Raw genomic sequence first — 51,207 nt, 5'->3', positions numbered from 1 at the left:
GCTGCAACACGGGGTTCCGTGTTGCAGCCGCTCTTTCCCAGGAAGGCGGGCGGAGCGCCGTCACCGGGCTCATGTTCTTCAGGTCTTTTGCTAAAGCTTCCCGGGACGGATCGCCACGTCATCGATCTGGAACGCGGGTCCGGCGGTGCTCGCGTTCCAGACAAAGGTCCAGTCGACGCGGGTCGTGCCTGCGGGCGCGGTGAACGTGCCGGCTGCTTCGGTCCAGGCGGTCTTCCGGGTCAGGGAGATGGCGTCGGTACGCAGCACCGTGCCGGACTCGTCGCGCCACCGCACATTCCACGTGACGGCAGGCATGGTCGCCACGGCCTCCCGGTACCACAGCGACACCTGGTAGCTCGTACCGGCGACCACACCGCTGTATCCGGGGAAGTTGTCAAGCGCCACCGCGCTGCCAGACGCCTGGGCGCTGGTCATCTGCAGCGAGCCTGTGCCACCATGCGCGCCGCCGGTCTGGTGCGCCAGGCTGGCCCCGTACCACGGGGAGTAGGGCGCGACCGTCGAGCCGGACTCGAAGTCCTGCTCGGCGATCGCCGGCGGGACGGGCGTGCCGCCGTCGAACGTGCTGCCGGCGTCCTGGCCGTACTGGGGGCCGACCCACAGCCCGGGCACGATGCGATTGCCCATGTCGGTGACCCTGAACTGCCACGGTCCTGTGTAGGTGTTGTCGTGCCAGGAGTTGTGCGAGTCGTGGACGATCGACTGCTGGATCACGGCGCCCTTGTACGGGGACCAGTCCGGGTACGTACCCCAGTTGGACAGCAGGGCCATGTGCCCGCAGTACTGCGTCGGGCAGCCGCCGTTGACGGCGCTGGGGTCGAAGGCGAACGTGTTGTGGTGGATGTCGACGTTCTTCGTCCACCAGCGGCAGTTGGTGTAGAGCGGCTCACTGGCGATGGCAGGAGCCGAGCACTGTGAGGTGTTGGTCGGTCCGACGATCAGCGTGCAGTCGCCGGTCGTCGAGGCCGGGCTGTTGCAGAACCGGTCGGCGTTCGCCCATGCGGTGATCCCGCCCCAGTTGTTCTCGAGCCGGTTGCCGGTGATCTCGATCTTGCTGGTCCGCGCTTGCACGCGGGGCTCACCATCCGCCTCGGACAGGTAGATCGCCGCTTCGGGGAACGGGTCGCCCTTCGCTGCCCGCTCGGCGCCGGAGGCCCAGGCGTTGCGGCGGATGGTGTTGTTCCGGATCACGACGTTGTAGCTGATCTCGTAGAAGATCGCGAGCGACTCGTTGTCCTCGATGAGGTTGTCCTCGATGAGGAAGTCGTTGTTGTTGGTGTCCGCCCAGACCCCCGGCCCGTGGTTGCCGTGGACCCAGTTGCCGGTCACGTCGGCACCGTTCACCGCCCAGAACTTCATGCCACCGGTACATCCGCACCCAGGTTCCTGGTGCTCCCAGTCGTCGGTGTTGTTGCCGGTGAACTCGTTGTCCGCCACAACCAGGCCGGTGATGGTGTTGCCATCTTTGTACGCGTTCAGGCCGTACTGCCCGTTGTCCTTGAGGCAGTTGCCACGGATCTTGTTCGTGGCCCCGGCCATCAGCCCCGCGCCGGAGTTGTTGCGGATCGTGTTGTGCTCCACGACCCAGCCGTCGCCGGAGTCGTGGTTGACCACACCCTGATCGCGCGGCGCGACGAATCCGGTGATGGTCAGGTACCGGATCGTGACGCCGGTCGCCTGCTGAGTGAACGCGTACCGGTTCAGCCGCTGCCCGTCCAGTACCGCGCCGGGCGCGCCGATGAACGTCGCGCCGTTGCCGGGCATGATCTGGGCGTACTGGTCCGTGCCCAGCGTGTGTGTGCCGGTCTCGAAGTAGTACGTGGTGTTCGCCTGGCGTAAGTTCACGCCGCTGTTGTCGCCCGCAGGGACCACGACCGCGCCGGAGGGCGGTGTGGTCGGGCCGTTCAGCGACGAGCTGCCGCAGACCGCTGCCGTTGCCGTTGCCGTTGCCGTCGTCGTTGCCGTCGTCGAATCGGCTGCCGAATCGACCGCGTTGCCACTCGCCGGCGTCGCGCCGCCCATGACAACCGTGGCTAGGGCCACCAAGGCCACTGGCCAGGTTCTTCGCATTCCTGTTCTCCTCCAGGTTTTGACAGCCTTGGCCGCACTCGACCGCCGGCCGTCGCCGCTGTAGACAGCGCTCGCGCCTACCCTCAAGATCAAACGCTGAGAGAGTACTGCAGGGCCGATGACGGCGTCCTGCCGATCAGGGACAGCGACAGACATCACTGTCCCTGTTTGAGCCCCGGGCGCGCCCTACCACTCCGACCTGCGGTGTCGAGTCGTCTGATCGTGAGTCACGGTGAGCCACATGTGACTCACGCCCCCGCCCGCGCCTTGCCGACCTTCCGGGAGCTCACCCGCACCGCCTTCAGCACCAGCCGCGCGGTCGTCCGGGCACTGTCGTGATACAGGTGCGACAGCACCGAGACGTAGGTGTCGGCGGTCAGCACGACGCCGTCATGCCTCAGCGTGCGCCGCACCACCTTGAGTCCCTCAGCCGCGAAGACGCCTCACCCCTGCAGACCTCCCAAGCCGAGCGCGCCGTTCCCGTTCAGGCCGACGATCCGGGTACGGGGCCAGAGCCGCGGGAGGCCAGGAAGGGTGCCGCCTGACCTGCGGAGTTGGCACCTCCGACCACGGTGACGGACTGCGACTCGCAATCGCGCGCGGCACTCGTGGCTCGCGCCTTTCTCCGGCCGGCATCCAGGGCGCCAATCGGCACACCATGAAGTTCGAGGGGTTCAAGCCGCCGCCGCTGTCGTCTCGACGCGCCGCGGCGGCACCGCATGACGGACGGTGATGGCGAACAGGAGGAGACCGGCGGCCGTCAGCACCAGGCCCGCCCATGCCGTCGAGAGGGTGCCGAGGCCCGCGCCGAGCGTGATCGAGCCACCGACGGCTCCCAGCGCGTTGGCCAGGTTGAGCGATGCGAGGTTGAGCGCCCCCATCAATGTGGGCGCCTCGGGGGCGTTCTTGGTGAGCAGCACCTGAATCGTCGGGATGGCGAGCATCATGGTCGCGCCGACTCCGAAAAGGGCATGCATGAGCAGCCAGATCGTTTCGCCTGTCGCGGCGATCGCGATGAGGAACAGCAGGACGCTCCCGTAGCCCAGGACGAGACCCCGGTACGCATAGCGGTCAGCAAGGCGGCCACCGACCTGGTTACCCACCGCCATGCCGACGCCGAACACGGCGAGTGCCACGGGGATCAGCGATTCATCGGCCCGTGCCGCGTCCGTGACATAGGGACCGATGAAGGTGTAGACGGCGAAGATGCTGGAAATGCCGAGCGCGGCGACGACCATGATCACCCAGACCATCGGTCGGCGCAGGGCGCCCAGCTCTTGCGCGATGGGCCCGCCGTCGAGGTCGGAGGTGGCGGGCACCCAGAGGAGAATGGCCGCACCGGCGGCCAGGCCGATCACCGCGACCACGACGTACAGCGCCTGCCAGCCGGCCTGCTGCCCGACGAAGGTGCCGAGAGGCGAGCCGACGATCGTCGCGATGGTCAGGCCGGCCATGACGGTCGCGAACGCCTTTCCGCCCTTGCCCGGACCGTAGACGTAGGCGGCGACGACGGCGCCGGCACCGAAGTAGGCGCCCTGCACCGTGCCGGTGATGAACCGGGCCGCGATCAGCATGCCGACGTTCGCGGACAGCGCCGACAGCAGGTTCCCGACGATGAAGAGAAGGATGAGTGCCAGGAGTAGCTGCTTGCGGTTCAGCCGGGCGGCCACGATCGTGATGACAGGGGACCCGATCATGACGCCGACCGCGTAGGCGGTCACGGCGTACGTCGCCTGCGGGATCGAGATGCCCATGTCCGCGGCGAAGAGCTGGATGATGCCGTTGCTGCCGAATTCACCCGTGCCGATGGCGAAGGTGCCGAGCGCGAGAGCGAGCAGAGTGAGCTTCGTGTTCCTGGTGGCGCAGTCCGGCGTGTGGCGCGCTTCCTCGGCTTCGCACTGCGCTCGATAGGCACTGTTGAGCACGGGGAGCCCTCCTTTCGGGCGAGTGTGGTGGTTCCGTGCGGCGATATGTCATAGGTCGGTCAGGCTCGGTGGCCCCTCGCGCGCCTCGTCATAGCGGATCAGCGCTGTTCCCGTGAAGTTACGCAGGATCACTTGATGAAGAGTGAACGATCACTGGATCCGTTCTCGAGCCGGTCCAAGGCGGATCACCGCCATCGACGTCTGAAACGTGGGTGCGAGCCGGCCTTCCCGAGCCCTCAGGACGCCGGCCCACACGGGCTTCGCCTCGCAGCGATCGGTCTACCAGCGGCCGCCCTTGTGGAGCTGGCCGCGGACCGCGCCATCGGGGAACTGGGAAGTGTGCAGGTTGGCGTACCAGTTCTTGGGCTTGTTCTTGATGTCCCTGAGCAGGCTGCTCTTGACGCGAACGGAGCCGGAAGCGGTGTTGCCGCGAATGCGGCCGTTGGACAGCAGGTCGATGACGACGGGGCCGTTCACGCCCGCCTTGCCCCGGTGGATGTGGAAGGCGGTCGGCCTGCCGGTGTTCCTCCACTGCACGAAGAAGTAGAAGCGGTCGCCGCTGATGCGGAACTTGGCGACGGCCACGCCGTTGGGGTCGTTGACCTTCTTGCCCCGTTCGGGCACCTCGTTCCGGCCGAGGAGCCCGGCGGCGAAGTAGTACTTGGGCGAACTGGTCGTCCGACTGTGCGCGGTCACCCTGGTGGTCTGGGACGCGGCGGCCGCGGGGGTGGCGATCACCGAGCCGGCGAACACCACGGCTACCGCCCCTGCCGCCGTCGCGCCCGCAAGCACGCGCATGGAAAGCGCGGGATTCCATTTTCCGTCCAGTTTCTGTCAAGTACGCCCGGGTGACATCGGACGCAAGATCCCCTCCGACGCGGCAAAGAACGGTTGCTCCGTGGACTCCGACTTCTTCGACCGCCGGCGCGCTCCCACCTGCGCTTCGTCGGCACCCCGCTGTCAGGCCCCGAGGCCACGGCGGCTCTCGGCGGAGCCGGACCGGCGGGAGGACCGCCAGGCGCTACTGGACGCCGTACGTCGGGACGGCTTCGCGACCGGCTATCGGGGACAGCGCATCGCCAAGTCCGGCCGCCGGTTCTGGATCGAGGACGTGACGATGTGGAACCTGGTGGACGGCGACGGCCTGCTCGTGGGCCAGGCGGCGGCCTTCCGACTCGGCCCGCTCAACGTGGCCGAGGTGGCCGAGATCGTTCGTGGCGGGACCGGCCAGTTGCCCGGTCCCGCCGCCGCGCGGCATCTACGCCCGCACCGCCGGCAACTCGTTCTTCGTCCGGGAGCTGTCCCGGCTGCTCGGTGGCATGGGCGTGCTCACCCATGACGCGGTGGCCCGGACGGAGGCGCCGTCGACCGTGCGCGACGTGGTCCGCGACCGGATGGCCGGCCTCGACGACGGTGCCCGGGACCTGCGGGCCGACATCGAGGAGGGGCTCGGCCCGGTCGCCTCGCCCTACCGGGTGGCTGACCCGGTGGTGACCATCACGGCATTCACGAAGAGGGAGCCGCATGAGCTCTGAGGACGGCCTGCGCGCCACGTTTCGTCAATCGATCGTGGTGAACGTGATGGCCGCGGCGAAGTAGCAGGCTGGAGACGCGGGAGCGGATCACCTCACGTGATGCTCTGACCGCTTGAGCCGCCCTGGGAGACCGCGGCGAGGAAACCGCCGACGAACGCGTCGCCGAGCCCGATGGTCGTGGGCGCGGCGACGTCAAGCTCGAAACCGGGCAGGCAACGAACAACCCCGCCCATTCGGCGTTCCAGAGCCGCGGCGAACTCCACCGCCTCCGTTCGCCTCGGCCGGTTCTGCATGAGTTCGTACTGGTGGTTCGTGTACTCGTCGCCGTGGCAGTAGCGGGTGCTGGCGATCACGATGCCCTCGTTCAGTGGCTCCGCGTACTCGCCGGCTCTTTCGCCGAATGCCGCCGACCAGTACTTGGTGTGCACCACCAGGGTCTTCACGGGGATGAGAGCCTGCAGCGATTCGAGGGCACGTGCCACCTCCGTCACGGAGAGCAGGTTGACGGCGTAGCCCAGGTGCGACTGCATCTCGTCTTCGTTCAGCCCGTAAACGTCGATGACTTCCAGAAGCGCGTCGCGGACCCGTTGGCTGAGGCCCGGCTCGTGGAATCCGGCATCCTCGTAGTAGACGACCGCCTCGGCCGGAAGTTGTCGCATGTGGCTTCGCAGCGTGGAAAGACGCCGGTCGAGTGTTCGCCGGTCCCGTATCGCGTTGAATCCCGAGATCAGAAAGACCCGTGCGTCGCCGAGCAACGAGCCCAGCTCATCACTCAGCAGCATGGACTCGTTGTCCGGGTCGTTGACGTAGATCAGTCTGTTCGGAAACGGCGTGTCGATGTCGATGTCACCTGCCCGAACCCGCATGCCCTGGTCGTACTGCACGATCAGGTGCGGATAGAGGGTGTCCTGGTCGCCGCTGCAGATGTAGTCGCAGCTTGCCGGCAGCAGGCGGCGGACGATGTCGTTGAGGCTGACCAGGTGCAGGGTGGACGGTACGCCGAGCCGGCTCATCTCCATCGCCGCCCGAACGGAGGTCCCGCCCAGAGTCGTTCGTTTGGGGAACCGCCCGGCGAATGCGTCCAGGCATTCGGAGGAGGCGACGAAGTGCTCGCCTCCTCCGCCCTTTTTGAGGTAGGTGAGAATCGAGATGACCAGCTCACGCTCGTTGGTCACGGTGACCGACGAAGTCAGCTCGGCATCGCGGATCTGATACTCGCCGACCAGTTGCTCCAAGATCGACGAGGACAGCTTGAGTTCGTAGTCGACGCATCCCCCCAAGCCCAGGACCACACGGCTGGTCATGTCAGTAGAGAGATGCCTTGCCGGCCGCTTCGAAGAGGTCGATCTTCTGCCCGGCCACCACCTTCATCGCCTCGATGCACGGCGGCTGGATGGAGTTCGGCTCACGCAGGCCCTCATCGGCCAGGACCTCGCGCATCTTCAGGTGGTAGGCGGCCTTGATGTCACTGGAGATATTGATCTTGTTGATGCCGAGCTTGACCGACTCCGCGATCTCGTCGTCGGGATTGCCCGAGCCGCCGTGCAGCACCAGGGGGATCTTGACCCGGTCCTTGATCTCCTTCAGCAGGTCGAGCTTCAGCTCCGGCTTCAGGTTCTTCGGGTAGAGGCCGTGATAGGTGCCGATGGCCACGGCGAGGCTGTCCACCCCCGTCGCCTGCACGAAGGTCACGGCGTCCGCCGGGTCGGTGTAGATGATCGCGTCGCTGCCGTCTTCGGCCTCGCTGTCGGTCTTGCCGATCGTCCCCAGCTCCGCCTCGACCGACAGGCCGACCGCGTGCGCGGTCTCCGTGACCTTCTTGGAGATCGCGATGTTCTCCTCGAACGACTTCATCGAGGCGTCGATCATCACCGAGGTGAAGCCGATCCGGATCGCGGTCAGCATCTCCTGATAGGTCGCGCCGTGGTCCCAGTGAATCGCGATCGGCACGGACGAGCGATGGGCCCGCTGGGTCATCGCGGCGATCACGTCCACTCCGATGTGCCGCACCTCGTCGGGGTGGATCCCGATGAAAAGCGGCGCGTTCTTCTCCTCGCTGATGTCCACGATGCCGTTGAACATGGCGTAGTCACTGATGTTGAAGGCGGGCACGGCGAAGTTTCTTTCATTCGCGACAGCCAAGAGCACCTTGCCGGTCGTCAGCATTGCTGTATTTCTCCTTCTGATCAGTTGATTGTCACTCGGGACGGGGACGACGTTTCAGGACTTGACCGCGCCGGAGGTGAGGCCGCCGATGAATCGCCGCTGGAAGAGGAGGAACAACACGAGCACCGGGATGGACCCCAGGATGCTCATGGCCATCATCTGGTTCCACTCGTAGGAGTGCTGGCCCATCAGGAGCTGGATGCCGATGGGAACGGTTCGCATGTCGTCGGTACGCGTGAGCGTCAGCGCGAACAGGTATTCGTTCCACGAGATCATGAAGGTGTAGACGCCGACGGCGACCAGCCCGGGCACCGAAATGGGCACCAGGATCCGCCAGAGAGCCGTCCAGCTCGACGCCCCGTCCACCTTGACGGATTCATCCAGTTCTCGCGGCAGGGTGTTGAAGTACGCGGTCATCATGATAATCGCATAGGGCAAGGTGAACACCATATGCGTGAGGATGAGCCCCGGATAAGTATTGTACAGGCCGAGCGCCACCACGAGACCGAAATAGGGAATGACGAGTGTGATTGGCGGCACAGCTTGGACAGTGACGATCACGGCGTTGACGGATCGTTTCAGCGGGAAGTTGTAGCGGCTGAATCCATACGCCGCGAGAATCGCCACGAACAATGTCAGCACGGTCACCGACAGCGCGACGATGTAACTGTTGATGAAAAACCTCAACTGAGTCGCGTCGGCCAGGATCACTTTGTAGGCGTCGAACGAGAAGTTCTCGGTGATCAGCCGCGGCGGAACCTGGAAGACTTCCCCGTTGGTCTTGAACGACGTCGACAGCATCCACACGACCGGAAGGCCGGCGAAGGCCGCGCCGACGCACAGGCCTGCGAGCACGGCGATCTTCGCGCCGAGGCGCCGCCTTTTGCGGGTGAGCACGGTGATCACCTCTCCTTTTGCAGGCGAACGTAGAAGAAGGCCAGAACCATCGTGAGCAGCAGGACTATGACGGCGGCGGCGGACGCGGTGGCGAACTCGTAACTGCTGAAGGCCTGCTTGTAGGTGTACGTGCTGAGCATCTCGGTGGCATTCAGCGGGCCACCACCGGTGGTCATCCAGATGAGGGCGAACTGCTGGGAGGTCCAGATGAGATCGAGCACGGCCATGCTGAGGAGCACCGGTTTCAGCTGTGGCAGCGTCACGTTGCGAAACTGGCGGAAAGTGCTTGCGCCGTCGACGGAGGCCGCCTCGTACAGAACGGGCGAGATTCCCTGCAACCCGGCGAGGATGCTGATCATGAAGAAGGGGAAGCCGGCCCAGATGTTGATGAATGTCAACGCCCAGAGCGCCGTGTTCGGCTCGGAGAGCCAGCTCACTTCCTCGCGCATCACGCCGATCGTGGTCAGGATGTAGTTGACCACCCCGGACGGGTCCAGCATGAGCCGCCAGATGACCGCGATCACGGCGACCGTGAACAGCCAGGGCAGGATGTAGACGATGCGGAAGATGGCTTTCGTCACTCCGCCCAGCAACGGGGTGTTGAGCATCGTCGCGAAGGCCAGGCCCAGGCCGAGGTGAGCGACGGTGCTCACGGTGATGAAGATGAACGTGTTCTTCAGTGCTGCCAGGAAGTCCGGATCGGTGAGCACCGTGGCGTAGTTGGCGAGCCCGGCGAAGACCGGATTCTGCTCGACGATCACGTTGTCCTTGAACGAGTAGCTGATCACCATCGCGATGGGGATGATCATCAGTACAAAGATCAATATCAGCGTCGGCGAGAGATAGCCGTACGGGACGACACCCTGCACGGGGAAAGGCCGCGTCCTTCTCCGTCGGCCCGCAGAGGATTCCGATGCCGATTTTGCGGCTCCCGGGGAGGCCGCCGGATCGAGTTTCGCGGTTTCCATCGATGTCTCCTTGGTTCGGGGGCCGCGCCGCACGGTCGGCGCGGCCCACGAAGTACGGAAGGTCAGAGCACCGGTGCCCAGGCCTGTTGCGCCTTGTTGAGGGCGTCGTCGACACTTTGCTTGCCGGTGAGCGCGAGCTGCAGCTGCTCATCGAAGCTGCGCATGAGGTCTTCGGACTTCGGCAGCCCCACGAACTCGTTGGCGGGATAGCCCGCCTTGTAGATGTCGAAGGCCGTCTTGAACAGCGGGTCGCTCGTGCTGAAGTCAGGCTCGGCCGTCTTGTTGCCGGGGAAGCCGTTCGCCAGCGTGCTCAGCTGCGCATTCGCCTTCTTGTCCATCAAGAACTGGACCAGTTTGAACGCCTCGGCCTTGTGCTCCGAGGACTCGGCGACGCCGATGCCCCAGGACGCGTACGGGATGCCGCGCCTGCCGGTGTAGGCGTCCTCGGCCGGGATCGGCACGACCGTGAAGTCCAGCTTCGGATTGTTCTTCTTGATCAGCCCGATGTGCGCCAGGGAATCGATCACCATGCCGACCTGACCGGTGGAGAACTTCTCCACCTTGTCCTGCTCTTTCATGGTCAGCGCTCCGGGCGCGATGACGCCCGCGTCGTTCAGGCTCTTGACGTACTCCACGGTGCTCTTGACGCCGGGGCCGGTCAGGTCGGGCTTCCCGTCCTTGGTGAGCATGCTGCCGCCCGATGCCCACAGCCATGACATCACGTCGTTCTGGACGCCGTTGGGAACGGCGGTGTCGAGCGGCAGGGCCCAGCCCTTGACGTTGCCGCCGAGCGCGCTGACCTTCTTGGCCGCCTCCAAGAACTCCGTGCGCGTGCTCGGAGGCGTCTTGACCCCCGCCTTCGCGAGCAGATCATTGTTGACGAACAGAGGGTAGACGAAGTTGACCACAGGGATCATGTAGGTCTTCCCCTTGATCTGGATCTGGCTCGCGAGCTGGCTCGAGTCGTACTTCGCGGTCGTCATGAGCGCGGACAGGTCGGCGATGGCGCCCTGCTTGGCGAAGTCGCTCACCCATGCGCCATCGAGGCCGACGACGTCAGGCAGCGTCCTCGACGCCGCTCCGGCCACCAGCTGCTGTTTCGTGGACGCGTACGGGCCGCTCAACAGCTTGACCTTGATGTTCGGGTTCTGCGCCGTGAATTCCGACATAAGCTTGTCGAACGATCCCGCCGGCAGCTCCGGCGCCCACCACTGCGCAAACTCCAGAGTGACGGTCCCGTCGCCGCTCGATCCCGCGCTCGCTCCCGAGCCGGAACCACACCCCACGGCCGTGGCGCCGATCATCGCCACCGCCATCACCCCGAGTAGTCGCCTCGTCCGGCCCTGCAACCGGGTGCTGCCTCCGGTCATCGCGACCTCCTTGCTGTACAGGTGTTACCGGTCTTTGCCGGTTTCCGCCACATTAACAACGCGTGTCGCTACCCCACAAGACCTAGTAACGCAAAAACCCGCTAGGAACCGCACAGTCCGGCATTCATGCGGAAGATCCGTGCTCGATCACGAGACTCCCAGCGCCGGAGCCCTCGAAACAGGCGGCATCCCGCCTGAAAGAGGCAGCGTTGTGCGGTAGTCTGCAGTTCTAGGCCTGTATCACCCCTCTGTTGCGTTGATCAGTAACGCAACTACCGCAGAGATGGGAGGGTCAGTGACCCTTGACGAAGACGACCGGCAGCGTCGTCTACCTGCAGGACGTAAGGCCCAGCTGGCGGCATACGTCGCGGAGGCCGGGCAGGTCACGGTCAGCGCACTCGCAGAGCGCTTCGGCGTCTCCATCGACACGATCCGGCGGGACCTGGACCAGCTCAGCGCCGACGGTGTCCTGGTCCGCACCTATGGCGGAGCGGTCAGTCAGGCCACTCTATCTCGGGTCGACCGGGCCGTGGACGTGCGGCTCAAGATGGAAGAACGCGAGAAGGAGAAGATCGCGGTACTTGCCGCGTCGCTGGTCGAAGATGGGTCGATCATCATGATCAACGGCGGTACGACCACTCTCGCCGTGGCCCGGAACCTGCGCAACCATCGGGACCTGACCGTGGTGACGAACAGCCTGCTCGTACCCCCGGCGCTGCCACCCTCAGCCGTCCGCGACGTGTACGTCTTCGGCGGCGCGGTCCGCACTCTCACGCTGGCCACCATCGGCCCCGTCAGCTTCCGGGCGTCCGACGGAAGCGAGCTGGACATCAGCTGCGACCTGGCGTTGATCGGGGTCGGCGCCGTTTCGGCGGCCGGATACACGACGAGCAACCTCGCCGAGGCGGCGATGATGCGAGAGATGATCTCGCGGGCGGCGCGCGTGGCGATTCTGGCCGACTCGTCCAAGTTCGATCGCCGGCTCTTCGCCCAGGTGTCCGAGCTCGGGGGCGCCGACTTCCTCGTCACGGACTCCACGCCGCCGCCTGACCTTTTGGACGCGCTGACGGAGAACGGGGTAGAGCTGATCACGCCGGAAACCCACGAAGGCGCCCCCGAAGCCGGTCAAGATCCCCAGTAGATCGGGCGACGAGCAGGTGGCGGCCTGTCCGGGTGCCGATTCGCGTCATGGCCCCTCGAGAACGCCGGTCGACGGTCCCGGCGCCCATTACCGGTACATGGGCCGGTAATGGGCGCCGACTGCCGAGCGGAGCCATGAGCGGATGGCCGCATGGATCAGGCGATCTCGATGTGGTCCAGCTCCGCCCAGCGCGCCTGGTACTGGAAGCGCAGGGTGTTCCATCCGGCGTTCAGCGTGAGCTGGGCAGGCACCTGCGTCCAGTTGTCCCAGCCGCGGTCGGGATAGCTCAGCGTGAACCGCGTGCCCCCGTTCACCGTCACCAGGTGCTGCGCGTCGCCGTACCCGGCGGCATAGGCCACGTACGCGGTGTAGGCCCCGGCGACCGGCGCGAACACCTGGACGTCGACCCAGCTGTCCGCATAGTCGATCTTTGCCACGACGGCCCCCTGTGACGCCCCGGCCGCGCCGGTCCGCACCTCGGCATGGTTGAGCGTGCCGCGCTCGGCCTCGTACCGTACCCGGCTGCCGCGTACGACCGGGTAGTCGTTGGCCCAGCCCAGCTCCGCGGTGTACATGTGGCGCGCGTTGCCCACCCAGCCGTGGAAGAAGACGCGGCTCCCGAGCACGTCGGTCCCGCCGGGGCCCTGAACGGCGCCGTCGAAGGTGGCCGTCGTCATCAGCGGCCGGTACGCCTTGGTGTAGGGCCCGGCGAGAGCCGGGGAAACGGCGTAGCCGGTGAAATAGCTGTTTCCGGCGTAGGAGCCGGCCGAGTAGAAGAGCACGTACTGGGAGGGCCGCTTGACGAGCACGGGAGCCTCGATCACCCCGGCTTCCTCGGGACGGTCGTTGCGGATGAGCTCGGTGCGGCCGCCGACGAGGGTGACGCCGTCCGCGCCGACCTGCTGCAGCCACAGAACGGTGGGCCGGCCGACGGCGTTGCCGTCGTTCTTGTAGACCAGGTACCGCTTGCCGTCGGTGTCGACGAAGCTCGACGGGTCGATGTCGCCGCCCTCGGCCGCGTTGCAGACAAGCGGTGAGCCGCTGGTCGGCTGGAAGGGGCCGAGGGGGTTCGCCGAGGTCGCGGCGCCGATGCACATGCGCCCGGTTGCGGTGCTGGGGCCGGTGAAGTACATCAGGTAGCGGCCGTCGGCAAGCTGGGAGACGTCGGGTGCCCAGAACCCGCCGTTCCCCGCCCAGGACGGTTTGGCGGGCAGCGCGTCCCCGCGCACGGTCCACGGGCCGGTGGCCGACGAGGCGCTGGCCACCTGGATGCGCCCGGCCGAGCTGCTGGTGGAGTAGGCGTAGAAGGTGGAGCCGGCCTGGATGACGTCCGGATCGGGGAAGTCGGCGCGAATCACGGCCGTCGGGGCCACGGCGGCCGCCGCCGGCTCCGCACCGGCCGCGGGTAGGCAGACCGCGGTCGCGGTGAACACGAGGAAGAGCCGGCCGAGCAGCCGCATGGGGACCTCCGATCATCCGTACTCACGGGTATAGGCCATTCCGGAGCCGCGGAGAAGAGATTTTTTGGCATTCAGCCGGGGAGCCTGGCCTGGGTGGCAGTGGAGACCACCGTGTCCTTCTGGGCCGAGGTCATCAGGCCGGCCGTGACCCACTCCTCCGCGGTGCGGGTCACGGTGGACACGAACGCTCCCTGGCTCGCGAAGGGCGCGTTCTTCCAGACCGCGTCGAGGAACGTCACCGAATCCGCCCGCTCGCGGTTGGGCACGCCGGAGTCGATCCTGCCGAAGACGACGGTCGGCTCGACGCGCCGGAAGTAGGCGTGGTAGCGGTCGGTGTTGTTGATGTAGAGGGGGACGAGCGGCAGACCGTTCGCCGTGAAGCTCATCGGCCCGGTGGACGTGACGGCGCGCGCGAGGTCCCCGGACAGGGTGAAGTCCCGGTAGAAGGAGAATTGGCGGTAGGTGGTCTGGTTGCTCTTGGCGACCATCGGCACCGGCCCGTAGGCGATGCTCTGGATGGTCGGGATGTCCAGCGCCTTCTCGATCCGCAGCGAGAACGGCATCGTGATCCTCACCGTGTCGCCGCTCCGCCACTGCCGGTCGAGCGTGACGTACTCGCCGGGCTTGGCGTCGAGCTGCTGGTCGGTCGCGTTGACCAGCACCGTGAAGCCCTTTTCCACCCAGTACGGCACCCGCAGCTTCACCACCAGCCGGCCGTTGCCCGTAACCGTCAGCGTCGTCACCCCCGCGGGGTCGGCCGGATAGTTCGTGACCTGCCTGATCACGAAGCCCTTCTCGGCCCAGTTGAGCTCCGAGGCCATGTAGAGGTTCACGTAGAGCGTCGAATCGTCGGCGGACCGGAAGTAGATCGAGTCCTGGAACTTGGTGTGGCTCTCCAGCCCGGTGCCGCCGCAGCAGGTGCCGAGGTTGCCGTAACTGCGCGCCGAACCCGCCCGCATTGGGATGAAGTAGGTCAGTAGCGGATTGGTGGTGCTGTCGGTGTTGCGGCGGGAGGCGAGGATCTGGCCGTAGAGTGCCCGTTCGTAATACTGCATGTATTTCGGGTCTGCGGTGTGGAAGAACAGGGCCCGGCTCAGCTTGAGCATGTTGTAGTTGCAGCAGGTCTCGGCGTTGTTGGCGCCCAGGGTGCCGACGATGACGTCGCGTGCGCCGAAGAGCTCGCCGTTGTCGGACGGACCGGCCAGGCCGCCGTCGGTGAACGTGCGGTGCGGGACGACCATGTCCCAGAAGTTCGCGGCCGCGTCGAAGTAGCGGCGTTCCTGGTTCTGGTCGAAGACGGACAGGTATCCGATGAACTGGGGGATGTGCTGGTTGGCGTGTTTCCGGTTGAGCGTGTCCTGCTTGTCGACGGTGGCCGCGAGGAGGGCGGTGTTGTCGAAGCACTTGGCCGTCGCGAGATACTCCGCCTTGCCGCTGAGGGCGTAGAGGTCGGCCATCACGATGTTCATGCCGTTGTACTCGCCGGCGATGTAGATGCCCCACATCCGGTCGAGCTGGGCTCGCGGAAGGTTGCCCAGCCTGCTGTGGACCCAGTCGCCCATCTTCAGCACGATCTCGAGCGCCTGCTCGTTGCCGGCGTACTGGTAGGCGTCGAGCAGCCCTCTCATGATCATGTGGCAGGTGTAGTACGGCGCCCAGATCGTGGGATAGGTCGCGTACTGCTCCAGCTGGATGAACTGCGTCTCGGGATAGGCGGCCAGGAAGCCGGGGTGGCTCGGCCCGCCGGGTTGCCCGACCTTCGCGGCCAGCGCGTTCTGGCACTCGCCCAGCGCGGTGACCATGTAGTCGACCTTGTTCTTGTAGAAGGCGTCGCCGGAGCCCGCGTAGGCCAGAGCGAGGGCGCTGAGGAAGTGCCCGCTGTAGTGACCGCGCAGGTTTCCGGTCGCGTCGTCCCAGCCGCCGGGCGGCTGCGCGCCCAGCGTGTCCAGACCGGCGTTGGCCCGGAAATTGGCCAGCATCCGGTCGGCCGAATAGGACCGCAGGAAGGTCAGGATGCGATCCCGGTTGGCGGTGAACAGGCTCGCGCCCAGCGTGACCTGGCTGTTCGCGAACGGCTTCACGATCCAGCTGCCGGGCACCGGGGGGTCGTTCTGCCGCAGCGGGGCCACCGTGCGGGCCGCGGCCCGGGCCGTTCCGGTGGACGTCGCCAACGCGAGCGCGGACGGGGTGGCGACCGCTAACACCGCCAGTCGAAGGGCCTCGCGCCTGGGCACCATTTCTGACATCGCACTGTCCTCTTCGTCGCTCGGGATCCGATGGGGAGGGCATGTGGGCCGCGGAATGGTAGCGCTAACATTTACGCTTCTGGAGCTGGTCCGCGTAGTCGATGGGGACTGTTACGTCGGCTCAGGTCGAAGGCGTCGCGCTTCTTTCCAGGCCCACATTTCGGGAGTGTTAACGACCTCATCGAGCTCGTCAAGAGACCGCGAGCGACATTGCGCCTGCCGAAAGCGGTGGCGGAGATCAGCGGCTGGAGCGCTCGAACGACGCGGCGCCGAGGCTGCGTACCGCGGCCGCCAGCGCCTCCACCCCTTCGGCGATCCGGCCTTCGGTCAGGTCGCCGTAGCCGAGGATCAGTCCCTGGCGTCCCGGTCCGGCCAGCCGGTACGGCCCGACGCCGGCGACGCGTACGCCGTGATCGGCGGCGGCCGCCACCACGTCCTCCTCCCCCATGCCGTCCGGGAGCCAGACCACGAGGTGCAGCCCGGCCGCCACCCCGGTGGGTTCGAAGCCGGGAAGAGACTCGGCGAGCCGGGCGAGCAGGACGTCGCGGCGGCGCCGGTAGACGGGGCGCATCCGGCGCAGGTGGCGGTCGAGTTCGCCACCTACGAGGAAGTCGGCGAAGGCGAGCTGTTCGATGGCCGGTGAGCCGCGATCGGCCAGCAGCTTGGCCTCGGCGATCGCGCCGGACAGGTGCGCCGGCACCACGAGCCAGCCCAGGCGACGAGATCGGCGTCCGCGCGCTCCAGAGCGGACGGTTCGATGCCCTCGCCGGTCACCGGCAGGGGGACGACGTCGAGCCCGTGCAGGCCCGCGAGCACCCGGATGTCGTCGGTCGACGGGTCCTCCACGGCGATCCGGCGCGCGCCGCGGCCGGCGAGCACGCCGATGATCAGCGCGGCCGCCTGCCCGTATCCGCTGGTGATGAGCACCTGGGAGGGGTCGGCGGAAGTGCCGCGGACGCGGTTCAGGTAGTCGGCCACAGCTGTGCGCAGCTCGGGCAGACCGTACCCGTCGAGGTAGTTGAGCCGGCTGTGCGGCGCGCTGGTCAGCACCCGCCTGAGCGAGCGCAGCCAGGCCTCGCGGGGGAAGCTGGCCGGGTCGATGCGACCGTACCCGAAGTCGATGTACGGGCCGGCGCTCTGCGGCGGCGGGGTCGCGGCGGCGGCCCGCCCGCGTACGGCGGCCACCCGCGTGTACGAGCCGGGGGTGCTGGTGAGGTAGCCCTCGGCGAGGAGCTGGTTGTAGGCCTCGACCACGACGCCGCGGGAGACGCCGATCTCGGTGGCGAGCCGGCGCGAGGAGGGTAGCGAGGCGCCGTGGCGCAGGCGGCCCGTGCGGATGCCGTCGCGCAGGACCGCCTCGATCTGCCGGTGCAGCGGCGTGGCGCCGGTCCGGTCGAGCTCCACCAGCAGATCGTGCGCCAGGGTCGAGTTCACCGTGCTCACCCGTCGCAGCGTAGCGAGGCTCAACCGGCGGCGAAGGCGCCGACGGAGGCCGCGCACAACAGCAGCCCGGCGGCGTGCGCCAGGCTGGTCCGCTCCCGCAGCACCAGGGCGGCCAGGGCGACCGTGAAGGCGGGGTAGAGGGAAGTGATCACGGCCGAGACGGCGAGTGTCGCCTCGCGGGTGGACAAGGTGTACAGCACGGTCGAACACACGCCCAGGACGCCCGGCCAGACCGCCGCCCACGGCACCCGCGCCGCCCCGGCGGGCCGGCCGACGCCAACGGTCCGGCCGACTTCGACGGTCCTGTCGACTTCGACGGTCCTGTCGGCTTCGGCGGTTCGGGCTGTGTTCCGGCGGCCGGCCAGCACGAAGGCGGCCAGGACGGCGACGGCGGACAGCTGGCTCGCGGCCACCGGCCACAGGCCCGCGGTGTCCCCGGCCCGGTCGAGGCAGACGAACAGGGCGGCGAACCCGAGCCCGGCCAGCAGCCCTTCAACGACCCCACCGCCGCCGCGCCGGCCCGGCTGCGCGGCGACCAGCCAGATCCCGGGGATGGCCAGGCCGACGCCGACAACCGAGAGCGAGGTGAACTCACCGCCGGACAGCAGGTCGACCGGGATGGGCAGACCGGCCGCGCCGACGGCCGACAGCGGCCCGGCCACGTTCATCCGCCCCCGGGACAGCCCGCGGTAGAGAGCCAGCGTGCCGACCGCCCCGCCGAGCCCGGCGCCGATCCCCCATCCGATCGCCCCGCCGGTCCCCCATTCGATCGTGCCCATAGCGGGGCGGACGCTGACAGCAAGCGCGGCGGCCAGCCCGCCGATCGCGGCGGCGGACTGCCCGACAAGCCCGACCAGCGCGTAGTGGCTGCGGCGCGACAGCAGCCCGCCGAGAAAGTCCGAGGCGCCGTACAGGGCGGCGGCGGCCAGGGCGAGCAGGATCGCCGTCGGCATCAGTGCTCACCGCCCGACGTGGTGGCGCCGTTCCAGGAGATCAGCCGCTGCCCAGCCAGGCTCAAGGGCGACTCCACACCGACGCCGTAGCCGACCGGCGGCGGGCTGATGTCCACGAGGGTCCGTCCCACGATCTCTTCCTCTCTCAGGGGCATCGCGTGCGTTGACCATGCTGCTGGCGGATTGGACGGAGTGACAGGGCCGATTCCGGTCCGTGGAGGAGGTCCGATTTCGCCCCTGCCGGGGCGCCTGCGCCCGCGAAGCGTGTATTCGCCTGCCGCCCGGGCAGTGGAAGAACTCGTTCCTGGATAGCGGAAAACCGTGTGCGTTCGTACGCACAGGAGGAGATGAATATGTCCCGGAAGGAAAAGGCCAAGGGCAAGGCCGAGGAGATCAAGGGCATGGCCAAGGAGCGTGTCGGCGATCTCACCGACAACGAGTCTCTGCAGGCCAGAGGCAAGGCAGAGAAGGCCAAGGCCAATCTGCGGCAGGCAAAGGAGAAGGCTAAGGACGCCTTCAAGAAATAGCGTTCGGCAACGGCGGCGGAAGCCCTTCTGGAATGGGCTTCCGCCGCCGTCCGCCGTCCGGCGACGGGTGAGCGGACCAGTTCAGCGTCCTCTGCGCACGTAGGCGCGGAGCGACAGCGGGACGAAGATCACCAGCAGCGCGGCCGACCAGAGCAGGACGGCGGTCACGGGATGCGCGAGTGGCCAGGCCACGTTTCCGGACGGGGCGCCCGGGTTGCCGAACAGCTCTCGTGAGGCGGCGGTGAGCGCGCTCACCGGGTTCCAGTCGGACAGGAAGCGCAGCCAGCCCGGCATGCCGCCGGTCGGGACGAACGCGTTCGACAGCATCGTGAACGGCAGGCCCAGCGGCACCATCGCGTCGGCGACCTGGTCGTTCTTCACCGCCAGGCCCACATAGACGCCCACCCAGCTCAGCGCGTACCGCAGCACGATCATCAGCAGGAACGCCTGGGCCGTGGGGATCAGGCCGCGGTGCGGCTGCCAGCCCACCAGCAGGCCCGTGCCCACCATGATGGCCAGCATCAGCAGGCCGGTCAGCAGGTCGGCGCCGGTCTGCCCGAACGGCACCGCCAAGCGCGCCATCGGCATGGAGCGGAACCGGTCCATCACACCGCGGGAGGCGTCGGCGGCCATCCGCGTCATGACCCCCAACCACGCGGAGAAGGTCACCATCGCGAACAGGCCGGGCATGAGGTACTCGCGGTAGTCGCCGCCGTCCGGCACCTGGATCGCGCTGCCGAAGACGTACCCGAACAGCACCACCATGATGACCGGGAAGACCAGCGCGGCGATGATCTGTCCGGGTTCTTGCCGCAGCCGTCCCAGCTCGCGGCCGACCAGGGTCAGCCCGTCGAGGAAGGTCCAGCGCAGGCGACCGAGTGGTGAGGTGAGGGCGGTCATCGGACGGACTCCTTGCGGTCGGTGAGGCGCAGGAACACCTCGTCGAGGGTGGGACGGCGCAGGCTCACGTCGGCGGCGGCGACTCCGGCGCGGTCGAGTTCGCGCACGATGCCGGCGAGCCGGAGGCCGCCGCCGGGCAGGGCGACGCTGAGCCGATCGGCGCCCGTCGTCGTGGGATCGGTGCCGGTGAGGGTGTTCAGGACGGTCATCGCCGCGGGCATCGCGGCGGGGTCCTCGAGGGTGACGTCGAGGCGGTCGCCGATCGTGGCCTTCAGCTCGTCCGGTGTGCCCGTGGCGATCACCTGTCCGTGGTCGACGACGGCGATGTCGTCGGCCAGCTGGTCGGCCTCGTCCAGGTACTGCGTGGTGAGCAGCACCGTGGTGCCGTCCGCCACCAGCTCGCGGACGTTGTCCCAGATCTCGCCGCGGCTGCGCGGGTCCAGGCCGGTGGTCGGCTCGTCCAGGAAGAGCACCTCGGGGCGCAGGATGAGGCTGGTGATCAGGTCGAGGCGGCGCCGCATGCCGCCGGAGTAGCCGGCGACCTGCCGATCGGCGGCGTCCATCAGACCGAAGCGTTCGAGCAGCTCGTCGGCCCGCCGGTGCGCCTCGCGCCGGGACAGGTGGGACAGGCGCCCGAACATGCGCAGGTTGCCACGGCCGGTGAGCTTCTCGTCCACGGCGGCGTACTGGCCCGCGAGCCCGATCCTGGCGCGCACCTTGCCTGCCTCGCGGACGACGTCGTATCCGGCGATGCGGGCGTGCCCGGCATCGGGATCGGACAAGGTCGCCAGGATGCGCACCGCGGTCGTCTTCCCCGCGCCGTTCGGCCCCAGCACGCCGCAGACCGTTCCTCTCGGGACGCTCAGGTTCAAACCCCGCAGGGCATGGGCGTCGCCGAAGGACTTGTGCAGCCCTTCGGCGACCACGATCGGATCAGGCATGACCCCTCCACTGGGTACGTTGTACGCGGTTACGGCGGTCACGCTAAACCACTGGGTACTATGTACGCAACAAGGAGGGTGAACGGTGACCGACGCCGAGTACGTGAGCATCTGGATGCGGCCCGAGCGCCCCGCCCGCGGGCCGAAACCGGTCTACAGCCGCGCGCAGATCACCGAGGCGGCCGTCCGGATCGCCGACGCCGAAGGGCTGGAGGCCGCCACCATGCGGCGGATCGCCGCCGAGATCGGCGCCGGCGCGATGTCCCTCTACCGGTACGTCCCGAGCCGCGACGACCTGGTCGAGCTCATGGCCGACCAGGTGATGGGCGAGATCGACGTCACGGGCATGCCCTCGGGCGACTGGCGCGCCGACCTGACCCGCTACGCCGACGGGCTGCGGGCCATGTGGCTGAGGCACCCGTGGATCTCCACCGTGCAGCGGTCACTCCCCAGCTTCGGCCCCAACCAGCTGCTCTTGATCGAACGGCTGATGGGAGTGCTCGACGCCTTCGTCTCCATCGACGAGAACCTCGGCCTCATCGCCATGCTGAACGGCTACATCGAGGGCACCGTCCGCGAGGAGATCAGCTCGGCCAGGGAATTCCGCCGCAGCGGGCTCAGCGAGTCGGAATGGATGGCGCGGAGCTACCCGTACATCGACCGGCTGGTGAAGAGCGGGGAGTACCCGATCTTCACCAAGATCGTGATGGAGGCGCGCCAGCCGCACCTGAGCCGCGACGACCAGCTCCGGTACGGGCTCCAGCGCGTCCTCGACTGCATCGCCGCGGCCCTCCCGCCAACGGCCGGGTCTCCGACGCCGGCGCACCAAGCGGACGGGCCAGGGCAGGCTGGTAGTCGACCATCCGAGAGGGAATAGACGCACAAGCCACGCGTGATCACCCGGCGCGGACGAGCTGGACGGGAGCGACGGCTCCGAGGGCGAGCAGGAGGTCGACCTCGTCCGGATCGACGGAAAGGCCGCGAATGGCGATGCGGGCCGATATGTACGTGCGTACATTGGATGTGTACGCTTGTACGTATGATGTCCGACTTCGATGACCGCTCGATGCGCGAACGGATGCTCGCCGGCGATCTCTACATCGCCGACGACCCCGAGCTGGCCGAGCACAACCTGCGAGCCATGGACCTGATGGACGCGTACAACGCGACGTCGGCCCGCGATCCGCGGGAGCGGCGCCGGCTGCTCACCGAGCTGCTGGGCGCGATCGGCGAGGGCACGGAGATCCGGCCGCCGCTGCGGGTCGACTACGGCAGCCACCTCCGCATCGGCGCCCGGTCGTTCGCCAACTTCGGCCTCGTCGCCCTGGACGTCGCGCCGATCGTCATCGGCGACGACGTGCAGATCGGCTCCTACGTGCAGCTCATGACGCCGACGCACCCGCTCGACCCGGAGCTCCGCCGCGCGAAGTGGGAGGCCGCCGAGCCGATCACCATCGGCGACAACGTGTGGCTGGGCAGCGGGGCGATCGTCCTGGGCGGCGTCACGATCGGGGAGAACACCGTGGTCGGCGCCGGCGCGGTGGTCACCCGGGATCTCCCGGCGAACGTCGTCGCGGTGGGCAATCCCGCCCGCGTGATCCGCACGATCGAGCCGGCCACGCCGTGAGCGGCCCCGCCACCCCGCGGCGGCCTCGCCGGCACGACCCCGGGCGGCGGGACCGGCTGATCGACGCGGCGCTCACCGTCATCGCCGAGCGCGGCGTCGCCGGGACGACGCACCGGGAGATCGCCCGCGCCGCGGACGTGCCGCTGGGCTCGATGACCTACCACTTCACGTCACTGGACGAGGTGCTCGCCGAGGCGTTCACCCGGCACGCCGACTCGGTGGCCCGCGTCTTCGACGAGCGCCTGAGCGCCGCAAGGGACCGCGACGCGGCGGCCGAGGCCGTCATCACGCTGGTCTCGGACGACCTGCTCGGCTCGCGGCACGACCTCGTCCTCACCGTGGAGCTGTACGTTGCCGCGGCGCGCAACCCGGCCCTGCGGGTCGTCACCCAGGCCTGGATGGCGCGCAGCCGCCGGGCGCTGGAGCGCCACTTCGACGCCACCACCGCCCGCGAGCTCGACGCGCTCATCGAAGGGCTCGTGCTGCACAGCGCCCTGTCGACCGACCCGATGACGCCCGAGCAGATCCGCCACGCCATCCACCGGTACCTGCGCTGATCCCCTCCGCCGCGCCTACGCGACGCGCCTACGCGATCGGAAAGCCGATGTCCGCTGCCCCTCCCACCACGCCCACTCGCCAGGCCCGCCTGGCCCGCGCCGCCGTCGCCGCGCTGTTCCTCACGAACGGCGCCGTGTTCTTCAACATCGTCCCGCGATACCCGCAGATCAAGGCCGAGCTCGGCCTGAGCAACGCCGTCTTCGGCACTGCCTTGGCCGCGCACCCGATCGGCGCGCTGCTGGCCGGGCTGCTCGCCGGAGCCGCCATCCGCCGCTTCCGCTCCGCGCGCGTGGCGTCGCTGGGGATCGTGGTGACCACTGTCGCGACGCTGTTCATCCCCCTTGTGCCGAACTGGGTCGCGTTCGGCGGCGTGCTGTTCGTCGTGGGCGCTCTCGACGCGATCGTCGACGTCGCGCAGAACGCCCACGGCCTGCGGGTGCAACGTCTGTACGGCCGGTCCATCGTCAACTCGCTGCACGGCGTGTGGAGCATCGGCGCGGTCCTGGGCGGCCTGATGGGCTCGGCCGCCGCCGGCCTCGACATGCCCCTCGCGGTCCACCTGGGCATCTCCGCGACGCTGTTCAGCGTGACCGCCCTCGTCGCCTACCGGTTCCTGCTCCCCGGCCCGGAAGACGCCGAACGCTCTGCCGAGACCCAGGACGGCCACCCGGCCCGGGCCGAGACCCAGGACGGCCGGCCGGCCCGCCGTGCCGGCCGGCGCTCGTTCACCGGCGCCGCCGTACGGATGCTTGCCGCGCTCGGCGTGCTGGCCGCGTGCGGCACCCTCGTCGAGGACGCCGGCGCGTCCTGGGGCGCCCTCTACCTCAGCGGCGACCTGCGCACCGACGCCGCCACCGCCGGTCTGGCCGTCGTGGCCCTCCAGGTCGCCATGACCGTCGGCCGCCTCACCGGCGACCGCGTCGTGGACCGCTTCGGGCAGCGTACCGTCGTGCGTTCCGGAGGGGCGCTGGCCGCGGTCGGCATGGGCGCCGCCCTGGCCATGCCGTCGGTTCCGACCGCGCTGGCCGGCTTCGCCCTCGCCGGGCTCGGCGTCGCCACCCTCGTCCCGGCCGCCATGCACACCGCCGACGAACTGCCCGGCCTGCCCGCCGGCGCCGGACTGACCATCGTCAGCTGGCTGCTGCGCGGAGGGTTCCTGCTGTCGCCTCCCCTCGTCGGGTTCGTCGCCGACCTCACCAGCCTGCGCGTCGGCCTGCTCTCCGTCGTCCTGGCCGGCGCCGTCACGTTCGTCCTGGCCCGCGTCCTGGTGAACCGCACCCCCGCCTGAACCGCCGCGCCCGCCGCCGTTGACACGTCTCCGAAAGGAGATCTACGATCTCATCGAATCGATTCGCTAACATCCCGAAACACACCTTGTTATACCTGCACCCCGGCATGCCGAATCGATTCCCTTCGTGGCCCTCCCCCCATCCCTCGAAGGAGCCACCCAAGATGAAGACCACCCCACGCCGCGCATTGGCCGCGATGCTCATCGCCGTCACCCTCCAGGCCGTCCCGGCGCCGGCGCAGGCCGCGGACGAATCCATCAGCGTCGACTTCTCCGTGGCCGGCGGCGCACCGGCCTACCGCGCGTCCGGCTGGATCTACGGCATGACGGAGAACGCGTCAGGACCGGCGGACCACTTCTTCCGCGACGTGAGGTTCCGGTACATGCGGGCCGGCGGCGCGCAACTCGGCTCGCCGGGCGGCTGGGTCTCGGGCGCCTACGACCGCAGGTGGAACGCGACGCTGGCCCAGGCCCGCCGGACGATCGCGCTCGGCGGCCAGTTCATCATCCTCCCCCACGACCTGTGGGGAGCCGACGGGTATCCGATCTCGCGCTTCCCCGGCGACAGCGGCGACTGGTCCGACTACGACGCCTTCCTCACCCGCCTGATCAACGACGTGCGGGCCGCCGGGATCACCGTGCAGTGGGACATCTGGAACGAGCCCAACCTCTCCCTGTTCTGGAACCGCCCGCAGGCCCAGTACTTCGAGCTGTGGCGCCGCAGCTACCAGCGCATCCGCGCCGCGTTTCCCGGCCACCTGATCGTCGGCCCCAGCTGCGCCTGCGTGCCCTCCACCACGCACCCCTTCTGGAACGCCTACCTCGACTTCGTCCGTGCCAACAACGTCGTCCCCGACATCGTCAGCTGGCACTCCCTCCCCGGCGACCCGGTGGCCAACGTGGCGGCCGCCAACGCCACGCTCGACGCGCGCGGCATCCCGCATCCGCGGCCGTACCAGATCAACGAGTACGCCGCGTCCAACGAGCAGAACCCGGGAGACGGCGCGTGGTACATCGCCCGGCTGGAGCGGGCGGGCGCCGACGGGCTGCGCGCGAACTGGGCGAGCGCCGGCAACCTGCACAACGATCTCGCGAACCTGCTGGTCCGCAACGGCGCCGGGCAGCACCTGCCCAAGGGCGAATGGTGGGTCTACCGCTTCTACGGCTCCCAGACCGGCCAGATCGTCTCGGTGACCCCGAGCACGTCCTACGACGCCTTCGCCACCAGGACGGCCGGCGCGGCCAAGGTCCTCGTGGGCGGCGGCGGGACGACCGGCAACGTCGCCGTCGGTCTCCGGCGGCTCGACGCCACCAGCGGCATCGTGCAGAACAACCAGGTCCGCGCGGTCGTCCAGCGCATCCCGTTCAACGGCGGCGGCGCGGTCCAGGGGCCGATCACCGTGCAGAACACGGTCCTGACGCTGTCCGGCAACGCCGCCACGCTGAACCTGCCGCACACCAACGCCGACGACACGTTCACCGTCACCCTGCTGCCGCCGTCGGACGGCGGCTTCCAGTCCGTCGCCGTCGCGCAGCACTCCCAGCAGTGCCTGGACAACACCGACCTCGGCACGGCCGACGGCAACGTGCAGCAGCAGTTCTACTGCGAGGGCGGCGACCAGCAGCTGTGGAACTTCCGGCCGGTCGCCGGCGTGGCGAACACCTACACGCTGGTCAACCAGCAGAGCGGGAAGTGCCTCGACGTGAACGCTTCCTCCACGGCCGACGGCGCGCCGGTGCGCCAGTGGACGTGCGCCGGCGGAGCCCAGAACCAGCAGTTCACCTTGCGCAGGGTCACCTACGCGGGCAACGATCCCCGGGACCACCAGCTCGTCGCCCGCCACAGCGGCAAGTGCGTCGACGTCAGCACCATCTCGACCGCGCCCAGGGCTCCCGTCCACCAGTGGACCTGCAACCCGGCCGGCCAGGCCAGTCCGCTCAACCAGACCTGGCGGCTCTGGGGCCGCTGAGCGTCACGTCCTGCGCCTCTCGTGGGCGGCGGCCAGGTGGAGGTAGGCGCTGGCCGTCCAGGTGTAGGCGCGATCGCGCAGTCCCTCGCCGGTGCGGGCGTCGAAGTTCTCGGCGAACCCCGACGCCTCGCACAGCGCGCGGAAGCGGGCGCTGATCTCGTCGGCCAGGTCCGGGTAACCGGCGCGGCGCAGCCCGTCCTCGATCAGTACGGTCGAGGGCGCCCAGATGGGGCCGCGCCAGTAGCCGTCGTCCAGGTAGTGCGGCGAGCCGGGCAGCTCGGTGGCGGGCCCGAACGCAGTCAGGTGCCGCTCGATCCGGGCGGCCAGCGCCGCCCGGACGGGGTGCGGCAGCTCCTCCCCCAGCACGATCGGCATGAGGTCGAGCAGGCTGGAGCTGGACCAGGTACGCCCCGAGAGCGCGCCCCGGGCGACGAACTTCTCGCCGTCCCACAGCTCGGCCAGGAGCGCGTCGCGCATCCGGTCGGCCTGCGTACTCCACCGGGCGGACGTGCCCGGATCGGGGGCCAGGCGGGCCAGCTCGCGCAGCTGCAGCACGAGGAACGCGGCCAGGTCGGCGGTCTCGACGACGCGCTCGGGGTCGAAGGTGGTGGCGTTGTCCCAGCCGCTGTCGTTGCCGTGCTGGTAGTGCGGCAGCGTCCGGCCCGGGGCGCGCCGGGCGTCGAGCCAGAACGTGGTCCAGCGTTCCAGCAGCCGGTAGGTCTCGGCCGGGTCGGGAGGTGGTGGGAGGTGGCGCAGGGCCCAGCCGTGGATGGGGGGCTTGACGAAGTTGTAGAGGATCTCGGAGTGGGTGACGGAGTCGGGCAGCGCGCCGGCGGCGTCCTGGTGGTCGAAGGGCAGGTGGTACTGGTCCCAGGCCAGGCCGGACAACCCTTCGCCGAGGGCGATGGCGTTGAAGCAGTGGTCCCAGCTCCAGACCTTGTTCATCCAGTGCTTGGACATGAGCACGGCGGGCCGGGTGACGAACCCGGCGGGGCGTACGGTGGCCGACCACAGCACGTAGGCGGCCAGTTCGGCGGCGGGCGTGCGATCGCCGCGCCAGGGCGCGACCGCCGCGGCGAACGCGTCGAACTCGGCCCGCGCGGCCTTCACCACCTGCTCGAAGGCGTGGCCGCTCAGGTAGGGGGCGCGGGCGGTCTCGTACTCCTCGATGGCGATCTCCCATTCGCCGCCGAGGACGAGACCGCGTTCGGCGCTGCCCAGCGTCTGCGCGCCGAGGTGCTCGGCCTGCCCGGCGAGGAGGGTGATCCGGTAGCGGCGGCCGGTCTGGTAGACGGTGAAGACGTACGATCCGTCGACGGGGTCCCGGTAGAAGTACGGGCCGCTGAACGGCGTCAGGACCGGGTCGGCGGCCAGCAGGCGGAGCCCGAGGCCGCGGCCGCGCACGCGTACGGTGTCGGCGCTCTCGTAGGCGAGGTCGATCCGGCCGCCGCCACCGCTCCAGGTGAGCTGGTGCGGGGTGGCGGTGACGGCGGTCTCGGCGGTGGGGATCAGCCGCAGGATCGCGTGCATGCCGGTCTGGTGCGAGACCAGGTGCACGTCCTCGGCGTAGGTCTTCTCCGCCACCACGGGCGAGAAGCCGAACCAGGATCCGCGGTAGCTGAACGGGATTTCCCGCAGGGAGAACACCGGGCCTGAAGCGGCGACGGTCATGAAGCGAGGGTCCCTTCTCAATCTTTGACGGCGCCCGCGGTGACGCCGGCGGCGACGTAGCGCTGGGCGACGACGAGCAGGATCGTGGCCGGGACGGAGGCGATCACGGCGGTGGCCATGATGGCGTTCCACTCCTGGTTGTTGTTGCCGATGTAGTGGTAGATGCCGAGGGTGATGGGCTGGTGGTCGCCGCCCTGGTCGAGGGTGGAGGCGAAGATGAAGTCCGACCACGCCCACAGGAAGGCGAACAGCGACACCGTGATGAGCGAGTTGCGGCTGACGGGCAGCACGATCGAGACGAACGTACGCACCACCCCGGCGCCGTCGGTGCGGGCGGCCTGCAGCAGCTCCTCGGGGATGCCGGACATGAACGTGGTCAGGATCAGCACCGCGAACGGCACGGCGAGGGTGGAGTCGGCCACGATCAGCCCGGGAACGGTGTTGAGCACGCCGGTGGACAGGAAGACGGCGTAGAAGCCCATCGCCATGATGATCCCGGGGATCATCTGCGCGACGAGCAGCACGAAGCTCAGCGCTCCGCCGCCGCGCGGGCGCAGCTTGGCCAGCGAGTACGCCGCCGGCGCCGCGAGCAGCAGGGTCAGCGCCACCGTCCCCAGCCCGACGACCAGGCTCACCCCCAGATAGGGCAGCTGCTGGTCCAGCACCGTCCGGTAGCCGTCCAGGGTGCCGTCGACCGGGAACCAGTTCGGCGGGCTCTTGCGCATGTCCTGGTCACGGGTGAACGACACGTTGATCATCCAGTAGACCGGGAACAGCATCACGGCGGTCAGCACCAGCCCGATCGCGGTCTTGAGGCGCCTCATGCCAGGGCCTGCCTGCGCTGCGCGCGGATGTAGACCAGCCCGAAGACCAGCGCCGTCAGGATGAGCAGGTTGCCCACGGCGGCGCCGGGTCCGAAGGCGGGCACCAGGTTGCCGAACCCGAGCCGGTAGGACCAGGTCGCGAACGTGGTCGAGGCCCCGCTCGGCCCGCCCTTGGTCATGATCCAGATGATGTCGAACACCTTCAGCGTGTAGACCAGGCCGAGCAGCAGCGTGATCGCCGACACCGGCCGCAGCAGCGGGAACGTCACCTTCCAGAACCGCTGCCACCCGCCCGCCCCGTCCAGCGCGGCGGCCTCGTAGATGGCCGGCGGGATCGCCTGCAGCCCGGAGTAGAGGACGACGAGGTTGAACGGGATGCCGATCCAGATGTTGGCGATGATGACGGACCAGAGCGACCAGTCCGGCGAGGTCAGCCAGTTGACCGGCCCGATCCCGAACCAGTCCAGGACGGCGTTGACCACGCCGGAGTCGCTGTTGAGCATCCACGACCACGTCGAGGCCGACACGATCAGCGGCAGCAGCCACGGCACCAGGAACAGCCCCCTGAGCGTGGCGGACAGCCGGAAGTTCTTCAGGAAGAACAGCGCCAGCGCGAGCCCGATGACGAACTGGAAGGCCAGCGAGACCAGCGTGAACACCACCGTGTGCCACAGCGCGGGCCCGAAGGTCGCGTCCGCGAAGACCTTGGCGTAGTTGGCGAACCCGGCGAACGGGGCGTCGCCCTGCACGAACGAGCGCACCGTGTAGTTACGTAGGCTCAGCTCGGCGTTGCGGTAGAGCGGATAGGCGTAGAAGGCCAGCAGGTAGAGCACGACCGGGGCGAGGAAGGCCCAGGCCGCCCACTGGCCCGACCGCGCGCGTGCCGCCCGGTGACCGCGGGCCGTCGTCCGGGCGGAACGCACGGGTTCCTGTATGACTCGGCTCATGCCGGCTACTGGGTCGCGCTCGCCGCGGCCGCCTGGGCCGCCGTCATCGCCTCCTGCGGGGACTTGGACCCGCTCAGCGCCGCCTGCACCGCGCCCCACATCGGCTCCGAGATCTTCGGGTACTTGGTGCCCAGGTCGTCGCTGGTGCGGCCCTTGGCCGCCTTGACCGCGTCCACCCACACCTTCAGCTCGGGGTCGGCCGCCACCTGCTTGGCCTGCACCGCGTCGGTGGGCGCGACGTAGGACAGGGTGGTGGTCGTGGCGAGCGAGTTGTCGGTGCTGGTCAGGCAGGTCACGAGCTTCTGCGAGGTGGCGTAGCGGCCGGTGTCGGACTGGACCGGGACGCTGACGAACTCGCCGCCGGTGGGCGCGGGCGCGGTGCCGCCTGCCTTGCCGGGGACCGGGATGATGCCGTACTCGAAGCCGGTCTTCTTGGCGTTGGCGAGCTGCCAGGTGCCGTTCTCGGCGAAGGCGAAGTCGCCGGTGGCGAACTCCTGCCAGCTCGTCGTCTGGGTGTTGTTGATGACCGAGTTGGGGGCGTACCCCTTCTTCAGCCAGTCGCTCCACAGCGCCACGGCCGAGACGCCCTCGGGCGAGTCGAGCTTGGTGAGAGCGGCGCCGGAGCCCCAGAACCAGGGCAGGAACTGGAAGCTGCCCTCCTCGGTGCCGATCGCCGAGAAGGTGATGCCCTTCTTCCCGGCCGCCTTCACCTTCTCCAGCGCCGCCGTCAGCGAGGGCCAGTCCTTCACCGCGGCGATGTCCACCCCGGCCTTCTTCAGGACATCCTTGTTGTAGTACAGGGCCAGGGTGTTGGCGCCGATCGGGACACCGTAGGTCTTGCCGCCGCTCTGACCAGCGGCCAGCAGGTTCGGCGCGATCGCGGAGACGTCGAGCTTGTTCTGCTCGGTGGTCGTCAGGACGCCGGCCTCGGCCAGCGTCGAGACCACCGGGTTGTCCACGATCAGCACGTCCGGCGCGTTGCCCTGCTGGGCCGCCAGCAGCGCCTTGTTCGTCAGGTCGCTGGTGTCGTAGCCGGTGCGCTCGACCTTGACCCCGGCGTCGGTGCCGCACTTGTCCAGCAGCTTCACCCACTCCGAGCTCTTGTCGTACTGCGGGTACGGGTCCCAGATCGTGTACGTCCCGCCCCCGGTGGCCTGACCGGCGGTCGCCGGGCCGCCGTCGGACGATGACGAGCAGGCGACCAGCCCGCCCACGGCGGCCAGGACCGCCAGACTCGCGCCGGCCGCACGCCGGCTCCTTGCCGCTGATCTCATTGAGCTGACCTCCGCTGACACGCGTGACGAGGTTGTTTCGGGATGAAGTCGAATCGATTCGCCGAATCGGTTCGACCGAAGATAGGCCCGCTCCGCCGTAGGCGTCAATGGGCGGGGAGGTCGCGACGGAGTGCACGTCATGAACCGGTTCGACCTACGATGGTCGCCGACCGGCGGAATCGGACGAGGAGCACGGGTGAACATCGGAGAGATCGCCAAGCGGGCGGGCGTGTCGCGCAGCACCGTCTCGTACGCGCTCACCGGCAAGCGCCCGGTGTCGGAGGAGACCAAGCGCCGCATCCTGACGGTCATCGACGAGCTGGGCTACCGGCCCAACGCCTCGGCCAGGGCGCTGAAGGAGGGCCGCACCCGCACGATCGGCCTGGTCATCCCGCCCGCCAGCCAGCGGCTGACCGACATGCAGCTCGGCTTCGTGGCCAGCGTGGTCGACGCCGCCGCCCGCGCCGACCTGGACGTCCTGCTGTCGCCTTCCGGCGGCGAGCACGACCGCTCCTTCGAGCGCGTCGTCACCGGCCGGCGCGTGGACGGCGTCATCCTCATGGAGATCCGGCTGGAGGACGACCGGGTCGCCCGGCTGCAGGAGCTCGGCCTGCCGTTCGTCGGCATCGGCCGCACCCGGCACCCGGAGGACATGTCCTGGGTGGACATCGACTACGAGACGCTGATCGCCAAGTGCGTCCACCACCTGGCCGACCTCGGCCACCGGCAGCTTGCGCTGGTCAACCGCAACGCCGAGCTGGTCGCGGCCGGCTACGGCCCCGGCCACCGGGCGCAGGCCGGCTTCGACCGCGCCATCGCCGAACGCGGCCTGCGCGGCGTGCGGGTCTGCTGCGCCGACGACGCCCAGGCCGGGCAGGCCTGCCTGCAGCAGCTCCTCGCCGAGCACCCGGGGCTGACCGCCGTCGCCACCATAAACGAGGCGGCGGTGTCCGGCATGTACCGGGGGCTGGCCGAAGCTGGCCTGAGCGTGCCCGGCGACTTCTCCATCGCCGGTGTCGCGGCCCAGCACTGGGCCGAGAACCTGCACCCGCCGCTCACCGCCGCCGACGTCCCGGCCGACGAGATGGGCGCCCGCGCCGTCGAGCTGCTCATCCAGCGCGTCGCCGACCCCGGCACCCCGCAGCGCCACCTGCTGGTGGCCCCGCCCATCTCGCTGCGCGGCACCACCGGCCCCGCCCGCCCGCGCGGCTGATCGGTCCAGAGCCGCCGTCCGCGTGACGGCGGCATGCCATCCACGTTTCCGGCTCTTGACCGCCGTGCCGGGAGACGCTTATGGTCCAGTCGAATCGATTCGACCCCCTCCCCGAACGGGAAAGACGCATGGCTCAACCCTCATCCCGACAGGGGAAGCGCCTCGAAGACGTGGTCCTGCCACAGGCGGCGCGAGGTCTCCTCGGGGTACGCGGCGACCGACGGCACCGTGTCGAAGATCCGGGTCAGGCGCTGTTCGGAGTCGTACGCGGGCCAGCCCGGGTCGCCCGAGGTCACGAAGGACGTCCAGGCCGTGCGGATCTGGGCGGTCAGCTCGCGGGCCTCGGCGGTGTGCTCGGGGCCGATGGCCGCCGGGCCCAGGTGGGCGTCGTAGGTGCCGAACAGCAGCGGGCCGTCCAGGCCGTGGCAGGCGCGCATCACCCCGCCGTTGCCCGGGGACTGCCAGGCCAGCTCGTACAGGTGGGCCCTGCCGCCCCCGGCCGCCTGCGCCTCGGCCAGGCGCAGCGTCGGCATGCGGAACAGCCAGTCGGTCTGCACGAGTTCGTGGAGCTCCTCGGCGGACGCGCCGGGGAACGCCGCGCGGTAGGCGCGCTCGCCGTCCTCGCCGGGGCCGAAGCGGCGCAGCGTCTCCCCCGCCTGCTCCTCGGTGATCTTGCCGAGCTGTCCGGAGAAGAGGAGGAACGTGCGGAACTCGTCGCGGGTGTGGCCGATGATCAGCTCCACGTCCCGTCCCGCGCCGCCCGCCAGCGCCTGCCAGGGGGCGGCCGGCAGCACCTCGCCGTCGACCACGGGCGAGAAGGCGGTGAGCGTGTGCGCGAACGAGCCCCAGCGGTCCTCGTACTGCCGCATCTTCGACTCCAGGGCGTGCCCGATCGCCGGCAGCTCCCGCGGATCCACGCCCGACAGGTCCCCGGCCGTCGGGCGCAGGCCCGCCTCGGCGGCGATCGCCGCCGCGACGTCCCGGGCCAGGGCGTCGGAGAAGAACGTGCCCGGCAGGCTCTGCCCGACGGCGCGCCGGAACAGGCCGGCCGCGCTCGGCATGACCATCAGCGCGGCGATGGACCCGGCGCCGGCCGAATCACCGAGGACGGTCACCTGGCCGGGGTCGCCGCCGAACGCCGTGATGTTCTCCCGCACCCATTCCAGGGCGGCGACCTGGTCGAGCAGGGCCCGGTTGGCGGGCGCGCCGTCGATATGGGCGAAGCCCTCGACGCCGAGGCGGTAGTTCAGCGACACGAAGACCACGTCGCCGTCGCGGGCGATGTGCCGGGCGTCGTAGCCGGGGCTGCCGGAGAAGCCGTGCTTGTAGGCGCCGCCGTGGATCCACACCATCACCGGGCGGCGGGCCGCCGGGTCTGGGTCGGGCGTCCAGACGTTGACCGTCAGCCAGTCGTCGCCCGTGCCCTTGAAGAGGTCACCGCCGCCGCGGCCGGCCATGCTCGCGTCCTGCGGGGCCGGCGGGCCGAAGGTGAACGCCTCCCGTACGCCGTCCCAGCCGCGCACGCGCCGCGGCGCCTGGAAGCGGGCCGCGCCGATCGGGGGCTCGGCGTACGGGATGCCGCGGAAGACGGCCAGCCCGTCCTCCGTGCGGCCGCGCACCACGCCGGCGGTGGTACGGACCTCGGGCTCCTCGGCTGCGGACATGGCGGCTCCTTTGCCTAAATCGACTGATTTAACTGTTGTCCATTTTTTAACACATGTCTAGAGTTGCGGGGGTGCAGGATCGACAAGACCGCCGGGTGCGCCGCTCCCGTGCCGCCCTCATGGCCGCCGCCGTACGCCTGGTCTCCGAGCGCGGCACCACGGCCCTTCCCGTCGGCGAGCTCTCCGACGCCGCGGACGTCAGCCGGCAACTGGTGTACCTGCAGTTCGGGGACCGTGACGCGCTCCTCGTGGCGGCCGCGACCGACCTGGTCGAACGGGAGCTCCTCCCCGAGGCCGGGGACGAGGGCGCGCCGCCTCGCGCGCGCATGCTGGCGATGGCCCGGCACTTCGCCCGGCACCGGCCCTTCTACCGCGCGATGCTCACCGGATCCTGCGCGTTCCCGATGACCCGGGACCTGAACAGGCTGTTCGGCTCGCTCATCACCGTGACGGGCCTGCGCGAGGTGTTCGGCGACCTCGACGACGCCACCGCGCAGGACCTGGCCGCGCTGATCGCGGGCGGGACCGGCACGATCGTCAACGACTGGCTGATCGACGCCGACGACCCCCTCGACCCCGGCGAACTGGCCGATCGCCTGCTGCGCCTCTCGACCACCCTCGCCCGCATCCCCGGAGGTCGCCCGCGATGAACCTGAACAGCCATCTCGTCCAGCGCCTGCTGCGCCTGCCTCCGCCCCTCACCAGGGACCTGACGATCGAGCGCGACCTGCGCGTGCCGATGCGCGACGGAGCCGTCCTGCTGGCCGACCGCTGGGCGCCCAAGTCTGGCGGCGACGGCCTGCCGACCGCGCTCATCCGCGCCCCCTACGGCCGGGCCGCCCTGACCGCCGGCCCGATGGCCCGCCCGCTGGCCGAACGGGGCTTCCAGGTGCTGATCCAGAGCACCCGCGGGACCTTCGGCTCCGAGGGCCCCTTCGACCCGCTGCGCCGCGAGCGCGAGGACGGCCTCGACACCCTCGACTGGGTGATCCGGCAGCCGTGGTTCGGCGAGTCGATGATCCTGTACGGCTCCAGCTACCTCGGCTTCGTCCAGTGGGCGGTCGCCGACGCCCTACCGCCCCAGGTCAAGGCCATGATCCCCGGGGTCTCCGAATCGGCGCTCACCCTGGACTTCCTGCGCGGGGACGCCTTCTCCCTGGAGACCCCGTTCGTCTGGGGCGTCCAGGTCGCCGGCCAGGAACGCCCGCTCGCCATGCCGCGCCAGCTGCTCCGGGCGAAGAAGGTCCGGCGTGCCCTGCGCACGCTGCCGCTGGCCCAGGCCGACACCGCCGCCCTGGGCCACCACGACGACTACATCCAGAACATCCTCGCCCACGACGCCGGCAGCCCGTTCTGGCAGGGCCTGGACCACCGGCACCGGGTCCCGGACATCCAGGTGCCGGTGAGCAGCGTCGGCGGCTGGTACGACATCTTCCTGCCCGGCCAGCTCCGCGACCACCGGGCCCTGCAGGACGCCGGGCACCCCCTCGCCCGCCTCACCGTCGGCCCCTGGGCCCACATCTCCATGGGTGTCGGGCAGACGGCCGCCGCCGAGGCCCTCGACTTCGGCCTGGCGCTGGCCCGGGGCGAGGAGCCGGCCGAGCGCGCCCCGGTACGCCTGTTCGTCATGGGCGAGGAGAAGTGGCGCGACTTCCCGTCCTGGCCGCCGCCGGGATACGAGCCCCGGCGCTTCCATCTCCAGCCCGGCGGCGCCCTGTCCACCGAGGCTCCCGCCGGCTCGCCCCCCGACGGCTACCGCTACGACCCGGCCGACCCCACTCCGGCCCTCGGCGGCGTCCGCATGGCCTTCGGTGAGCAGGCCGGCCGCGTCGACAACGCCGCCCTGGAGGCCCGGCCCGACGTCCTCACGTACACGACGTCCGTGCTGGAGGAGGACGCCGAGGTCGTCGGCGAGGTGAGCGCCGAGATCTTCTTCCGCTCCAGCCTCCCCCACGCCGACGTCTTCGTCCGGCTGTGCGACGTCGACGCCGACGGCCGCTCCACCAACGTCTGCGACGGCCTGATCAGCCTCACCGGCGCCGATGAGATCACCCCCGCCACGGTGACCCTGTGGCCGACTGCGTACCGCTTCAGGCGCGGCCACCGCATCCGCGTCCAGGTCTCCAGCGGCGCCTTCCCCCGCTACAACCGCAACCCCGGCACCGGCGAGCCCCGGGCCACCGCCACCACCCTCCGCACCGCCGACCAGCAGGTCTTCCACGACCCGCAACACCCGTCGGCGGTGCTCCTCCCCGTGCGCTGACCGCGCCGTCAGGCGAGTTCGTACGTCCAGCCGGAGGCGAGGGAGGAGGAGACCCGCACCTCGCCACCGGAGCGGGTGACGGTGAACCGGGCGGGCTCGCCGGAGGCATGATCGGTGACGGTGAGGGTGGTCTCCCCGTCCGGCCCCGGGTAGACGCGCAGGGTCAGGCCGTCGAGATAGTCGTAGTCCGGCCGGTCGTCCCTGGCGCCGACGGGCAGGACGGCTCCTTCGCGCACGTAGATCGGCATCGAGGTGAAGCCGTGCCGCTCGGTGCGCCAGCGCCCGCCCTCGACGCGCTCCCCCGTCAGGTAGCTCGTCCACGTGCCGTCGGGCAGGTAGAGCTCCACCGTCCCGTCGGGGGTGAAGACGGGCGCGACGAGCAGGTCCGGGCCGAACATGTACTGGGTGTCGAGGTGGGCGGCGTTGCGGTCGCCGGGGAACTCCATCGCCATGGGCCGCATCACGGGTGTCCCGCTCTCGTGCGCCTGGACGCCCGCCTGGAACAGGTACGGCATCAGGCGCAGCTTGAGCTTCGTGAACAGCCGGGTCACCTCCACGGCCTCCTCGTCGAAGGCCCACGGAACGCGGTAGGAGGTGGAGCCGTGCAGCCGCGAATGGGAGGACATGAGCCCGAAGGCGACCCAGCGCTTGAACACGCCGGGGTCGGGAGTGCCCTCGAAGCCGCCGATGTCGTGGCTCCAGAAGGAGAACCCGGAGAACGCGAGTGACAGGCCGCCGCGCAGGCTCTCCGCCATGGACCCGTACGTCGATCCCGAGTCGCCGCCCCAGTGCACCGGCAGCCGCTGGCCGCCCGCGGTCGCCGACCGCGCGAACAGCACCGCCTCACCCCGGCCCCGGCGCTCTTCGAGCACCTCGAACACCGCCGTGTTGTAGAGGTGCGTGTAGAGGTTGTGCATGCGTTCGGGGGTGGAGCCGTCGAAGTAGGCGACGTCGAGCGGGATGCGCTCCCCGAAGTCGGTCTTGAACGCGTCGACCCCCTGGTCCTGCAGCGCGCGCAGCTTCGACTGGAACCAGCGGGTCGCGTCGGGGTCGGTGAAGTCGACGAGTCCCATGCCGGCCTGCCACAGGTCCCACTGCCAGACCGACCCGTCCGGGCGCTTCAGGAGGAAGCCCCGCTCAGCGGCCTCGGCGAACAGCGGTGAGCGCTGGGCGATGTACGGATTGATCCACACGCAGACGCGCAGGTCCTTGGCGTGCAGGCGGGCCAGCATGCCCTCGGGGTCGGGGAAGACCCGCGGGTCCCACTGGAAGTCGCACCAGTTGAACTCGCGCATCCAGAAGCAGTCGAAGTGGAAGACCGACAGCGGCAGGTCGCGCTCGGCCATGCCGTCGATGAACGAGGTCACCGTCTGCTCGTCGTAGTCGGTGGTGAACGAGGTCGACAGCCACAGGCCGTAGGACCAGGCGGGCAGGCGCGCGGGGCGGCCGGTGAGCGCGGTGTAGCGTTCCAGGATCTGCTTGGGGGTGGGCCCGTAGATCACGAAGTATTCGAGGCTCTCCCCCGCGACCGAGAACTGCACGCGTTGCACCGTCTCCGACCCGATCTCGTACGAGACGTGCCCCGGGTGGTTCACGAAGACGCCGTATCCGCGGTTGGTGAGGTAGAACGGCACGTTCTTGTAGGCCTGCTCCGAGGAGGTCCCGCCGTCGGCGTTCCAGATCTCCACCGTCTGGCCGTTCTTGACCAGCGGCCCGAAGCGCTCCCCCAGCCCGTAGACCACCTCGCCCACGTCCAGCGCGAGCTGCTGGGCGAGGTGGACGGAGGCGCGGGCGCCGCCGACCGGCGCCGGATCGACCTGCGCGTCCCCGGCGAGCCGGAAGTAGCCGATGGACTTGTGACCGCTGGAGGTCAGCGGGCGCCCGTCCGCGTGGAACGACAGGTTCCAGGGGGCTCCGGGTGCCATGGTCGCGCTCAGCGTGCCACTGGTGAGGGTCGTCGATTCGTCCGTTTTGACGATTCCGTGGCCGGCCTCCGCGCCGACGAGGTCGAAGCCGCGGCCGTCGCTCGTGTGGTGGTCGATGCGGACGCGGATGACGTTCGCCAGCGGTGACGACAGCCTCAGCGAGAGGACCGGCCGGTTGAGGGTGTCGCCGCGGCGGTGGATGACGGTGGTGGGCGCGGTCACGGTGAACGCGCCCTCCTCGGTGGCGATGTCGTACGCCTCGGCCGCGTACAGCGCGGTGACGCCGGGGCGCAGCTGCCAGAGCCCGTCGGTGAACTTCATCGGTGGGTCATCCCTTCAGTCCGCCGGCCAGCAGGTCCGCGCGCCAGAACCGCTGCAGCACCAGAACGAGGGCGATCAGCGGGATGACGGAGACGGCCGAGCCCATGATGACCAGCGAGTACAGGTCCCCATCGCCCGCGCCCTTGCCCAGGAACGTGTACAGGCCCAGGGTGATCGGATATTTGTCCTGGTCGGAGAGCATGATGAAGGGCAGCAGGAAGTTGTTCCAGATGCCGACGAACTGCAGCAGGAACACCGTGACCAGCCCCTGCACCATCATGGGCAACACGATGGTGCCGAAGATCCGGGTCTCCCCGGCGCCGTCCAGGCGCGCCGCCTCCAGCGTGCTCTCCGGCACTGAGGCGGCGGCGAAGACCCGGCACAGGAAGATGCCGAACGGGTTGATGATGACCGGCAGCAGCACCGACCAGTGGGTCCCGGCCAGGCCGACGGCGGACATCAGCAGATACTGCGGGACGGCCAGCACGATGCCGGGCACGAGCACGCCGGCGAGGATCACGGAGAACAGGACCTCGCGCCCGCGGAAGCGGAACTTGGCCAGGGCGTAGCCGGCCATGGCCGACACCAGCGTCGACAGCATCGCGCCGACGCCGGCGTAGAGCAGCGAGTTGAGCCCCCACTTCCAGAACTGGCCGCCGCCGTAGGCGCTGAGGTTGGCCAGGTTCTCGAGGAGGCCGGTGCCGGGGGCGAAGGAGAAGGTGGTGAACAGCTCGCGCGACGTCTTGGAGGCGGCGATGACCACCCAGGCCACCGGGGTCAGGCAGTACAGCGCGCCGAGCAGCAGCACGATCAGCGGGAGGCGGGGCCGCCGCGCCGCCGCCGGGCGGCGGCGGTGGAACTGGCGGTCACCGGTGCGGGATACGGCGGTCATGCGTTGTCTCCGAAGGTCCGGCGCTGGAAGAACCGCAGCAGCAGCAGCGAGATGACCAGGATGCCCACCGCCAGCACCACGGAGGCGGCCGCGGCCCCGCCGAGGTTGTCGTTCGTGAACGCCTCCTGGTAGATCTTCATCAGCGGCACCCAGGTGAAGCTGATCGTGGTCGTCATCGGCCGTAGCGTGGCCGGCTCGCTGTAGAGCTGCAGGGTGCCGATCACGGAGAACAGGCCGGTGAGCACGAGCGCGGGGGCGACCAGCGGGATCTTGATGCGCCAGGCGATCTGCCACTCGCTCGCCCCGTCGATGCGGGCCGCCTCGTAGACGGAGGTGGGGATGGCGCGCAGCGACGTGAAGATGATGATCATGTTGAAGCCGACGCCGGACCACAGCGCGATGTTGGCCAGCGAGAAGTACAGGGCGGGGAAGCCGAAGAAGTCCAGCGGCCCGGCATTCAGCTGCCTGGCGAGGTAGGTGATGGGGCTGGTGCTGGGCAGGTACAGGAAGCCCCACAGGAGGCTGGCGATCACGCCGGGCACCGCGTACGGCAGGAAGATCGCGGTACGGGTGAAGCCGCGCGCCCGCACCCTGGGGGTGTCGAGCAGCAGCGCGAACAGCAGGGCCAGGCCCAGCACGCTGGGGATGGCGATGACGCCGTAGAGCAGGACGCGGCCGAGCCCGGCGACGTACTCGGGGTCGGAGAGCGCGGCGGCGTAGTTGTCGAACCCGATGAAGGCTTCCACCCGCCGCCCGAACGCGCCCCCGCCTTCGATGCGGAAGCCGCGGAAGCTCAGGTAGACGGCGTAACCGATCGGGACGATCAGGAACAGGGTGAACAAGACGATCGCGGGCGTGGCGAACAGCCACGGGGTGGCGACGGCGCGGACGCGCAGGCGTCGCCCGGCGGAGCTGGCGGTCATGAGACGTCCAGAAAGGGGTCGAGCCGAGGGCCCGGCCGGGCCCTCGGCGTCTTACTTGGTGACGGTGTAGCCGGACTTCTGCAGGTCGGCGACGACGGCCTGCTGCGTGGCCTGGTACACCGCGCGGAAGGACGTCTTGTCGAGCGCCGCCTTGTTGAGCGCGTCACCGAAGGCGCTCTGCGCGATGTTCACGTTGGGTCCCCAGGTCACCGGGATGGTCGTGTTCTTGATCACCTGGTCGGTGACCTGGTAGAAGTCCTTCTGCTGCGGCATCAGCTTAGGCGGCTCGTGGGTCAGCGTCGCCTGGCGCCCGGCGTTCCCGCCGGGATAGATGTCGAGCGTGAGCTGCAGCTTGGAGCCCTCGTCGGAGGCGCCGAGCCAGGCGGCGAAGGCCGCGGCCTCCTTGGCGTGCTTCGACTTGGCCGGCACCAGGTAGGCGGATCCGCCCAGGAACGGGACGGCGGGGTTGCCGGGCGTCCACTGCGGCAGCGGCGCGGTTTCCCACTTGCCGGCGGTGTCGGGCGCCACCGAGTAGATGACGCTGGGTGCCCAGGCCGCGGCGGCCCAGCTCAGGATCTTGCCCTTGTTGACCTGGGCGTTCCACTCCGGCGTGAGCAGCGGCTCGACCTTCACCAGGTCCCGCTTCACGAGGTCCTCCCAGAAGTCGGCGGTCTTCAGGGACGGCTCGCCGTCGATGCCGACCTTCCAGGCGTTGCCGTCGGTGCTCCACCACTGGGCACCGGCCTGGGTGGCCTGGGCGGCGAAGAACTCGAGCTGGTTGGCGGCGAAGCTGGCGATGTAGGCGTCGGGGTCCTTCTTGTGGATCTGCTCGGCGGCCTTGGCGTACTCGGCCCAGGTGGTGGGGACCTTGACGCCGTACTTGTCGAACAGGTCCTTGCGGTAGGTCAACGCCATCGGCCCGATGTCCTGGGGCACGCCGTAGACCTGGTTGTTGAAGGTGGTCAGGGCCCAGATGTTGGGGTCGATGCCCGACTTGGCGGACGCCACGTCGGCGGTGATGTCCTTCACGGCTCCGGAGACCACCATGGCCGGCACGGCGCGGTACTCCAGCTGCACGACGTCGGGGGTGTCGCCGGCCTTGTCGGCGGCCAGCAGCTTGGAGGCGGTGTCGGAGGTTCCGCCGACCTCCGACAGCTTGATCGTGACGTTGGGGTTCTCCTGGTGGTACTTAGCGATGATCGCCTCGGCCTCCGGGTCGCCGCCCTTCAAGTTCCAGGTCCAGACCTGCAGCGTGACCGGCCCGCTCGCGCTCGCCGCCGTGTTCGGGGAGGGGGTGTCGGCGGACGAGCAGGCGGCCAGCGACGCCGCCAGGGCGAGCGCCAGCGCCGCGGCGCCGAGCTTCGTCCGGGGTCGGCGGCGTCGGGGCGGGGTCGGTGGGGTCATGACGATCTCCTGGGCAAGGGGTGGTGCGCCTCGGCGGGAATGCCGGGTCGTGCGTTGGGATCTAACCTGATGTTAACGTTGTCATCCTGTCAAGCCCCCTCTTTGTGAGATCTCTCGGAGCCCCCGTGCCTGCTTTCCGCAACCCGGTCCTGCCCGGGTGCTATCCGGACGCCTCGATCTGCCGGGTCGGCGAGGACTTCTACCTGGTCACCTCGTCATTCACCTATTTTCCAGGACTGCCCCTCTTCCACAGCCGTGACCTGGTGCATTGGCGTCAGCTCACGCATGTGCTGGACCGGCCCGGACTGCTCGCGCTGGAGGGCCTGGACGTCTCCGACGGCGTCTGGGCACCGACCATCCGCCACCACGAAGGCACCTTCTACGTGGTCTCCACGCTGGCCGTGAACCGGCAGGGCAGCCTCACCTTCGTCGTGACCGCCGACGACCCCGCCGGGCCGTGGTCGGACCCCGTGCCGCTGGAGGCCGAGGGCATCGACCCGTCGCTGTTCTTCGACGACGACGGCCGGTGCTGGCTCACCGCCTGCCGCGACGCGGTCCAGGGCGGTCCCGGCGAGCTGTGGATGCGCGAACTCGACCTGGACCGGCTCAAGCTCGTCGGCCCCACGCACGTGCTGTGGCAGGGCGCGGTGCGCGGGGCGTGGGTGGAGGCGCCGCACCTGTACAAACGCAACGGGGTGTACCACCTGATCGCCGCGGAAGGCGGCACCGAGAGCAACCACAGCGTCACCGCGGCGTGTTCCGGCACCGTCACCGGACCCTACGTCACCGACCCGCGCAGCCCCCTGCTGACCCACCGGCACCGCGGACCGGGCGAGCCCATCCACAACGTCGGCCACGCCGACCTGGTGGACACCCCCGTCGGCGAGTGGTGGGCGGTGACGCTCGGCGTGCGGCCGATCGCGGGCACCCACACGCTGGGCAGGGAGGTCTTCCTCGTGCCCGTGACCTGGACCGCCCACGGGCCCGTCTTCGCCCCCGAATCGGGAGCCGTGCGGCTGTCGGAGCGGCTCCCGTCGATCGCGTCCGGCCGACCGGACGGCGACGCCGCCGTACCGGCCGGCCGGGCGCACTTCGGCGGGCTGGAGTGGAACAGCCTGCGCGGTCCCGCCGGCGACCGCGTCCGGCCCACGGCCGACGGGTCCGGGCTCGACCTCGGCCTCGCCCCCGAGGCCCTCAGCTCCACCGGCGTGCCGGCCTTCCTCGGCCGGCGCCAGCAGCACGTCCGCTTCGGCGCGCGGACCCGGATCAGCTTCGCCGCGGCCCGCCCGTCAGAGGAGGCCGGCCTGGCCGTCTTCCAGCACCAGGACCACCACGCCACGCTCTCCCTCACCGTGGACGGCGTCGGGCAGGCGCAGGTCGTGCTGACGGTCCGGGAGGCGGGCACGAGCACCCGCCGGGCCTCGGTCCCGGTCTCGACCGGCGAGGTACTGCTGGCGGTCGACGGAGACGAGGCCGGCTACACCTTCCGCGTCAGGGACCTCACCGCGGCGCAGTGGATCAGCCTGGCCACGATCGAACGGTCCTTCTTCAGCACCGAGCGCGCGGGCGGTTTCGTCGGGGTCTATCTGGGCCTGTACGCCACCGGCAACGGCCACGCGAGCGACGGACGGGCGCGGGTCCACTGGTTCGACTACCAGCCCGACCCCGAAACGGCCGCCTAGCGGGGCGGCTTGGGCAGAGCCGTGCTGCGCCTGGCGGGTCGGCTCGGGCGGCGTTGCGCCTAGCGGGGCGGCTTGGGCGGCGCCGTGCTGCGCCGGATCACGAGCTCGGGAGCGATCCGCTCGCATGAGGCCGGCTCACCCTGCATCATGCGCAGCACCTGCTCGATGCAGCGCGCGCCGAGAGCGACGAAGTCCTGGCGGACCGTGGTCAGCGCGGGCACCTGATAGGCCGCTCCCGCGATGTCGTCGAAACCGACGAGCGAGACGTCGCCGGGCACCTTCACGCCGAGCTCGGCGAAGGCCGCCAGCACCCCCATGGCCATCTGGTCGTTGCCGGCGAAGATCGCCGTCGGCGGCTCGCCGGTGCGGCGGGTGACGAGGTAGTGGGCCAGCCGGTAGCCGCTGTTGCCGGTGAAGTCGCCCTCGAAGAACTCGCCGCCGGCCTCCGGCGCCTCTTCCAGCGCGGCCCGCCAGCCCTCGACGCGGGCTCGGGCGTCGAAGGTGCGCAGCGCGCCGGTCAGGTGGACGATGTGGCGATGCCCCAGCTCCACCAGATGCCGTACGGCGAGCCGCGCGCCCAGCTCCTGATCGAGCTCGACGAAGCCGACGTCCGGGTTGGGCACGTTGCCGGACATGACCACCGTCATCGGCACGCCGGTCACGATGTCGGCCAGGGCGTCCATCACCATGGGCCGGTCGGCGATGACCGCGATGGCCTCGACCGCCTGGTCGGTGAGCCGCTGCAGGGTCTCGGCCAGGTCTCTGGTGGTGCCGCCCTGCCAGCTGGCCATATTGACCCAGTATCCGGCCCGCTGCGCCGCCGTCTGCACGCCCCGCAGGACGCGCGGCAGCTCGTACAGCTCGGCCCCGGCGAGCACCACCCCGATCGTCGAGGAACGACGGCTCTTGAGCGCGCGGGCGACGCTGTTACGGCGATAGCCGAGCTTCTCGATGGCGGCCTCGACGCGAGCCCGGGTCTCCGGGCGGACGGACGGGTGGTCGTTGAGGACGCGGGAGACGGTCACGTGCGACACGCCCGCCTCGCGTGCCACATCCACCATGCCTGGTGCCCGATTCATGTCCTTCGCTTCCCGGCCTCCACCGTGCTGGCCCGTCTGCCCGAGCGACCCGCCCGCGCGCCGCGGTGCCGATTCGATGGTGCCACATCCGCCGGGCGCTCCCGCCCAAAGCGGTCATGGCATCGGAGTCGTCCGTGAACTCTTTCGCGCCGTGGCGGTAAGTACAGGCGACCGTGCCCAATGAGGAAGGCACCGCATGAAGGAGCTGACCGTTTCATGGCAGAACCGGCGACGGCCGAGGCCGCCGACCCGGACCTGATCCGCAGGTCCCGGGAGGAGCCCGAGGTGTTCGCCGTGCTGTTCGACCGCCATGCCCCCGCGCTGCACCGCTACGCCGCCCGCAGGCTGGGCGCCGACGCGGCCGAGGACGTGGTGTCGGAGACGTTCCTGGCGGCCTTCGAGCACCGGCACCGCTATCAGCCCGGCCAGGACGACGCCCGGCCCTGGCTGTACGGCATCGCCTCGAACGTGATCGGCAAGCGGCACCGCCGGGAGCTGGCCAGGTACCGGGCGTACGCGCGTGGCGGCCTGGACCCGGCGGAGATCGGCGGCGGCCTGGTCGAGGACGGCGTCGCGACGCTGGCGGTCAACCGGCCGCTGGTCGCCGCGCTGGCCCGGCTGCGCACCGGGGACCGGGACGCGTTGTTGCTGGTGGCGTGGGTCGGGCTGACGTACGAGGAAGTGGCCGTCGCGCTGGACATCCCGGTCGGGACGGTCCGCTCGCGGCTCAACCGGGCGCGCAAGAAGGTCCGCCAGGCCCTGGAGGGAACCGATCATGGATGAGATGGCGGAGCTCGACCGCCTGTGGGCGGACACGCCCGAGGCCACCGAGCGTGACCTGGCCGCCGCCCGCGTCGCCCTGCTGGCCCGGGCGGCGGCCCCGCCGCGCACACGACCACGGCGCCGGTACGCCTTCCGGCTGGCCGCCGTCGGCCTGCTGGCGACGGCGCTCACCGCTGTGATCATCGCGGGGCAGGTGGTCCTGGGCGGGTCGGCCACGCCGCCGGCCAACGCCCAGGCGGTGCTGGAGCGGGCCGCCCGGGCCGCCGCCGACCAGCGGGACCTGGTGCCCGGGCCCGGCCAGTACGTGCACACGAAGAGGCGGACCCAGGACCCGCGCAACACGCGCGACCCGTCGGGCGGGCCGGTGCTGGGTTACGTGGTGACGGCGGTCGAGGAGCGCTGGGAACCCGCGGACCCCGGCAAGCCCTGGCTGCTCCGGGATCGGGCCGAGTCCGTCACGGGCGACCCGGTGCCCCGGTGGCTGTGGGACAGAGGCGCCGAGGACACCCTGTACGAGTCCTCCTGCCCCGGACAGCGCGCCTACGTGCGGCTGGGCGCCTGGCCCACCGACGTCGAAGCGGTACGCGCGAAGCTCGCGGCCCGGACCGGCCGGGACCCGGCGCGGATGTGGGCCGAGCTCAAGCAGCTGGTCGCGGAGTCGGTGGTGCGTCCGAGCCTGAGTGCCGCGCTCTTCCGGGTGGCGTCCGAGCTGAAGGGGATCCGCCTGATCGGCGATGCCGTGGACGCGGCGGGCCGGCCGGGCGTCGCCGTGGCCATGGACGAGGGCGACGGCCGCCGCTCCGAGCTGATCTTCGATCGGCGGACCTACCACTACCTGGGCGAACGCACGGTGAACACCAGGGACATCCAGGTCAAGATGCCCGAGGGCGTCTACACCTCCCGCAAGGGGACGGTGACGGGCACCGCCGTGCTGACCGTCGATCTGGTCACCGCCCTGCCGGAGGTGTCGCCCAAGGCGTCGCGGCTGCGCATCCCCTGCTGAGACCTTCCCCCGATCCGGCGCCTTTCGCGCCGGGAGTTCTGTTTCGCATGTCCGGAAAACGAAGGGAAATCATCATGTTCATTGCCAAGGCGGTCGCCGCCGCCCTGCTCGCGACCTCGTTCGGCGGCCTGGCCACGGCCACGCCGGGGACCGAGGCCGCGTACGAGAACAAGGCCAGGATCGAGTCGATGCGGGCCGCCTGCATGAAGGAGCAGGGGCTCGCGTACCTGCCGGAGAAGGTCATCAAGCGCGACCGGACGAAGGACGAGCGCGCCCGGCTCGCGGGCGACCACGAGGCGATGCGGGCCTACCGCGCCAAGTACGGCTTCGGCGTCTGGTCCAGGCTCGTCTTCCCCGGCGACCCCGCGGTCGACCGGGACATGGGAGAGAGCAGGAACGACAAGCTCCTCATGTCGCTGTCGGCCAAGGACCTCCAGGCCTGGCGGGCGGCGGACGACAAGTGCTTCGCCAAGGCCGTCAAGACCGTGCTGGGCAAGACGGTGACCTCGCAGGACGACTTCCTCGCCGACGTGAACTCGGCGCTCGCCAAGGGGCTGCGCGAGCTCGACGCCGACGCCAAGGTGGCCGCGCTGGGCAAGGAGTTCGGAGGCTGCCTGAAGGTCGCCGAGACCAGGCCGTCGGTGCTGGCCGGCCGGGGACGGGCCACGTTCGCGAAGGAGGCCACCGAGGTCGCCAGAGCCCAGAGCAAGGGCTCGCTGCCGAAGGGGGCCGTCGTGATGCCTCGGCTGACGCCCGAGCAGGCCAAGCCGTACCTGGACAAGGAGGTCACGGCGGCGCTGGCCGACCTGGAGTGCGGCAAGGCCTTCTACCCGGCGTACGCGCCCCGGGCGCGGGCGATCGAGGAGCGGGTGTACCAGGAGTTCGCGCTGGACTTCGCGCTCTGAGCACCGTTGCCCGGCGGACCATGCCGTCCGCCGGGCAACGGCTGGGCATGGATCATCTTTGACCACCGAAAGGTAGGACATGAGCTTAGGCAGTGGGCTGATGGCCGCGGTACTGGCCGGCACGGTCGGTCTGGCGGCCGTTCAGCAGCCTGTTCCCGGTGACAGTGCGAGCGCCGCGCAAGAGGCCGGCAGCGTCACCCTCCTGACCGGCGACCGCGTCGTCGTGACGGGCCGCGGCCACCGGGTGGAGCCCGGACCGGGCCGGCAGGTGAGGTACTTCACGCAGTACCGCGACGGACACCTCCACGTGATCCCTTCCGACGCGATGCCGCTGGTGGCCGCGGGCGTTCTGGACAGGCGCCTGTTTGACGTCACCCAGCTCCTGCGGTGGCGGCTGGGCGACGCGGACAGAGCGGACATCCCGCTCATCACCCAGACGGGCGCGGATCCGGCGTCGCCGCTGAAGGCCGCGCAGCAGACCGCGCGACTCGCCGCGCTCGGGATGACCGCCCTGCGGCTGCCCAAGAAGGGCGCGGGAGAGTCCTGGAAGGACCTGATCGGCCGATCCCGGGCCCAGACCGCGGGCAGGACGAGGATCTGGCTGGACGGGCGCCGCTCGTTCACGCTCGACCAGAGCGTCAAGCAGATCGGCGCCACCGAGGCGTGGAAGCAGGGCATGACCGGAGAGGGCGTCACGGTCGCCGTGCTCGACAGCGGCTACGACCCCGACCACCCGGACCTCAAGAGCGTGGTCACGCAGGCGCGCAGCTTCACCGGCGACTCCGACCCGCGCGACACGTTCGGCCACGGCACGCACGTCGCCTCGATCATCGCGGGCGCCGGGGAGAAGTACCGCGGCGTGGCGCCGGGGGCCAGGCTCGCCGTCGGCAAGGTCGGCGGCGCCGAGGGCATCACCGACTCCGCCCTGCTGGCGGGCATGGAGTGGGCGGCCACCGAGGTCAAAGCGAAGATCGTCAACATGAGCATCGGCGGGGCCGACACCATGGACCTCGACCCGCTGGAACAGGCGATCAACACGCTCTCGGCGCGGACCGGCGCGTTGTTCGTCGTGGCCGCGGGCAACAACGGCGGTCCGGGCACCGTGAGCAGCCCGGGCAGCGCCGACGCGGCCCTGACCGTCGGCGCGGTGGATCGTACGGACCAGCTGGCCGGGTTCTCCAGCCGCGGTCCCCGGCTGGGCGACCACGCGATCAAGCCGGAGATCACCGCCCCCGGTGTCGAGATCACGGCGGCGGCCGTCGGCGGCGGTTACATCGCGCACAACGGCACCTCTATGGCCGCGCCGCACGTGGCGGGGGCCGCCGCGATCCTCGCCCAGCGTCATCCCGGCTGGACCGGTGAACGACTCAAGGCCGCCTTGATCGGCAGCGCCGCCTCCACCCCGGGCGCCACGCCTTTCGACCAGGGCGGCGGACGGGTGGACCTGGTCCGCGCGCTGGCACAGCCGGTCGTCGCCGTACCGGGCACCGCCTGGGCCGCCTTCCCCTGGGACGGCACGGACGGCCGGCAGGCGACCAGGACCCTCACCTACGCCAACTCCGGCGACTCCCCCGTCACCCTGGACCTCGCCGTCACGGGCGACGTGCTGAAACTGTCCACGGACCGGCTGCAGGTGCCGGCGGGAGCGGAGGCGCAGGTCACGCTCACCATCGACGCCGAGGGCAAGAGCACCGGTGAGCACACCGGCGTCGTCACCGCCACCTCGGGCGACACCGTCATCCGCACCCTGGCCGGCGCGTACGTGGAGCCGGAATCGGCCGACGTGACCGTCACCGGCATCACCCGGGACGGCGGCCCCGCCTCGGGCTTCGGCGAGTTCTACAACCTCGTCACCGGCGGTTCCCAACTCATCATGTTCGAGCGCGGAACGGCCAAGGTCCGCCTGCCCAAGGGCCGCTGGAACCTCTACGCGGACGTGTATGAAGCCACCGCCGCCACGACCGCGCACGTCCCGGTCTACGTCGGCAACGACGATCAGAAGGTGGTGCTGGACGCGCGCCAGGCCAAGCAGATCCGGTTCGCGGTGGACGATCCGACCGCCGTGCCGGAGCAGATCCAGGGTCTCACCCTGGCCAACGGGACCTGGTACTTCGGCTGGATAGCCGTCGGAGACCCCGGCCGGAGCTTCTTCGTGCTCCCCGTACGCCAGCCCGAGCTGCGCTACATGACCAGCACCGTCTGGCACAAGAAGGACACCTCGCCCAGCCCTTACCGGTACGACCTGGTCGACTACCGGGTCGGCGGCATTCCGGACGACCCTGCCTACACCGCGCGGACGGCCGACCTGGTGAAGGTGAGCGAGACCTACCGCGCCTCGGGCGTGCCGGGCCGGGGCGTGGCGGCCACCGGACCCCGCATGCCCGGTATGGACTGGGCCTTCACGGTCCCGTCGCCCGCCGTCGATCTCCCCGGCTCCATGACGAACTACCGGACCCCGGGATTCGTCTGGGACAGCGACTTCCGGACCGGCACCGCCACGCTGACCGGCACCAGCGGCCGCCTGGATCGGGGACCGGTACGCGAGGTGTGGAACGCCGCGGTCACCGGACCCGGGTTCGCCGCCGGCGGCGGCGAACGTACCGGAAACGAGCTGAATGTCTCGGCCGCACAGCTGTTCAGCGACGGCGCCCCCGGGCGGAGCGGCGCCGACGCCGCGGCCACCGGCGCGCTCACCCTCGCCCGGAACGGCGAGGTGATCGCGAAAGCCGACGTGACCGGCTGCGCGCCCGCGGAACCGGGCAAATGCCTGCTGTCGGCGCGGCTCCCGGAGGCCGCGGACACCTACACGCTGACCGCGTCGGTACGCAGGCAGGCACCCCACACGGCCCTCACCACGGCGGTGGACACCATCTGGACCTTCCGCTCGGCCGGCACGGCGAAACCGTCGCCCCTGCCCTTGATGGCGCTACGCTACGCACCGGCCGGCCTCGACGACTCCAACCGCGCCCGTCCGGGATCCGTGACCCGGGTCCCCGTCCGGGTCGAGCGGAACCCCGGAGCCGCCAAGGCCGCGGTGCGGTCTCTCACCCTGGAGATGTCCGCCGACGACGGCGCGACCTGGCGCCGGATCCCCGTGCTCCCCGGCGGCACCGGCTGGACGGTGCTGCTCCCCAACCCCCGCACCCCGGGGTACGTCTCGCTCCGCGCCACGGCGACGGACAGCGCGGGTGACCGCGTCACCCAGACGATCAGCCGCGCCTACGCCGTCGGCTGACGAGACCTGGCCGGCCGACCTCGGCCGGCCAAGTCTCCTGTCACATCACGTCGGCCGCTCCACCGCCGGCCGGCCTCGCGGACAACGCCGTGACCCTGATCACCCGGCGACCGGGTCCCGGCCAGGACCGGGAGGTGACGTTCACCGGGCAGATGAGCGGGGGCCATCTGTACGTGATCCCGTCCGACGCCCGGCCGCTGATCGCCAAGGGGGGGGTCCTGCCCATGGCGGACACCGCCGGCACCGGCCTCACCCAGACCGTCATCAGGGCCTGCGCGGTGGGCTCTCCCAGCTGAGGGAGCGCAGCGTGTCGGCCTGACGGACGCGTTCGGCCAGGCTGTGGTCCAGGGACGACACCGTACGGGCCGGGCAGGGCTCGTCCCGCAGCTCGGCGGCGAGGATGCGGTCCAGGCGGAAGCCCCGCCCCGCCCGCCGGCTGCGGCACCATCCGATCAGGTACCACGCGCCCGAGGCGGTGAGCAGCCCGCCCGGCTCGACCTCGCGCTCGCTCTCCCGGCCCGCCGAGTCGGCGTACCGGATCCAGACGACGCGCCGGCGGGCCACCGCCTGCTCGACGACCGGGAGCACGCCGGAGGCGGTCCGGGCGGGCAGCACGTGGATGCGTTCGGTCAGGGCGCGCACCTCCTCCACGGCCGACTCGCCCAGGGCGGCGGCCAGCTTGCGCATGGCGGCCGGCCCCGCGGCCGAGAACGGCGTCGTCTGCTCGGCTCCGGCCAGCGCCGCGGCCACCGCCAGCGCCTCCGCCGCGGTGAGGTTGATCGGCGGCAGGGCGGTGTCGCGGTCGATGAACCAGCCGCCGTGCCGCCCGGCCTCCGCGCGCACCGGCACCCTGGCCTCCATCAGCGCCTGCAGATCACGCTGCACGGTACGCCGCGACACCCCGAACCGGTCGGCCAGCCAGCCCACGGTGCGCGGCCGGGGCGCGGCCGCGCGCAGCTCGTCCACCAGGGCGTAGAGGCGTTCGGTACGGTTCATGGCGTCATCCGGGTCGGGGTTCTCAGGTTAGGGCAGCCGCCGGCGGACGAACTCCTCCTGGGCCGCCAGCTCGCCCCGGGCCAGCGCCGTGGGATGCAGCGTGAACCCGTGCCAGCCCTCTTCCGCCACCACCAGCTCGGCCGTGTTGCCCGCCGCCGCCCAGCGGGCCGCCATGAACAGCGTGTCGTCGAGGACGGGAT

At 70.0% G+C, this 51,207-nt stretch carries 46 protein-coding genes and 1 pseudogene (1 of these 47 only partly in view); 18 read left to right on the top strand and 29 right to left on the bottom strand.

The features are described 5' to 3' along the window. Positions 1-90: 90 nt before the first annotated feature. From ACWEPL_RS14655 to ACWEPL_RS14640, 4 genes are all read right to left on the bottom strand, one after another. Entirely contained in the window at positions 91-2,088 is a 1,998-nt protein-coding gene (locus ACWEPL_RS14655; protein WP_452436432.1) for a right-handed parallel beta-helix repeat-containing protein, read from the bottom strand. 248 nt (positions 2,089-2,336) lie between these two features. Further along, a complete protein-coding gene (locus tag ACWEPL_RS14650; RefSeq protein ID WP_452436431.1) occupies positions 2,337-2,501 on the bottom strand; it encodes a hypothetical protein in 165 nt (54 codons plus the stop codon). Between the two features lie 261 nt (positions 2,502-2,762). Further along, positions 2,763-4,013, bottom strand: a complete 1,251-nt coding sequence (locus tag ACWEPL_RS14645; RefSeq protein WP_452436430.1) for an MFS transporter — start codon at positions 4,011-4,013, stop codon at positions 2,763-2,765. A 279-nt stretch (positions 4,014-4,292) separates the two neighbouring features. Beyond that, positions 4,293-4,811, bottom strand: a complete 519-nt coding sequence (locus tag ACWEPL_RS14640) for a CHRD domain-containing protein (RefSeq protein WP_452436429.1) — start codon at positions 4,809-4,811, stop codon at positions 4,293-4,295. Here ACWEPL_RS14640 and ACWEPL_RS14635 point away from each other — a divergent pair. After that, positions 4,810-5,175: pseudogene (locus ACWEPL_RS14635) on the top strand (MEKHLA domain-containing protein); the annotation flags it as partial. The gene ACWEPL_RS14640 and the pseudogene ACWEPL_RS14635 sit on opposite strands and share 2 nt — an antisense overlap. Before the next feature lie 52 nt (positions 5,176-5,227). After that, positions 5,228-5,548, top strand: a complete 321-nt coding sequence (locus ACWEPL_RS14630) for a hypothetical protein (protein ID WP_452436434.1) — start codon at positions 5,228-5,230, stop codon at positions 5,546-5,548. A gap of 92 nt (positions 5,549-5,640) precedes the next feature. Here the strand turns inward: ACWEPL_RS14630 and ACWEPL_RS14625 are convergent, their stop codons facing one another. From ACWEPL_RS14625 to ACWEPL_RS14605, 5 genes are all read right to left on the bottom strand, one after another. Beyond that, positions 5,641-6,852 carry an ADP-dependent glucokinase/phosphofructokinase gene (locus tag ACWEPL_RS14625; RefSeq protein WP_452436428.1) on the bottom strand — a complete coding sequence of 404 codons (1,212 nt, stop codon included), beginning with the start codon at positions 6,850-6,852 and terminating at the stop codon, positions 5,641-5,643. A 1-nt stretch (position 6,853) separates the two neighbouring features. Then, positions 6,854-7,714, bottom strand: a complete 861-nt coding sequence (locus tag ACWEPL_RS14620) for a ketose-bisphosphate aldolase (RefSeq protein WP_363982520.1) — start codon at positions 7,712-7,714, stop codon at positions 6,854-6,856. A gap of 54 nt (positions 7,715-7,768) precedes the next feature. Beyond that, positions 7,769-8,620, bottom strand: a complete 852-nt coding sequence (locus ACWEPL_RS14615) for a carbohydrate ABC transporter permease (RefSeq protein ID WP_350732893.1) — start codon at positions 8,618-8,620, stop codon at positions 7,769-7,771. Then, entirely contained in the window at positions 8,617-9,579 is a 963-nt protein-coding gene (locus tag ACWEPL_RS14610) for a carbohydrate ABC transporter permease (RefSeq protein WP_452436427.1), read from the bottom strand. Before ACWEPL_RS14610 ends, ACWEPL_RS14615 begins: the two co-directional genes overlap by 4 nt. Positions 9,580-9,641: 62 nt before the next feature. Further along, complete coding sequence (locus tag ACWEPL_RS14605) at positions 9,642-10,949, bottom strand: ABC transporter substrate-binding protein (protein ID WP_452436426.1); 1,308 nt, start codon at positions 10,947-10,949, stop codon at positions 9,642-9,644. 295 nt (positions 10,950-11,244) lie between these two features. On the opposite strand from ACWEPL_RS14605, the gene ACWEPL_RS14600 reads away from it, so the two are divergent. After that, a complete protein-coding gene (locus ACWEPL_RS14600; protein ID WP_363982530.1) occupies positions 11,245-12,090 on the top strand; it encodes a DeoR/GlpR family DNA-binding transcription regulator in 846 nt (281 codons plus the stop codon). 155 nt (positions 12,091-12,245) lie between these two features. Here ACWEPL_RS14600 and ACWEPL_RS14595 read toward each other — a convergent pair whose 3' ends face one another. The 6 genes from ACWEPL_RS14595 to ACWEPL_RS14570 all read right to left on the bottom strand — a co-directional run bounded on the left by ACWEPL_RS14595 (position 12,246) and on the right by ACWEPL_RS14570 (position 18,323). Next, positions 12,246-13,550 carry a family 43 glycosylhydrolase gene (locus ACWEPL_RS14595; RefSeq protein WP_452436425.1) on the bottom strand — a complete coding sequence of 435 codons (1,305 nt, stop codon included), beginning with the start codon at positions 13,548-13,550 and terminating at the stop codon, positions 12,246-12,248. Positions 13,551-13,621: 71 nt separating this feature from the next. Beyond that, positions 13,622-15,796 carry a beta-L-arabinofuranosidase domain-containing protein gene (locus ACWEPL_RS14590; RefSeq protein WP_452436424.1) on the bottom strand — a complete coding sequence of 725 codons (2,175 nt, stop codon included), beginning with the start codon at positions 15,794-15,796 and terminating at the stop codon, positions 13,622-13,624. A gap of 238 nt (positions 15,797-16,034) precedes the next feature. After that, a complete protein-coding gene (locus tag ACWEPL_RS14585; protein ID WP_452436423.1) occupies positions 16,035-16,496 on the bottom strand; it encodes a hypothetical protein in 462 nt (153 codons plus the stop codon). Next, a complete protein-coding gene (locus ACWEPL_RS14580) occupies positions 16,397-17,239 on the bottom strand; it encodes an aminotransferase-like domain-containing protein (RefSeq protein WP_452436422.1) in 843 nt (280 codons plus the stop codon). The genes ACWEPL_RS14585 and ACWEPL_RS14580 overlap by 100 nt, the downstream gene beginning before the upstream one ends. A 20-nt stretch (positions 17,240-17,259) precedes the next feature. Next, positions 17,260-18,192 carry a hypothetical protein gene (locus tag ACWEPL_RS14575; RefSeq protein WP_452436421.1) on the bottom strand — a complete coding sequence of 311 codons (933 nt, stop codon included), beginning with the start codon at positions 18,190-18,192 and terminating at the stop codon, positions 17,260-17,262. Further along, positions 18,192-18,323, bottom strand: a complete 132-nt coding sequence (locus tag ACWEPL_RS14570; RefSeq protein WP_363982548.1) for a hypothetical protein — start codon at positions 18,321-18,323, stop codon at positions 18,192-18,194. Before ACWEPL_RS14570 ends, ACWEPL_RS14575 begins: the two co-directional genes overlap by 1 nt. A gap of 222 nt (positions 18,324-18,545) precedes the next feature. On the opposite strand from ACWEPL_RS14570, the gene ACWEPL_RS14565 reads away from it, so the two are divergent. Continuing rightward, positions 18,546-18,719 (top strand): CsbD family protein, encoded by a 174-nt coding sequence (locus ACWEPL_RS14565; protein ID WP_363982551.1) that lies wholly within the window; start codon positions 18,546-18,548, stop codon positions 18,717-18,719. An 81-nt stretch (positions 18,720-18,800) separates the two neighbouring features. Here ACWEPL_RS14565 and ACWEPL_RS14560 read toward each other — a convergent pair whose 3' ends face one another. Together ACWEPL_RS14560 and ACWEPL_RS14555 are read right to left on the bottom strand one after the other, a co-directional pair. After that, a complete protein-coding gene (locus ACWEPL_RS14560) occupies positions 18,801-19,619 on the bottom strand; it encodes an ABC transporter permease (RefSeq protein WP_452436420.1) in 819 nt (272 codons plus the stop codon). Continuing rightward, positions 19,616-20,560 carry an ATP-binding cassette domain-containing protein gene (locus tag ACWEPL_RS14555; RefSeq protein WP_452436419.1) on the bottom strand — a complete coding sequence of 315 codons (945 nt, stop codon included), beginning with the start codon at positions 20,558-20,560 and terminating at the stop codon, positions 19,616-19,618. The genes ACWEPL_RS14560 and ACWEPL_RS14555 overlap by 4 nt, the downstream gene beginning before the upstream one ends. A gap of 85 nt (positions 20,561-20,645) precedes the next feature. On the opposite strand from ACWEPL_RS14555, the gene ACWEPL_RS14550 reads away from it, so the two are divergent. The 5 genes from ACWEPL_RS14550 to ACWEPL_RS14530 all read left to right on the top strand — a co-directional run bounded on the left by ACWEPL_RS14550 (position 20,646) and on the right by ACWEPL_RS14530 (position 26,003). Further along, positions 20,646-21,437, top strand: coding sequence for a TetR/AcrR family transcriptional regulator (locus tag ACWEPL_RS14550; RefSeq protein WP_452436418.1), 792 nt, complete (start codon positions 20,646-20,648; stop codon positions 21,435-21,437). A gap of 162 nt (positions 21,438-21,599) precedes the next feature. Beyond that, complete coding sequence (locus ACWEPL_RS14545) at positions 21,600-22,187, top strand: sugar O-acetyltransferase (protein WP_397374678.1); 588 nt, start codon at positions 21,600-21,602, stop codon at positions 22,185-22,187. Beyond that, positions 22,184-22,744: a TetR/AcrR family transcriptional regulator gene (locus tag ACWEPL_RS14540; protein WP_355208685.1), complete on the top strand. Its 561-nt coding sequence runs from the start codon at positions 22,184-22,186 to the stop codon at positions 22,742-22,744. The genes ACWEPL_RS14545 and ACWEPL_RS14540 overlap by 4 nt, the downstream gene beginning before the upstream one ends. 47 nt (positions 22,745-22,791) lie before the next feature. Further along, on the top strand, positions 22,792-24,033 hold the full coding sequence (locus ACWEPL_RS14535) for an MFS transporter (RefSeq protein WP_452436417.1): 1,242 nt from the start codon (positions 22,792-22,794) through the stop codon (positions 24,031-24,033). 164 nt (positions 24,034-24,197) lie between these two features. Next, positions 24,198-26,003 (top strand): RICIN domain-containing protein, encoded by a 1,806-nt coding sequence (locus ACWEPL_RS14530; RefSeq protein ID WP_452436416.1) that lies wholly within the window; start codon positions 24,198-24,200, stop codon positions 26,001-26,003. 3 nt (positions 26,004-26,006) lie between these two features. Here ACWEPL_RS14530 and ACWEPL_RS14525 read toward each other — a convergent pair whose 3' ends face one another. Genes ACWEPL_RS14525 through ACWEPL_RS14510 form a run of 4 tightly spaced genes read right to left on the bottom strand, consistent with a single transcriptional unit; the run spans position 26,007 to position 30,719 of the window. Then, positions 26,007-27,674: an amylo-alpha-1,6-glucosidase gene (locus ACWEPL_RS14525; protein ID WP_452436415.1), complete on the bottom strand. Its 1,668-nt coding sequence runs from the start codon at positions 27,672-27,674 to the stop codon at positions 26,007-26,009. Between the two features lie 17 nt (positions 27,675-27,691). Further along, positions 27,692-28,498: a carbohydrate ABC transporter permease gene (locus ACWEPL_RS14520; protein ID WP_355208673.1), complete on the bottom strand. Its 807-nt coding sequence runs from the start codon at positions 28,496-28,498 to the stop codon at positions 27,692-27,694. Beyond that, positions 28,495-29,421, bottom strand: coding sequence for a carbohydrate ABC transporter permease (locus ACWEPL_RS14515; RefSeq protein WP_452436414.1), 927 nt, complete (start codon positions 29,419-29,421; stop codon positions 28,495-28,497). The genes ACWEPL_RS14520 and ACWEPL_RS14515 overlap by 4 nt, the downstream gene beginning before the upstream one ends. 29 nt (positions 29,422-29,450) lie before the next feature. Next, positions 29,451-30,719 (bottom strand): sugar ABC transporter substrate-binding protein, encoded by a 1,269-nt coding sequence (locus tag ACWEPL_RS14510; protein ID WP_452436413.1) that lies wholly within the window; start codon positions 30,717-30,719, stop codon positions 29,451-29,453. 196 nt (positions 30,720-30,915) lie between these two features. On the opposite strand from ACWEPL_RS14510, the gene ACWEPL_RS14505 reads away from it, so the two are divergent. Then, the gene (locus ACWEPL_RS14505) at positions 30,916-31,932 is read left to right on the top strand and encodes a LacI family DNA-binding transcriptional regulator (RefSeq protein WP_363982578.1); all 1,017 of its coding nucleotides are present in this window, start codon (positions 30,916-30,918) and stop codon (positions 31,930-31,932) included. A 140-nt stretch (positions 31,933-32,072) separates the two neighbouring features. Here the strand turns inward: ACWEPL_RS14505 and ACWEPL_RS14500 are convergent, their stop codons facing one another. Beyond that, the gene (locus ACWEPL_RS14500; protein ID WP_452436412.1) at positions 32,073-33,596 is read right to left on the bottom strand and encodes a carboxylesterase/lipase family protein; all 1,524 of its coding nucleotides are present in this window, start codon (positions 33,594-33,596) and stop codon (positions 32,073-32,075) included. Between the two features lie 71 nt (positions 33,597-33,667). Between ACWEPL_RS14500 and ACWEPL_RS14495 the strand changes: the two genes are divergently transcribed. Both ACWEPL_RS14495 and ACWEPL_RS14490 read left to right on the top strand, forming a co-directional pair. Then, positions 33,668-34,246 carry a TetR/AcrR family transcriptional regulator gene (locus tag ACWEPL_RS14495; protein WP_452436411.1) on the top strand — a complete coding sequence of 193 codons (579 nt, stop codon included), beginning with the start codon at positions 33,668-33,670 and terminating at the stop codon, positions 34,244-34,246. Beyond that, positions 34,243-35,859, top strand: coding sequence for a CocE/NonD family hydrolase (locus ACWEPL_RS14490; protein ID WP_452436410.1), 1,617 nt, complete (start codon positions 34,243-34,245; stop codon positions 35,857-35,859). Before ACWEPL_RS14495 ends, ACWEPL_RS14490 begins: the two co-directional genes overlap by 4 nt. Before the next feature lie 8 nt (positions 35,860-35,867). Here the strand turns inward: ACWEPL_RS14490 and yicI are convergent, their stop codons facing one another. Genes yicI through ACWEPL_RS14470 form a run of 4 tightly spaced genes read right to left on the bottom strand, consistent with a single transcriptional unit; the run spans position 35,868 to position 41,324 of the window. Next, the gene (yicI, locus tag ACWEPL_RS14485; RefSeq protein WP_452436409.1) at positions 35,868-38,105 is read right to left on the bottom strand and encodes an alpha-xylosidase; all 2,238 of its coding nucleotides are present in this window, start codon (positions 38,103-38,105) and stop codon (positions 35,868-35,870) included. A gap of 7 nt (positions 38,106-38,112) precedes the next feature. Then, positions 38,113-38,997, bottom strand: a complete 885-nt coding sequence (locus ACWEPL_RS14480; RefSeq protein ID WP_355208646.1) for a carbohydrate ABC transporter permease — start codon at positions 38,995-38,997, stop codon at positions 38,113-38,115. Then, positions 38,994-39,920, bottom strand: a complete 927-nt coding sequence (locus ACWEPL_RS14475; RefSeq protein WP_355208643.1) for a carbohydrate ABC transporter permease — start codon at positions 39,918-39,920, stop codon at positions 38,994-38,996. Before ACWEPL_RS14475 ends, ACWEPL_RS14480 begins: the two co-directional genes overlap by 4 nt. A gap of 51 nt (positions 39,921-39,971) precedes the next feature. Beyond that, positions 39,972-41,324 (bottom strand): ABC transporter substrate-binding protein, encoded by a 1,353-nt coding sequence (locus ACWEPL_RS14470; protein ID WP_363982594.1) that lies wholly within the window; start codon positions 41,322-41,324, stop codon positions 39,972-39,974. Between the two features lie 125 nt (positions 41,325-41,449). On the opposite strand from ACWEPL_RS14470, the gene ACWEPL_RS14465 reads away from it, so the two are divergent. Continuing rightward, the gene (locus ACWEPL_RS14465; RefSeq protein WP_452436408.1) at positions 41,450-43,006 is read left to right on the top strand and encodes a glycoside hydrolase family 43 protein; all 1,557 of its coding nucleotides are present in this window, start codon (positions 41,450-41,452) and stop codon (positions 43,004-43,006) included. A gap of 59 nt (positions 43,007-43,065) precedes the next feature. Here the strand turns inward: ACWEPL_RS14465 and ACWEPL_RS14460 are convergent, their stop codons facing one another. Then, the gene (locus tag ACWEPL_RS14460; protein ID WP_363982600.1) at positions 43,066-44,085 is read right to left on the bottom strand and encodes a LacI family DNA-binding transcriptional regulator; all 1,020 of its coding nucleotides are present in this window, start codon (positions 44,083-44,085) and stop codon (positions 43,066-43,068) included. A gap of 216 nt (positions 44,086-44,301) precedes the next feature. Here ACWEPL_RS14460 and ACWEPL_RS14455 point away from each other — a divergent pair, with 216 nt between their 5' ends. From ACWEPL_RS14455 to ACWEPL_RS14435, 5 genes are all read left to right on the top strand, one after another. Beyond that, entirely contained in the window at positions 44,302-44,868 is a 567-nt protein-coding gene (locus ACWEPL_RS14455; RefSeq protein WP_350732947.1) for an RNA polymerase sigma factor, read from the top strand. Then, the gene (locus ACWEPL_RS14450; RefSeq protein WP_452436407.1) at positions 44,861-45,871 is read left to right on the top strand and encodes a CU044_5270 family protein; all 1,011 of its coding nucleotides are present in this window, start codon (positions 44,861-44,863) and stop codon (positions 45,869-45,871) included. The genes ACWEPL_RS14455 and ACWEPL_RS14450 overlap by 8 nt, the downstream gene beginning before the upstream one ends. A gap of 74 nt (positions 45,872-45,945) precedes the next feature. Then, entirely contained in the window at positions 45,946-46,776 is an 831-nt protein-coding gene (locus ACWEPL_RS14445) for a hypothetical protein (protein WP_452436406.1), read from the top strand. Between the two features lie 79 nt (positions 46,777-46,855). Continuing rightward, positions 46,856-50,011: a S8 family serine peptidase gene (locus ACWEPL_RS14440; RefSeq protein ID WP_452436405.1), complete on the top strand. Its 3,156-nt coding sequence runs from the start codon at positions 46,856-46,858 to the stop codon at positions 50,009-50,011. A gap of 89 nt (positions 50,012-50,100) precedes the next feature. After that, entirely contained in the window at positions 50,101-50,307 is a 207-nt protein-coding gene (locus ACWEPL_RS14435) for a hypothetical protein (protein WP_452436404.1), read from the top strand. Here the strand turns inward: ACWEPL_RS14435 and ACWEPL_RS14430 are convergent. Beyond that, complete coding sequence (locus ACWEPL_RS14430) at positions 50,276-51,007, bottom strand: helix-turn-helix transcriptional regulator (protein WP_452436403.1); 732 nt, start codon at positions 51,005-51,007, stop codon at positions 50,276-50,278. The two genes, ACWEPL_RS14435 and ACWEPL_RS14430, sit on opposite strands and share 32 nt — an antisense overlap. Before the next feature lie 27 nt (positions 51,008-51,034). Next, on the bottom strand, positions 51,035-51,207 hold the 3' end of the coding sequence (locus tag ACWEPL_RS14425) for an alpha/beta hydrolase (RefSeq protein ID WP_452436402.1). The gene runs 817 nt beyond the window's last position; the window shows 173 of its 990 coding nt (coding positions 818-990); its start codon lies beyond the right edge, outside the window; it ends in the stop codon at positions 51,035-51,037.

The sequence above is a fragment of the Nonomuraea sp. NPDC004186 genome (assembly GCF_053603495.1).
This window is presented reverse-complemented; position numbering and strand designations above follow the sequence as displayed.

Excerpts from the sequence above, each read along its gene's own strand:
- ACWEPL_RS14655 (WP_452436432.1), bottom strand. The coding sequence starts at position 2,088 with ATGCGAAGAACCTGGCCAGTGGCCTTGGTGGCCCTAGCCACGGTTGTC.
- ACWEPL_RS14640 (WP_452436429.1), bottom strand. The coding sequence starts at position 4,811 with ATGCGCGTGCTTGCGGGCGCGACGGCGGCAGGGGCGGTAGCCGTGGTG.
- ACWEPL_RS14625 (WP_452436428.1), bottom strand. The coding sequence starts at position 6,852 with ATGACCAGCCGTGTGGTCCTGGGCTTGGGGGGATGCGTCGACTACGAA.
- ACWEPL_RS14620 (WP_363982520.1), bottom strand. The coding sequence starts at position 7,714 with ATGCTGACGACCGGCAAGGTGCTCTTGGCTGTCGCGAATGAAAGAAAC.
- ACWEPL_RS14610 (WP_452436427.1), bottom strand. The coding sequence starts at position 9,579 with ATGGAAACCGCGAAACTCGATCCGGCGGCCTCCCCGGGAGCCGCAAAA.
- ACWEPL_RS14605 (WP_452436426.1), bottom strand. The coding sequence starts at position 10,949 with ATGACCGGAGGCAGCACCCGGTTGCAGGGCCGGACGAGGCGACTACTC.
- ACWEPL_RS14595 (WP_452436425.1), bottom strand. The coding sequence starts at position 13,550 with ATGCGGCTGCTCGGCCGGCTCTTCCTCGTGTTCACCGCGACCGCGGTC.
- ACWEPL_RS14590 (WP_452436424.1), bottom strand. The coding sequence starts at position 15,796 with ATGTCAGAAATGGTGCCCAGGCGCGAGGCCCTTCGACTGGCGGTGTTA.
- ACWEPL_RS14575 (WP_452436421.1), bottom strand. The coding sequence starts at position 18,192 with ATGCCGACGGCGATCCTGCTCGCCCTGGCCGCCGCCGCCCTGTACGGC.
- ACWEPL_RS14565 (WP_363982551.1), top strand. The coding sequence starts at position 18,546 with ATGTCCCGGAAGGAAAAGGCCAAGGGCAAGGCCGAGGAGATCAAGGGC.
- ACWEPL_RS14560 (WP_452436420.1), bottom strand. The coding sequence starts at position 19,619 with ATGACCGCCCTCACCTCACCACTCGGTCGCCTGCGCTGGACCTTCCTC.
- ACWEPL_RS14555 (WP_452436419.1), bottom strand. The coding sequence starts at position 20,560 with ATGCCTGATCCGATCGTGGTCGCCGAAGGGCTGCACAAGTCCTTCGGC.
- ACWEPL_RS14545 (WP_397374678.1), top strand. The coding sequence starts at position 21,600 with ATGATGTCCGACTTCGATGACCGCTCGATGCGCGAACGGATGCTCGCC.
- ACWEPL_RS14535 (WP_452436417.1), top strand. The coding sequence starts at position 22,792 with ATGTCCGCTGCCCCTCCCACCACGCCCACTCGCCAGGCCCGCCTGGCC.
- ACWEPL_RS14530 (WP_452436416.1), top strand. The coding sequence starts at position 24,198 with ATGAAGACCACCCCACGCCGCGCATTGGCCGCGATGCTCATCGCCGTC.
- ACWEPL_RS14525 (WP_452436415.1), bottom strand. The coding sequence starts at position 27,674 with ATGACCGTCGCCGCTTCAGGCCCGGTGTTCTCCCTGCGGGAAATCCCG.
- ACWEPL_RS14520 (WP_355208673.1), bottom strand. The coding sequence starts at position 28,498 with ATGAGGCGCCTCAAGACCGCGATCGGGCTGGTGCTGACCGCCGTGATG.
- ACWEPL_RS14510 (WP_452436413.1), bottom strand. The coding sequence starts at position 30,719 with ATGAGATCAGCGGCAAGGAGCCGGCGTGCGGCCGGCGCGAGTCTGGCG.
- ACWEPL_RS14500 (WP_452436412.1), bottom strand. The coding sequence starts at position 33,596 with ATGTCCGCAGCCGAGGAGCCCGAGGTCCGTACCACCGCCGGCGTGGTG.
- ACWEPL_RS14490 (WP_452436410.1), top strand. The coding sequence starts at position 34,243 with ATGAACCTGAACAGCCATCTCGTCCAGCGCCTGCTGCGCCTGCCTCCG.
- yicI (WP_452436409.1), bottom strand. The coding sequence starts at position 38,105 with ATGAAGTTCACCGACGGGCTCTGGCAGCTGCGCCCCGGCGTCACCGCG.
- ACWEPL_RS14480 (WP_355208646.1), bottom strand. The coding sequence starts at position 38,997 with ATGACCGCCGTATCCCGCACCGGTGACCGCCAGTTCCACCGCCGCCGC.
- ACWEPL_RS14475 (WP_355208643.1), bottom strand. The coding sequence starts at position 39,920 with ATGACCGCCAGCTCCGCCGGGCGACGCCTGCGCGTCCGCGCCGTCGCC.
- ACWEPL_RS14470 (WP_363982594.1), bottom strand. The coding sequence starts at position 41,324 with ATGACCCCACCGACCCCGCCCCGACGCCGCCGACCCCGGACGAAGCTC.
- ACWEPL_RS14460 (WP_363982600.1), bottom strand. The coding sequence starts at position 44,085 with ATGAATCGGGCACCAGGCATGGTGGATGTGGCACGCGAGGCGGGCGTG.
- ACWEPL_RS14455 (WP_350732947.1), top strand. The coding sequence starts at position 44,302 with ATGGCAGAACCGGCGACGGCCGAGGCCGCCGACCCGGACCTGATCCGC.
- ACWEPL_RS14450 (WP_452436407.1), top strand. The coding sequence starts at position 44,861 with ATGGATGAGATGGCGGAGCTCGACCGCCTGTGGGCGGACACGCCCGAG.
- ACWEPL_RS14445 (WP_452436406.1), top strand. The coding sequence starts at position 45,946 with ATGTTCATTGCCAAGGCGGTCGCCGCCGCCCTGCTCGCGACCTCGTTC.
- ACWEPL_RS14440 (WP_452436405.1), top strand. The coding sequence starts at position 46,856 with ATGAGCTTAGGCAGTGGGCTGATGGCCGCGGTACTGGCCGGCACGGTC.
- ACWEPL_RS14430 (WP_452436403.1), bottom strand. The coding sequence starts at position 51,007 with ATGAACCGTACCGAACGCCTCTACGCCCTGGTGGACGAGCTGCGCGCG.